Source organism: Azonexus sp. (genome assembly GCF_030824335.1).
In the GTDB taxonomy this organism is placed as follows: domain Bacteria; phylum Pseudomonadota; class Gammaproteobacteria; order Burkholderiales; family Rhodocyclaceae; genus Azonexus.
This window is the reverse complement of the sequence record NZ_JAVBXX010000008.1, coordinates 56,952-100,387: the sequence shown is the minus strand read 5'-3', so window position 1 is coordinate 100,387 and position 43,436 is coordinate 56,952. Positions and strand designations below refer to the sequence as shown.

The window sequence follows — 43,436 nt, the reverse complement described above, 5'->3', positions numbered from 1 at the left end:
CTCCAGCCCGTTCGGCGTCAATGGCAAGGTCTATGCCGGCAACGACCTGTGGCACATGCGCAGCCTGTGCTTCACGGACAAGCCGGACTTCCTGATCGGCAACTCCTACGGCAAGTACATCCAGCGCGACACCAAGTACAAGGGTGAAGAGTTCGAAGTACCGCTGATCCGTATCGGCTTCCCGATCTTCGACCGTCACCACATGCACCGTGCAACGACCCTAGGCTACGAAGGCATGATGTCCGTGGTTACCCAACTGACCAATGCAGTCCTTGAGCAACTCGACAAGGAAACCATCGGCATGGGCACCACCGACTTCAACTTCGACCTGGTTCGCTAAACCGGATCACCGGCAGGGCGACAGGGGAAACCCTGCCACTCTGCCGGTTCTGCAGGAGTGTCAAATGGCTAATATCATGATCCAGCAAAGCGCCAGCGGCGGGCTGGTGTTTTACCTTCCGAAGCGCGATCTGGAAGCGTCCATCGAATCGATTGAGTTCGACACCCCGGAAAAATGGGGCGGCGAACTGAAACTGGACAACGGCGGTACGTATTACATCGATCCCATCGCCAAGCCACCTCGCCTGCCAATTTCCCTGCGTGCCAAGCGTCTTGGCGCGGCTGAAGACTGACCCAGTTGAAACTGCCCGCCCCCCAGCCATGTTGAATAGCCAGGCAACGGAAGCGGTTTGATAGGAGAAAAATCATGGCAATGAAAATCGATCCCGACATGTGCACCGCCTGTGGCGACTGCAAGCCGGTTTGCCCGACCAAGGCAATCAGCTCCGGCAAGATCTTCTTCAAGATCGACGGCGCTACCTGCACGGAATGCGACGGCCACAACGACTCCCCGTTGTGCGTCGATGTCTGCCCGTCGGGTTGCATCAGCCCGGCCTGAATCTTGAGCCGAGCACCGGGCATCACGCCAGACCGATCCCGGTGTTCCACTGAAGACTCAGCCAGGAGCCCAACATGTCCGAATCGCCCGTAGCCTCCCGCGAAGCCGCCCTGCGCATCGCACTCGCCGCCCGTGCCTTGAACGGACTCGATGTCCGTGCCTTGGTCGGCGCATTGATCGAAAAACTCGATGCGCCATTGACCGAAAGCAAACTCGGCAAGCTCACCGTTGAAGACCTGCGCGTCATCCTGGCCGGCGACTTTGCCGATCAAGGCTGCCATGTCGGCGTCGAAGGCGAAGCGCTGAAGGAAGCCGTCCGCCTGCTCTGGGGACAAGGCGTCGAAAACAACGACTTCCCTGCGGTCGACCGCTATAACGACGGCGAAATGCCCGGCTCGATCCGCGTCGCCTTCGCCGCCAATCGCGGCGAAAACCTGGATGGTCACTTCGGCTCATGCGACCGTTTCCTGGTCTATCAGGTCAGTCAGCAGGAAATCCGTCTGATCGACATCCGCAGCACGGCCGAAGCCGATGCCGCCGAAGACAAGAATGCCTCGCGCTCGGCGCTGATCGGCGACTGCCAGATTGTCTATGTGCAATCGATTGGCGGTCCGGCGGCAGCCAAGGTCGTTCGTGCCGGTGTTCATCCGGTCAAGAAGCCGGAAGGCGGCCAGAGCCGCGAAGTGCTGGTCGAATTGCAGGGACGCCTGAGCAGCCCGCCGCCCTGGCTGGCCCAAATCATGGGTGTACCGTCGGCTTCACTGGCCCGTTTCGAAGAAGAACTCGAATCCGAGGAGTCATGATGATCACGCCAGATCAGCTCGCTCAAGTCGGGGCAGCCGTCATGCGGGATGCCAGCGCCGCCAGTCTGCGCAAAAGCTTTCCCGAGATGCACTTCACCGAATGTAGTGAAAACGACGTATCGCCGCGCTACAAGGTAGCCAGCAGCGTCACCGGCTACGATCTCTACTTGATCTCCGGGGCCACCGGTCACTGCCTGGAACTGACCAATGACCCGGCCAACGCCACCGGCATCCTGATCGCCGCCAAGGTCGATGACGAGTGAGGTGACGGCAGCCCAGGCGGGCATCGGCCGGCTCGGCCTGTGTTCAGGCTGCGCCTACTTTCCCGACTTTCTCAACGGGCTGCGCTGCCATCCGGGCGACGCCTGCATTCGCGCCCACAGCGGTCGGCAAATCGACCGCTTCCTGCGCCAGAATCGGGAAGAGGCCGCGAAATACCTGGACGATATTTTCTGGGAACGACGGGCCATCGCGGCCCGTTATGCTGCGGTCGACGAGATATTTCGCCTGAAATCCGACCCGGACGAAGTGGTCCGCCGCGTTGTGGCCAGCCGCCTGCCGGTTGAACAACTGGAAGGCATGCTCAAGGACCCGGACCGTGAAGTCCGGCTGTCGGTAGCCGCCCGCCTGCCGGAAGCCCTGCTCGGCCGATTGATCAGCGACCCTGACTACCTGATCCGGGCCACCGTGGCCCGTCGTTTGCCGCACAGCCAACTGACCAAACTGATCAAAGATCCGGAACGTGAAGTGCGCAAGGTATTGGCCAGCCGCCTGCCCTCCTTCGCCCTGCACCTGATGCTGGCAGACCCCGAGCCCGAGGTTCGCGCCATTGTCGCGGAACGCGCACTCCCGGAACTGGCAGCGCGTCTGCTGAACGATGACGAATGGTGGGTACGCCTCGCAGCGATTGCCAACGCACCACTCGAATGCCTGGCGCCCTTGCTGGAAGACCCGGAAACAGAAATCCGTGAAGCCGCAAAAGCTCGCCTCGCCGAAGCCTCAAACGAAAACCCTTAGGGAAACGCCCATGAAGACCAATCAGGCCTGGATTGAATACTGCAAATCGCTCGCCCCGGCGATTGTCGAAACCTGCGTCCGCACACCGGTCAGTGCCGGCACGACCAGCCTGGCCAAGGCGCTGAATACCGAGTTGCCCGACTGGAAATTTCGCCACGCCCTGAGCCGGGGTGGCTGGTATCGCTTGGGTGGCATCGTCGATGGCGCAGGTCAACGGGTCACCGACAATCTCGAGCAATGGGTGGAAGATGCACTGGACGCCAACGACGGCGACATGCAGCAACTGATCGACGACCACGCGGGGGAGCAGTTGTACGCTACCCGCCTGGTCGGCCAGACACACTATCTGACCGCCACGGTGGGCGATGCAACCGACGATTTCCTGCAACTGGAGATCGAAAGTTTGCAGGAAATGCAAGTACATCAGCTATTCAGCAATGACCCGACGACCATTGAAGAACTGGTCGACCCACGGGGCAACAACGAATCGCCAAAACTGCTCGGCTTGCCGCATTACACTTTCCGGCGGATTCAGCACATCGGCGGCTTCCTGCACCGCATGCTGGCGCAGAAACCCGAGCCCGCCGGCATTCACCGGATGATCGAAGACTGGACGAAGAGCAGCGCCGGTTCGGCCAGCGTCTACGCCAACCACTGGGTGATTGCCACCCGCGAACATCTGGATCGTTACCATCAGCCGGTATTTCGCGCCCAACCCATCGCCACGCTGGCCGGCGACCCACCGGAATTCGAAGCCAGCCCCGGCACCACCGGGCTCAAGCTGCAAGAAGCCCTGAATCATTTTGACCGCGCCGTCGGCTATCCCATGGCGTGGTATTTCCACATGCTGACGACCAAGGCTGTCCCGCACTGGGTTGCCCAGGCTACCGTCGAAGACGCACTGGCTGATTTCGCCTACCTGCCGCAAAAAGACGTGGACGTCATCCGCGGCTGGCTGCATCGTCCTTACTCGGTGTAATGGACAGCAAGCGGCTTGTCGCATTTGCGACAAGCCGCTGACAGCCCCTCTGGGGCACAAAAAATAACATATAAAATTCAACAGCTTAAAAACTGGCACCCGCCTTGCTAAGAAGTAGGCAAGGAGATTGCCATGACCCAGCCCACCTTTGTCACGATCAACGACACCACCCTGCGCGATGGCGAGCAGTCGGCTGGCGTAGCGTTCTCGCTCGACGAAAAACTGGCCATTGCTTCCCGACTGGCAAGTATTGGCATCCCGGAACTGGAGGTCGGTATCCCGGCCATGGGCGCCGAGGAGCGTGAATCGATCCGCGCCGTCGCCAATCTGGGCTTGCGTTCGCGCCTGATGGTGTGGAGCCGCATGCACCCGGATGATATTGCCGCCTGCAGCGGCTTGGGCGCCCATCTGATCGACATTTCCGTACCGGCCTCCGATCAGCACCTGGCCTACAAATTGAAGCAGGAACGTAGCTGGCTGTTGCGTGAGTTGCCCCGCTATATCGGCGCCGCACTCAATCTGGGGCTGGAAGTCGGCCTGGGCTGTGAAGACGCCTCACGCGCCGACATGGATTTCCTGTTCCGCCTGGCTGAAACGGCCGAACGAGCCGGCGCCCGACGCCTGCGCTTTGCCGACACGCTGGGCATTCTCGAACCCTTCGGCACCTTCGAACGAATTTCCGCACTGCGTGCCCACACCGATCTCGAAATCGAAATGCATGCCCACGACGACATGGGCCTGGCTACCGCCAATACGCTGGCCGCTTGCAAAGCCGGCGCAACGCATGTCAACACCACGGTGAACGGACTCGGCGAACGCGCCGGCAATGCTCCGCTGGAAGAAGTCGTACTCGGCCTGCAGAAACTCTATGGCATCGACACCGGCATTGACCTCAAAGGTTTCCCGGCGCTCTCGAGCATTGTCGCCAGCGCCTCCGGGCGGGCCGTGCCGTGGCAGAAAAGTGTCGTCGGCGCTGGTGCCTTCACGCACGAAGCCGGCATCCATGTCGATGGACTGCTCAAGCACCCGGACAACTATCAGGGCTTCGACCCGCGTGAAGTCGGTCAGGCGCATCGCATCGTGCTGGGCAAGCATTCCGGCTCGCGTGCCGTACAAGTCGTTTATGCCGGACTAGGCATTGAACTGGCGGACCACGAAGCGCATGCCCTGTTGCCGGAAGTACGTTCCTTCGTTGCCACCCGCAAGCAAGCGCCCGAACCTGCCGATCTGCTCTGTCTTCTGGCTGCCATCAGGAGCACTCTCCATGTCTGAAGCAATCACCATGACCGCACCCTCCCCACTACCGCCTGGCCTGTGGGCCACGCTGAAGGAAGACCTGGCCTGCGTTTTCGAACGCGATCCGGCAGCCCGTTCCACGCTGGAGGTGCTGACCACCTACCCCGGTGTCCATGCCATCCTGACCCACCGCATTTCGCACAAACTCTGGCGCAGTGGCTGGCGTTTCCCGGCGCGTTTGCTGTCTTTCATCGGCCGCACGCTGACCAATGTCGACATTCACCCGGGCGCCACCATTGGCCGCCGCTTCTTCATCGACCACGGTGCCTGCGTGGTGATCGGCGAGACAGCAGAGGTCGGCAACGATGTGACGCTGTACCACGGCGTTACTCTGGGCGGCACCTCGTGGAACAAGGGAAAGCGCCACCCCAGCCTGGCCGATGGCGTGGTGGTCGGTGCCGGGGCCAAGATCCTCGGCCCGATTTTCATCGGCCAGCGCGTACGCATTGGCGCCAATTCGGTCGTCGTCAAGGACGTACCGGCTGACCGCACGGTGGTCGGCATTCCGGGCCGCATCGTGGATACCCGCCTGGCTCGCACCAACAGCAACGGGATCAACCTGGACCACAACCTGCTGCCCGACCCGGTCGCCAAATCCATCGCCTGCCTGATCGAACGGATCGAGACGCTGGAAAAGGAACTGGCCGAAATGCGCAATGAACCACCGCCCGCCGACCATAGCGGCGAATGCCGGGTGTGCTCGGCCGGTGATCTGTGCTGTGAAAATGAGGCGATGCACTGATATGGACCTGCTCGACTTCACCGACTGCAAGCTGTATTTCGAGGACCCGTTACCGGCGGAAGCCGAGGATTTGATCGCCCAGGCGGCCCGGGAATACGGCGAACCATCGGCCGAACTGGCGTTGCTGCGCGCCCACCTGCTGGCACCGGAAAATCTCACCGTGCTGGTCGGGCTGTATCGCTATTACTTTTACCAGCACCGCCTGGAGGACGCGCTGCAAGTTGCCGAGCGCGCCATGAGCCTGTCCGGTCGCCATCTTGGCTTGCCCACGGACTGGCAGCGGATTGATGAAAACCAGCTGGGTTCCGCCGCCGCCAACTCATTCGGCCTGCTGCGCTTCTACCTGCTGGCCTTGAAAGCTGCCAGCGTCGTGCTCTTGCGTCTTGGCCGCATCGGCGAATCGCGCGCCCGACTGATCAAACTTGCCGCGCTGGATAGCCGCGACCAGCTCGGCGCCGGAAAACTGCTTGAAGTGGTCGACGAATTCCAGGTTACGGAAGCGTCGACCGCAGAAACCAGCGACTCAACCCCGAATCACCTTATTTGCGCAGCCTGAGGAGGCATCATGGAAGACACGCTAAGCCTTGCCGAAGCCATGGAAGATCTGGTTTCTGCCGAAGATTTCCTGGAATACTTCGAAGTCCCCTACGAGCCCTCGGTTGTTCAGGTCAATCGCCTGCACATCCTGCAGCGCTTCCATGACTATCTGGCCAAGCAGGCGCCCAACCTGCCGCCCGAGGAGTCGCAGCAGCGCGGTATTTACCGCCTGTGGCTGGAACGTGCCTACAAGGATTTCACCGTTTCCGACTCGTTGACCGAAAAAGTCTTCGCTGTTTTCCAGCATGTCGCCAAGCCGGATGGCGGCATGAGTTCCTTCGTCTCCATCGATAAGGTGTTCCGCGAATGATCAACGCACAATGGGAATATGGTGAGGCCGTGCGCCTCACCCGCAATGTCCGCAACGACGGCACCTATCCCGGGCTTGAACCGGGGGCACCATTGGTGCGTCGGGGCAGCATCGGTTACGTGGTCGATGTCGGTACCTTCCTGCAAGACCAGATCATTTACTCGGTCAACTTCCTCGAAGAGGGAAAAATCGTCGGTTGCCGGGAAGAGGAACTGATCGGCGGCGATGAGCCATGGACCCCGTCGCGTTTCGAATTCCGCGAAAAAGTCCGGGCGGCCAAGCTGTTGGCCGTGGGCGGGGAAGTCCTGGTGCCGCTCGGTGCCGTCGGCGAGGTGATCAAGGTGATTCGCGATGCACAGGACGGCGTGGCTTATCACATCCATTTCGACAGTCTGCCGGGACGCATTTTGCAAATCCAGGAAGACATTCTGGAACCCGCCGAATCTGCGGAGTAAACCCATGTTGCACGCCTATCTCGAATTGAAACTGGCCTGGGAGCTTTACCAGAAAGCCCCGGAAACCCTGAGTCAGCCGGAACGCAATCGCCTGAGCGATGTTGCTGCAAAGCAGGACAGCATCGAGCAAGCGATTCTGGCCAGCCCGCAGGCGGCCAATGTCGTTGTGCCGACGGCAACGCTGCGCACCCGGGTCCAGGAAATTCGCCAGCGCTACCCCGACAATCGGGCCTTTGCCCTGGATCTGGAACGGCTCGACATGAGTGAAGCCGATCTGGACAAAGCCGTCGAGCGCGACCTTTGCGTCGAGGCTGTCCTGGAACAGATCGTCTCGACAGTGCCAGCGGTCAGTCTGGTCGATGCCGAAATTTATTACCGGCTGCACCCCGAGGCTTTCGATCAACCGGAAGCCCGCCGCTTGCGTCATATCCTGATCACCTACGACAAGCCGGAAGACCGGAACAAAGCCGTCAAAACCCTGGAAAATCTGCGGTCGACCGCAATATCGACGGAAAAATTCGGCACTGCTGCACTGCGTTACTCGCAATGTCCGACAGCCGTGGATGGCGGACGCCTCGGCGTCGTCAAGCGTCAACAACTCTACAGCGAACTGGAAGCGCCGGCCTTCGCACTGCTCGAAGGGGAAATCAGCGCGGTCATCGAATCGCCCATCGGTCTGCACATCGTGCGTTGCGATGAAATCCTGCCATCCGGCCTGCTGGCATTTGGCGAAGTCAGCCAGAAGATCATCGAACGACTGAGTGAGAAACGCCGGCAGGAAACGCAAAGACTCTGGATCAAGCAACTGCTTTCAGGCCACGCACTCACTTGACAGGAAGTCGCCGACCTCAGGCAACATATTCGACCCGGTTTCGGCCATTTTCCTTCGCCCGATACAAGGCCTGATCAGCACGCAACAAAGGCTGGTCGGAAGACTCGTCATTTTCGTGCAGCAAGGTCAGGCCAATACTGACAGTAACGGGAATCGGGCCGAACGCGGTTTCCGCCGGCTCGCTCTCGATGTTTTGGCGCAAGCGTTCAGCCGCGGCCCAAGCATTCTCGGCATCACTGTCCGGTAACAAAATGGCAAACTCCTCGCCCCCGATGCGTCCGGGCAAATCGACCCGGCGCAAGGTGGCTCGCAGCACCTCGGAAAAATGACGCAGCACCTCGTCACCGGCAGCGTGTCCCCAGGTATCGTTCACGCGCTTGAAACAATCGAGGTCCGCCATCAGCAAGGCCGTCGATTGGCCCGTTCGGCGCCAGCGGGAAATTTCGCCATTGAGTTGCTCGATGAAATGACGCCGATTGGCCAGTCCGGTCAAGGTATCGGTCCGGGCCAGCAGGGTCAGCGAAGCTTCTTTTTCCTTCAATTCGGTAATGTCGCGAAACACAATCACCGCACCGGTACACACGCCGCTTTCGTGAATCGGCGATACCGTCATGTGCACCGGAAAACAACTGCCGTCCCGGCGAACCAGGCAATCTTCATGACTGCGTGGCAAGCCATCCTTCAAGGTCTGCATGATCGGGCACTCGGCTTCGGGATAAGGTGAGCCATCCAGATGCCGCGCATGAATCAGGGCATGCGTCCGCTTGCCAACCAGTTCATCTGCGCTGTAACCCAGCATGATCAGTGCGGCCGGATTGGCGAAAGTCGTCAGAAGCGACTGGTCCACACCGAAAATTCCCTCACCTGCTGTCATCAGCAACACTTCATTCTGGTGCGATAACTCGGCAACCCGCTCAGTCTGCTCGGCCAACTGGTGCTGCCACTCCCGCCGCGATGCATTGACCAGAAAGAGCACCAGCAGCAGTGTCACGCCATAAGCCAGTACGATGTTCAAGGCGGCGGCTTCCTTGAACTGCCGGGTAGCAGCAAGCGCCGCGCTGACATCCTGCCAGATGACGATGGAGCCAATCGCAGGACGCGACGGTTCGACCAGACCAGGGTAATCGCGCAGCGGAAAACGGATGACCTGATACGTCTGGCTGGCATTCCTGATCAGGTCGCTGCGATAAACACCGCTGTATTCGGGCAACCGCCCTTCGCCCATCCAGACAGCCAGTTCGTCACGCGATGCAGCCAGCAGATAACAGCACGCATCCGGCGTCGCCGACGGGAAAAGCGGACGGTAGCTTTCCCACATGGACTTGGTTATCGCAAACGGTTCAAGCAAGACACCAAAACCGACGCCCGTCTTTTCGCTCAGGCGCTGGATGTAGCCGTCAAAAGCGACGCCGACCTCCATGACACCCAGCAAGCGTCTTTCCTCACCTGGCCGGACATCGTTATCCAATACAGGCACCGCCCCCCGGATACCGGCATAAGCCCGGCCGGTTTCGAACCCGCTACGCGGGCTGCGTGTCCGCTCGACATCACGCAACAGCCAGCGCAGTTCAGCCAATTGGTCGCCATGTTCGGCCGGTGCATGGAAACGCAAGAAGGACAAGGTTTCCGGCAAGACAAACTGCATCTGGCGCACCCCCAGCTCATGCTGCAGGTAACCCCAGCTTTGCACCAAGCGCAGGAAAAGTTGCTGCCGAATTTGCGCCGCCTGCTCGCCACCGCTGGCCCCGCCTTCTGCAAGCACTACGCCATGGGCGGCTTTGAGCAAACGTCGACTATCCGGATCTGCCGCAATGATGCCGGCCAAGGCAATCATCTGCTGTTCCAGCTCGGCCTGCGACACCTGATAGGCCGTTTTCAGACGTAACGCCTCGCTGGACAACTCCGTCTCCAGACTGCGATCTGCCAGGCGAAAGCCAAAGAGGGCAATGCCGACAAAGATTGCGGTCAACAACACACACACCAGCGTGACAATGGAGCGGTAGGACATGCAAGCCCCCCAGCGGACTAATACTTATCTCAAACCATGATATACCTTTGGCGTTATTGATGAAGCTGATATTTCAACAAAACTACCAGGCTGGCGTTTGCACTGCTGCCGGTGGCGGAGGCGGCGGCTCGGGTAACCAGCGCCCGCTGGCAGCATAAACGGCGACCAGCGCAAACACGATGGCAAGGACCAAGGACAGCATGCCACCGCCTTGCGCCGACTCACCGGAAGGCACCTCTTTCCAGCCTCGCACCATGGGCTTGACCAGATTGTCCTTCTTCACGTGGGCGTAGAACATGATGGCTGCCAGATGCAAAATAACGAGCACAATCAGCATATTCACACTCAACTTGTGCCAGCCGGTGGCCAGATTGCTCAAGTCCCGGCCAACCAGCTCATAGAGCGGACCAACAAAGGCAATATCGTCGTTCGCCACCAGTCCGGTCAGCAATTGCACGGTCAACACGGCGAGCAGGCCAAAAACCGACAAGGCGCCCAGCGGATTGTGTCCATGCCCGCGCCACTCGCCTTTCAGATAAGCCGAAATCCTGGCTGGCGTCGGAAAGAACTGGCAGAAACGCGCGTACGTTGAACCGACCAATCCCCAGACCACGCGAAACACGATCAGGCCAACCACCGCCAGGCCAACTTTGCCATGCCAGTCGATCAAATTGCCTCCGACTTTTCCCGTCACGACCAGCGCCACCACGGCCAACGCAAGGAGCCAGTGAAACAGTCGGGTCGGCAAATCCCAAAGCAATATTCGTTTGCTGTTCATCGATATACCTTTTTTGTTGTTGAGTAAAAAGGGCGCCTTCCGGCGCCCTTGGTCAATCGTCGATCAATCCGCCGAGCTTACTGCTTGGTACGGTAATCGTCGTGACAGGACTTGCAGCTAGCACCAAGCTTGCCGAAAGCTGCCTTGACCGCAGCAGCATCACCTGTTGCAGCAACTTTGGCCAATTCGTTGGCTGCCTGATTGAATTCGGTAGCGATTTTGCCGACCTTCGGCCCATCGGTAAACAACTCCGGCTTGACGCGCGTATCGACCCAACCCTTGCCCTTGTCGCTACCCGGCACATACAGAGCGCCCATACCGGAATTGGCGATGGCCTGGATCACGTTGGCAGACTTGATGACCTCGTCCTTGTTATAGGTGCCGTCAATATTGGCCTTGATGCGGCCCATGCTCCAGCCCATCGTGGCGTAAGCCGACTGACGCCACTTGATGGCATCCTCGACCTTGACCTGAGCGTGAGCAGTAGCGGCCAAAGAGCCGACAAGCAGTGCGAGCAAAAGCTTTGTTTTCATCATATGTTCTCCGTTGTTGAAGGGGGAAGAGTGCCTCGTATAAAACAGGCTGCTCCAAATTCAGTCGCAACATTATAAGCCGCTTATATGACAGGAAAGCAAACAGTTACCTGAAGGATATTCACGAAAAACCTCAACCAAACAGAAGGTTTTCCAAATCCCTCCTGCTCGCAGAAGGGGCTCAGGTATAGTCACCGGGCCAAATCAAGAGGCAAACACCACCATTTCCTGGATATCTCCATGCGCCGCAGTCTCCTGACCTCCCTGCCCTTTCTGCTATTGCTTCTGCCGGGCTTCGTAACGGCATCACCGGACGTCTCGTGCTGGCTGGAATATAACGGTGAAGAATCCACCCTCGCGGTTCCGGCAGCAAGCGATGTGCTGGATAGCGGATGGAAGGAAATGGGGAGATTCAGGTTGCGCACCCTGCTCGCGCTCCCACCTCTCGTCCTTCCGGCCAACTCACAGCCCTGGCTACAGATTGAGGTCTATGCGCAGGCGGCCGATGATGACTATCGAATCATCTCGACACAAAAAGTCGGCGCGCCATTTGCTACCGGGCGCATGGAAGTGGTTGAGCCACGACTGGGCAGGAGCCTGCGTTACGAATGCGGGGCGACGAAAGACCGAGCGACCGAAGCACCAGACCTGCATCCGGACCGGAACAAAAGCCTGGGTGCAAGCCTGTTGCCGCCGGGAGAGATAACTTCCGGAAAAGCCAAAGTGGCTTTCGTCGGCGATGTGATGCTGGGCGAGAACGAAGCGACTGGCCGTTTGCTGGCCGCGGGCGGTGACCCGTTGGCCAAGGTCAGGCAAATGCTCGCGGCGGCTGATCTGCGGGTGGCCAACTTCGAGTCGTCGGCCGGCACCAAAGGCCAGCCAGACCCGGACAAACCCTACAGTTTCCGGACGGCGCAGTCAGCATTAAAGCCCTTCAGCGCCGTATTCGAAGCCGCCAGCCTGGCCAATAACCACGCCGGCGATTTCGGACGAGCCGACTTTGTGGAAACCCTCAACGCCCTGCAAGCAGCCGGCACAAAGACCTTTGGTGGTGGCCGGAATCCAGCCGAAGCCCACCAGCCAGTCATCATTGAACGCAACGGGGTGAACATCACACTTCTTGGCTATCTCGACTTTTTCCCGCGCTGGTTCGCCGCCGCACCGGGGCTGCCGGGTGTGGCCTGGCTCGATGCAGACCTGGCCAGGCAGGACATTGCCCGGGTCAGGGCCGCCGGGGCCGACGTGGTGATAGTCATCCCGCACTGGGGCATGGAAGACGAGCCGCGCGCCAACGACCGCCAGCGGCGGCTGGCCCGGGCATTGATCGATGCCGGTGCGGATGCGGTGATCGGCGGCCATCCGCACGTAGTCCAGGATTACGAAATTTACCGGGAAAAACCCATCGTCTATTCGCTGGGGAATTTCGTCTTCGATGGCTTTGAAGATGAAAAAAACCTGACCGGCTGGGTAGTATTTGCAGACATCGACCGAACCGGCGTTTCGGCCATCACGACCCGCGTGGTGCGCATCGATGCCGACGGTTCGCCAGCCCCGAACCCCGACAAGACGGGGCCGTGCTGGCGACGCGGAGAAGCAGCCATGGCGGCATGCGCGAAACAGCCCGCGCACTAGCCGCCAAGATTACATCAAGGCTTAATCAAACGGCAAAAACGTGTTTGACACGCAGCGCCGGCTGCCCGGATTCGATCTGCAACAGGCGGGCAATATTCGGGTGTTTGCCCGGATTGGCCCGCTCGTCTTCGGTATGCTCGGCGAAAATTTCCAGCCCTTTTTTCGCCGCTTCGACGTTGATCGAACCGTAGGTCTGCGCCAGATGGTTGTAGACCGAAAGTGAGCCCTGGCTGCCAGCCTTGTTTTCGATACTGGCCACAACATTGCCCTCGGCATCGAGCAAGTTGATGGCGGCCAGATGGGAAATTCCCGGCAGTTTCTTCAGATTTTCAGCAAAAGACATGGGTTTATTGTTCCTGTTTACTTTCCTGTTTCTTACGTTTGGCGCGATTCAGGCCAAGCAGCAGACCCAGCCCGGCGGTCAGCAGCGGCAATAGCGCCAGGTAGATCGCGGCGTCACTTTCCGCCAGGTCAAAAAAGACAAGCCCTGCGGTCATCACCAGCAGGCCGAGTCCCAGACCGATGGTGCTGCTCTTGACGACAGCACCGACCGTTGCGATGGGATGAGCCGAGACTGCTGCCGACACTGCGGGTGACACTTTGGATGGCAGATCAGCCATCTCAGATCCGCTTCGCCAGCTCGGCAGCCTTGCCGGTGTAATCCCACGGCGTCAGCTTGAGCAGTTCTGCCTTGGCAGCTTCCGGGATGTCCAGCGTCGACACGAAGGTTTGCATGCCGTCACGCGAAACACGCGTACCGCGCGTCAGTTCCTTGAGTTTTTCGTAGGCATTGGCCACGGCGTAGCGGCGCATCACCGTCTGGATCGGCTCGGCCAGCAGTTCCCAGTTGGCGTCGAGGTCGGCATGCATCAGGTCGGCGTTGATTTCCAGCTTGGAGAGGCCCTTCAGCAGCGAATCGTAGCCGAGCAACGTGTAGCCGAGGCCGACGCCCATGTTGCGGAGCACCGTCGAATCGGTCAGGTCGCGCTGCCAGCGCGAAATCGGCAGCTTCTCGGCAAGGTGCTTCAAGACCGCGTTGGCCAAGCCGAGGTTGCCTTCGGAGTTCTCGAAGTCAATCGGATTGACCTTGTGCGGCATGGTCGAAGAACCGATTTCACCGGCCTTGACCTTCTGCTTGAAGAAGCCGAGCGAGATGTAGCCCCAGACGTCGCGGTCGAGATCGACCAGGATGCTGTTGGCACGGGCGAAGGCGTCGAACAGTTCGGCCAGCGCGTCGTGCGGCTCAATCTGGATGGTGTAGGGGTTGAAGGTCAGGCCGAGCGATTCGACGAAACGCTTGGCGAAGCCTTCCCAGTCGTAGCCCGGATAGGCGGCCAGGTGGGCGTTGTAGTTGCCGACCGCGCCGTTGATCTTGCCGAGCAGTTCGACCTGGGCGATACGGACGCGGGCGCGCTGCAGGCGGTAGGCGACGTTGGCCATTTCCTTGCCCATCGTCGACGGGGTTGCCGGCTGGCCGTGCGTGCGGCTCATCATCGGGATGTCGGCGTAGGCGTGGGCCAGTTCGCGCAGGCGCTCAATGACCTTGTCCAGCGTCGGCAGCATGGCCTGTTCGCGGGCGCCCTGGCACATCAGCGCGTGCGACAGGTTGTTGATGTCTTCGGAGGTGCAGGCGAAATGGATGAATTCGCTGACCTTGACCACTTCGGCATTGCCCTTGGTCTTGTCCTTGATCCAGTATTCCAGCGCCTTGACGTCGTGGTTGGTGGTCGCTTCGATAGCCTTGACCTCGGCCGCGTCGCCCGGACCGAAGCCGGCGACCAGCGCATCGAGCTCTTTGACGGTCGACGGCGAAAAAGCGGCGATTTCCGTGAAATGCGACTCGGCAGCAAGCGCCTTCAGCCATTCGATCTCCACTTTAAGGCGGGCGCGGATCAGGCCGAATTCGGAAAAGTGCTCACGCAGGGCATCGACTTTGCCGGCGTAGCGGCCATCGAGCGGGGAAATTGCGGTCAACGGGTTGAATTCCATAAAATGCATCCTTATCAGTAAGCCGTCAATTTTACCTGCCTGAGCACGACCCACGCCATATCGCTATAATCAAGCTCCCTCTTTCGAAGCGTATGCGATGAAGCTGATCGGCACCCCTACCAGTCCCTATGTCCGCAAGGTCCGTATTGTGCTGGCCGAAAAAAAGATGGAATACGAGTTCATCGTCGACGCGCCCTCCCAGGAAGGCAGTCGGGTTCCATTGCTCAACCCGCTGGGCCGCATACCGGTTCTGCTGCTGGATGAAGAAACCCCGATCTATGACTCGCGGGTCATTGTCGAACACATCGACAATGTCACCCCAAACAACAAGCTGCTCCCCGGCCCCAATCGCGAACGGACCGAAATCAAGCGTTGGGAAGCCTTGGCCGACGGGCTGTGCGACGCAGCCGTTGCGATACTGCTGGAAAGCCGGCGCCCGAAAAAAGAACAAAGTGCCAGCTGGATACAACGCCAGCGCGATGTGGTAACGCGCAGCCTGGCCGCTCTTGAAGTTCAGGTCGGGGAAAAAGCATTCTGTACCGGCATGCATTTTTCGCTCGCCGACATTGCCGTAGGTACCGCACTGGGCTACCTCTGCTTCCGCTTCCCCGAGATCACCTGGCAGGAAAATCATCCCAACCTGTCCCGCCTGCACGACAAGCTGATGCAACGACCGTCCTTTATCGATACCGTCCCACACGACTGATCCGGGCAGCACAAACGACAAGGGCGCCGAACGGCGCCCTTGTCGTTTGCAAGCAACAGTTTACCGAATCACCCCGCCGCCCAGACACACCCGGCTTTCGTAAAGCACGACCGACTGCCCCGGCGTCAAAGCCCACTGCGCTTCGGCAAAGCGGATTTCGCAGGTTTCGCCATCGACCCGTTCGACTTCGCACGGCTGGTCGCTGGTCCGGTAACGCGGCTTGGCGGTATAGACCCAATGCGCATGTGGCGCCTTCCCGGAAACCCAGCTCAACTGTTCGGCCAGCAAATCCTCGCGCAACAGTGCCGGATGGTCATGGCCCTGCACAACGTACAACACGTTCTTTTCCATGTCCTTGCCGGCAACGAACCATGCGTCGTGATCGCCACCGCCCGGCTGGCCTTTTTCCTTCAGTCCGCCGATATGCAATCCCTTGCGCTGGCCGATGGTGTGGAACATCAGGCCGTCGTGGCTACCCAGCACCTTGTCGTCGTCCTGGCGACGAATTTCACCCTGTTTCGGCGGCAGATAACGCGCCAGGAAATCCTTGAACGGCCGCTCGCCAATGAAGCAGATGCCGGTCGAATCTTTCTTTGCCGCGACGTGCAGACCTGCCGCCTCGGCAATCTTGCGCACCTCGCGCTTGTAGATATCGGCCAGCGGAAAGAGCGTTTTCGACAACTGCGCCTGATTCAAGCGGTAGAGAAAATAGCTCTGGTCCTTGGTGCCATCCTCAGCCTTCAACAACTGGTATTCGCCATTGAATTCGCGCACGCCAGCGTAATGGCCGGTGGCGATCTTGTCGGCACCAAGTTGCATGGCGTGCTCGAGGAAGGCCTTGAACTTGATTTCGGAGTTGCACAGGATGTCCGGATTCGGCGTCCGCCCGGCCTGGTATTCGCGCAGGAATTCGGCAAAGACGCGATCCCTGTATTCGGCGGCAAAATTGACGACTTCAACGTCGATCCCGATCGTATCGGCCACACTCATCACGTCGACCAGATCCTGGCGCGACGAACAATAGTCGTCGGTGTCGTCGTCTTCCCAGTTCTTCATGAACAGGCCGATCACTTTCCACCCCTGCTGTTTCAACAGCAAGGCGGCAACCGACGAATCGACGCCACCCGACAGCCCTACCACCACAGTTCCCTTAGACATCGGGCCCAGCCCCTTTCTTCCAGTCTGCCAACGGCAGGATCACCGCCGGCTCACCATTATCAACAAACCAGCTATCGACGACAAAACGTGCCATGTCGCCAGCGTCGTTATTTTCCGTAATTTCTTCGATCACCGCCGACCAATGGCTGGCAACAAGCCCGAGGAGATAACGCGGCTCAGGTGCCAGCACCCGATGCCAGCGCAGATAGCCGCGTTTCTCCAGCAGGCCAAGCAAGCGCGTGGTCGACGTCGAATGATCGATGCAGTCCATTTTTCCCGGCGCATGACCATCGGCGTAATTACCCCCTCGGTCATTGCGCACGTCCGACTGCTGACCGGCCCAGCGATAGAGCTGCCCAATGACCTCGGCCAGCATTTTTCGTTCATCCGCCGCGTCAACCGCAGAAAACAACTGCCGCCGCACATCGCCCAACTGCCCGCGCGAATAACGAATGTCCACCTGGGCCACACAACTGTAACCATGGCAGATGGGCAGCGTTTCTTCAGCAAATACTGCGGTCGACGACCAAAAAAGCAGAAAAAGCAGCGTCGACCGCAACATCAGGCGTAATGCACCAGCAAATCGAGCGGATAACGCTTGCCGGCCAGCAAGTCTTCACAGCAGCGCAGGATCAGCGGGCTGCGATGGCGCGTCTGTGTGGCCTTGACCTCATCGAGCGTCAGCCAGCGGGCGCCGACAATCCCGTCGTCGAGCCGGCGCTCGGCCTCCCAGCCGCGCAGTTCGCCGGCAAAGGCGAAACGCAGATAGGTGATGTCCTTGGTCGGATGCCGCCAGTTGTAGATACCCACCAGATGCGTCGGGTGAAAATGGTAGGCGGTCTCTTCCAGCGCCTCGCGCACCACCGCGTCGACCAGCGACTCGCCCGCTTCCAGATGGCCGGCTGGCTGGTTGAAGGCCAGCCCGGCATCGGTCTCTTCCTCGACCAGCAGGAACTTGCCATCACGCTGGACCACAGCGGCGACGGTGACATTCGGCTTCCAGATCATGTGCTGCACTCGGTGTCAAAACCCGTATTTTACCTGCTGATTTCGGCTAGAATTATCGGCTTTCATGTGAGCATCACGGAGATTTCACCATGTCCATGTCGGATCGCGACGGTTTCATTTGGCAGGATGGCAAGCTTGTGCCCTGGCGCGAAGCTACCACCCACGTCCTCACCCACTCCCTGCACTACGGCATGGGCGTATTCGAGGGCGTCCGGGCCTACAAGACCGAGCGTGGCACGGCAATCTTCCGCCTGAAGGAACATACCGAACGCCTGTTCCGCTCGGCGCACATTTTCCAGATGCAGATGCCGTTCTCGGCTGAAGAACTGAACGAAGCGCAGAAGGAAGTCATTCGCGCCAACAATCTCGAATCCGGCTACCTGCGTCCGCTCGCCTTCTACGGCTCGGAAAAAATGGGTGTGTCGCCCAAGGGTGCCAAGGTGCACGTGATCATCGCGGCCTGGCCGTGGGGCGCCTACCTGGGCGAAGAAGGCATGCAGCGCGGCATCCGCATCAAGACCTCGTCCTTCACCCGCCACCATGTGAACATCACCATGGTCCGCGCCAAGGCGTCCGGCAACTACATGAACTCGATCCTGGCCAACAACGAGGCCACTGCCGACGGTTACGACGAAGCGCTGCTGCTCGACCCGGAAGGTTACGTCTGCGAAGGCGCCGGCGAGAACATCTTCATCGTGCGCAACGGCAAGCTGTACACGCCGGACCTGACCGCATGCCTGGAAGGCATTACCCGCGCCACCGTCATCCAGCTGGCCGGCGAAATGGGTGTCGAAGTCATCGAGAAGCGCATCACGCGTGACGAAGTCTATTGCGCTGACGAAGCCTTCTTCACCGGCACCGCCGCCGAAGTGACGCCGATCCGCGAACTCGATGGACGCCAGATCGGTGTCGGCCATCGCGGCCCGATCACCAAGGCGCTGCAGGAAAAATACTTCGACGTGGTCTATGGCCGTTCGGCAGCACATGCCGACTGGCTGGCCGTGATTTAAGCCAAATCAGCGCGTCAAAAATCAGGGAGAAAACCATGGCCGACAACAAAACCGTTGAAGTCACCGCCCACGATCTGCCGCTGCACTGTCCGCAACCGGGCAGTGCGCTGTGGAGCCAGCATCCGCGCGTCTTTCTCGACGTGCTGAAAAGCGGCGAAGTTACCTGCCCGTACTGCAGCACAAAATATGTGTTCAAGGGCGAAGCCCCCAAGGGCCATCATTAAAACTGCTACGGCCGGCCGGGATTTCTCGTCCCGGCCCACCGTTTCTGCATGAAAAAAGCTCTCATTGTCGCGCCCTCGTGGATCGGCGACACGATCATGGCGCAGCCGCTGTTCGCACGGCTGCACGCCAAGCATCCGCACTTGCAACTGGACGCCCTGGCCCCGCGCTGGGTGGCGCCGGTATTGCAACGCATGGCCGAAATCAGCGATATCGTCGACAGCCCGTTCGGGCATGGCCAACTCTCGCTGAAAGCCCGCTGGCGTCTCGGTCGAGAACTGGCGGCGCGGCGTTACGACGCGGTCTATATCCTGCCCAATTCGCTGAAATCGGCGCTGGTGCCTTTCATGGCCGGCATTCCACAGCGCATCGGCTTCATCGGCGAATCGCGCTACGGACTGATCAACGTCCGCCACACGCTGGACAAGCTGGCCTTGCCGCTGATGGTCGAACGGTTTGCGCAACTGGCCGAAACCCCCGGCGCCACGTTACCGCGCCCGGTTTCTTACCCAATATTGCGGTCGACCGCAGCAGAACAGCAAAAAACCTTGGACGAACTGGCCATCGACCGCCCGGCCAAATTGGTCGCCTTCTGCCCCGGCGCCGAATACGGCCCGGCCAAACGCTGGCCGGCCGAACACTTCGCGACGCTGGCTCGGCAACTGGCGGCTGACGGCTACGCCATCTGGCTGTTCGGTTCGCCGAAGGACCATCCGGTCGCCGAAAAAATCGGCCAGTTGGCGCCCGGCCTGACGCGCAACCTGTGCGGCGCCACCACGCTCGGTCAAGCCGTCGATCTGCTGGCGCTGGCCGATCTGGTCGTCTGCAACGATTCCGGGCTGATGCACGTTGCCGCAGCGCTGAATCGCCCGATTGTTGCGCTGTACGGTTCGTCGTCGCCCGGCTTCACGCCGCCGCTGTCAGACCGTGCCGACATCCTCAGCCTGAAGCTCGATTGCAGCCCGTGCTTCAAGCGCGAATGCCCGCTCGGCCACCTCGACTGCCTGAACAAACTGCTGCCGACGCAAGTCTTCGCCGCCTGTCAGAAATGGATCAACGGATGAGTCAGACGCCCAGTTTCGCCACCCCGGAAGACGCCGAGAACGCGTTCTATGCCGCCATTGCCCAAGGCGATGCCGACCTGCTGATGCACTATTGGGCGGAGGACGAGGAAACCCTGTGCGTGCACCCAACCGGCGTTCGTCTGACCGGCCTGATCCCGATCCGCGAAAGCTGGCGCAGCATTTTCAGCAATGCCAGCATCCGCATCGAGGGCGAAACCATCGCCCGCTGGCAAGGTACGGTGATGGCCGTGCATCACCTGACCGAAATCCTCTTCGTCGGCGACGACCCCGCACCGCACGGCCCGCTGCATGTGACCCACGTCTATATCCGTGGTGCCGGCGGCTGGCGCCTGGTCAGCCGGCACGCCTCGGCGGCGGATGACGGCCATCAGGCGATGGCCGACGCCATGCCACACACACTGCATTGAAAATCGGCTCAGCTTCCGCATCGCCTTACCGGGCACCGTCCTGGTTGCCCGGTGGCCAGGCGCAAACCCTGTGGCCGCTGCTCATCAAACCGCAGCCGCTGCCTTTGCGCCGCGAGCGCTGGGATACCCCGGACGGCGATTTCATCGATGTTGATTTTCTCGATGCTGCGGTCGACGCGCCGACCCTGGTGCTTTTCCACGGACTGGAGGGCAGCGCGCGCAGTCATTACGCCATCTCGACTGCACACGCCTGCCGCCAGGCCGGCTGGCGCCTCGTCCTGCCGCATTTTCGTGGCTGCTCGGGCGAACTCAATCGTCTGCCGCGCGCCTATCATTCCGGCGATTCGGCCGAAATCGACTGGATCCTGCGCCGCCTTCATCTCGCCCATGGCGGCCGCCTGCTGCATGCAGCCGGTATCTCGCTCGGTGGCAACGCCTTGCTCAAATGGGCTGGCGAACAAGGCAGTGCCGCCGGTGAAGTGGTCAGCGGCGTGGCGGCGATGTGCGCGCCGCTCGACCTCGCGGCTTGCGGCCATCACCTGGCCCGCAGCTTCAACCGGATTTACACCCGGCATTTCCTGAACACCCTGAAAGCCAGTTCGGCCGCCCGTCTGCGCCTGTTCCCCGGACTGTTCGATGCCCAGCGCATGCAGCGTGCCAGCAATCTGTGGGAATTCGACGATGTCGTGACCGGTCCCTTGCACGGTTTTACCGGTGCCGACGACTACTGGCGACGCTGCTCAGCCAAGCCCTTCCTCAAGTCGATTACTGTACCGACACTTGCGGTCAACCCAAAAAATGACCCATTCTTACCGGCACGCTACTTACCCAACATACACGAGGTGAGTCCAAGCGTATGCTTGGAACAACCGGAACATGGTGGTCATGTCGGTTTTGTCAGCGACAGCTTTCCAGGAAATCTGGACTGGTTACCGCAAAGACTTCTACACTTTTTCCTTTTAGAAACGTCCTGAACCATCCCATGAGCCAACTACCTGCCGAAATTTTCAAGGCCTACGACATTCGTGGCATCGTCAACAAGTCACTGACCGCCGATGTCGTGCGCCAGGTCGGCCATGCCCTTGGTACGCTGGCGCTCGAACAGGGCCAGAAGGCCATCGCCGTCGGCCGCGACGGTCGCCTGTCCGGGCCGGAACTCTCTGGCGCGCTGATGGACGGCATCTGCGCCGCCGGTTGCGACGCGATCGACGTCGGCTGCGTACCGACCCCGGTCACCTATTTCGCCGCCTATGAACTCGGCTGCAACTCCTGCGTCTCGGTCACCGGCAGCCACAACCCGCCGGACTACAACGGCCTGAAGATGGTCATCGGCGGCACCACGTTGGCGCTCGACGCGATCCAGGATCTCCGGAAGCGCATCGAAGCCGGCAATCTCAGGCACGCAGCAGCGGATCAACTTGGCCAACGCAGTTCGGCCAACGTGCTCGACGCCTACGTCGCCAAGATCGTCGGCGACATCAAGCTGGCCCGCCCGATGAAGATCGTCATGGATTGCGGCAACGGCGTTGCCGGCGCCATCGCCCCTGAATTGTTCAAGCGCCTCGGTTGTGAAATCGTGCCGCTGTATTGCGAAGTGGATGGCAATTTCCCGAACCACCACCCTGACCCGTCCAAGCCGGAAAATCTGAAAGATGTGATCAAGGCACTGCAGGAAACCGACGCCGAAATCGGCATCGCCTTCGACGGCGACGGTGACCGCCTCGGCGTCGTCACCAAGGATGGCGAAATCATCTTCCCGGATCGCCAGCTGATGCTGTTCGCCGCCGACGTGCTGGCGCGCGTGCCCGGCGGCACGGTGATCTACGACGTCAAATGCACCCGCCTGCTCGCCCCGTGGATTCGTGAACACGGCGGCGTGCCGCTGATGTGGAACACCGGCCACGCGCTGGTCAAGGCCAAGCTGAAGGAAACCGGCGCGCCGCTGGCTGGCGAGATGTCCGGCCACACCTTCTTCAAGGAACGCTGGTACGGCTTCGACGACGGCCTGTACACCGGTGCGCGGCTGCTTGAAATCCTCAGTCGTGCGGTCGACGGCAATCCGCTGCTGAAAAACCTGCCCAATTCCCCGTCGACCCCGGAATTGAACATCAAGATGGCCGAAGGCGAACCCTTCGCGCTGATCGACAAGCTGAAGGCCGAAGGCCAATTTGCCGGTGCGGAAGAAATCATCACCATCGACGGCGTGCGCGTGGAGTATTCGGATGGCTTCGGACTGGCCCGCCCGTCGAACACGACGCCGGTCGTCGTCCTGCGTTTTGAAGCCGACAATGCCGTTGCGCTGGAGCGCATCCAGGCCGATTTCCGCCAGGCACTGCGGGCCGTCTGGCCCGGCATTCAATTACCGTTTTAAGGAAGCCTTGTGAGCGACGCCGCCGACCAGCTGTTTCTAGGACGCCAACCGATCCTTGACCGCGAACAGCGGCTGCACGCTTACGAACTGCTGTTTCGCAGCAGCAGCCACAACGCCGCGACGGTTACCGATGGCGTGCAGGCGACGGCCACCGTCATCGTCAATGCCTTCGCCGAACTGGGCGTGGCGGCTGCGCTGGGCAACTATCGCGGCTTCATCAATGTGGACGAGGAGTTCCTGTTCAGCGACATGCTGGAATTGCTGCCGCGCCAGTCGGTCGTGCTGGAAATTCTCGAAACCGTGCCACCCAGCGAAGCCGTCGTTGAACGCTGCAAGCAACTGAAGGCCGCCGGGTTCACGCTGGCCTTGGATGACGTCATCCAGCTTGAACCGGCATTCGCCGAACTGCTCGCCCTGGTCGAAATCGTCAAGGTCGACATCCAGCCACTCAGCCGTATCGAGTTGATGCAACTGGTCATGAAGCTGAAGCCGCTGGGCAAAACCTTATTGGCGGAAAAAGTCGATTCGCGCGAGCAGATGGAACAGTGCCTGAAGCTGGGCTTCTCGCTGTTCCAGGGCTATTACTTCGCCAAACCGACGATCATTGCCGGCAGGAAGCTCGATCATTCGCAATTATCGCTGATGAAGCTGATGGGCCTGCTGCTCTCCGATGCCGACACCAGCGAACTGGAAAAAGCCCTGAAGCCGGAGCCCGGTCTGACGGTCAACCTGCTGCGCATGACCAATTCGGTCGGCTCGGGCACCACGGAAAACATCACCTCGCTCGGCCACGCGATTGCCGTGCTCGGCCGCCGGCAACTGCAACGCTGGCTGCAACTGCTGCTCTTTGCCGCCGGCAAGCAGACGACCGAAGCCAATCCCTTGTTGCTGCTCGCCGCCACCCGTGGCCGGCTGATGGAATTGCTGGCCGGTGAACTGCGGGCCAACGACATTGCCTTTGCCGACAAGGCCTTCATGGTCGGCATCATGTCGCTGATGCCGGCGCTGGTCGGCCTGCCCATCGCGGAAATCGTTGCCCCGCTCGGCCTGGCCGACGAAGTCACTGCGGCCCTGTGCGTTGGCGAGGGCGCACTCGGTGACTTGCTGAAGTTGGCAGAAAGCAGTGAAAACGGCGACCTGTCGATACTGGCCGAACTGTTCTCCCGACTACCCGGTCTTGGCCCGAAGGCGCTGAACCGCGCCCAGACGGAAGCCCTGCAATGGGCCAACAGCATCGGTCAGGAAAAACCCGCCTGACCGACATTTCGTTACAAAGGCACGACATGTACGGGACAGACGGGCCAAGAGTTTTCCGGCACAATCGTCCGGTCTTTCCATCAGGACTCCCTTCATGAATCCGCAATCCGACCCGTTTCAGGCCCGCATGCAGTTTTCCAGGGCACCGCAAAGCCTGCTCGGCAAAGTGCTCAGCCTGCTGCTGGGCGCCACCTTCCTGGTTCTCGCCGTGATGTTTTCAGTCGTCGCGCTGGCCGTCGTTGCCGTGGCCGGCGTGCTATTTGCCGGCTGGTTCTGGTGGAAGACGCGCGCCTTGCGCAAAGCCATGCGGGAAAACCGGATTGATCAACAAGCTTTCAACACCGGCCGTGCGAACGCAACGAACACGACAGCGTCGACCGACACCACAGTTATCGAGGGCGAGTTCGTGCGCGAAACTGCACCCACCGAATACCTGCCAAAGACCCAGTAAACTTCAAGAAAACCCGGCAGCAAGAAAAATGGGCTTTTTCACGGTCGACCGTGAAAAAGCCCATTTTTACGCCGGCCCGGACGATCGCCGGGCGGCTCATCGATTTACAGTTTGCCGTCCACCCAGCCTGCCACCGAAGCCAGTGCCGCCGGCAAGTTCTCCGGCTGGGTACCACCTGCTTGTGCCATGTCCGGACGACCGCCGCCCTTGCCACCGACCTGCAGGGCGACATGATTGACCAGCTCACCCGCCTTGACTTTGCCGGTCAGGTCGGCCGTCACGCCGGCAATCAGCGTCACCTTGCCATCAATCACCGAAGCCAGCACGATAGCGGCAGACTTCAGCTTGTCCTTCAGCTTGTCCATGGTTTCGCGCAGCCCGTTGGCATCGGCACCGTCGAGCGTTGCGGCAAGTACCTTGGCCCCCTTGATCTCGGCAGCCTGAGCAAGCAGGTCATCGCCCTGGCTGGCGGCCAGCTTGGACTTCAAACGGGCTAGTTCCTTCTCCAGGGCACGGACGTTATCCATGATGCCGACGACGCGCTCGGCGATCTCGTCCGGCGTCGTCTTCAACAGCGCGGAAATGCCGTTGACCCGGGTCGTCTGCTCCTGGACATAAGCCAGCGCATTGGTGCCGGTGATCGCCTCGACACGGCGTACCCCGGCAGCAACACCTGTCTCGGAAACGATCTTGAACAGGCCGATGTCACCGCTGCGGCTCACATGGGTGCCGCCGCACAACTCTTTCGACGAACCAATGGCGACGACGCGAACCTCGTCGCCGTACTTCTCGCCGAACAGCATCATCGCACCGGACTTCTGGGCATCGTCGATACCCATTACCCGACTCTCGGTTGCGGCATTGACCAGGATTTCGTTATTGACCATTTCCTCGACCTCGCGGATTTCCTCAGCGGAAAGCGGCGCGGTGTGGGCGAAGTCGAAACGGGTCTTGTCCGGATCGACCAGCGAGCCTTTTTGCTGCACGTGCGAGCCGAGCACCTGGCGCAACGCCTTGTGCATCAGATGGGTCACCGAGTGGTTGCGGGCCGTCGCATTGCGCGCCACGGCATCGACCCTGGCGCCGACTTCCTGGCCAACCACCAGCTTGCCGGTCTTCAGCACGCCGTGATGGCCGAAAACAGCAGCCTGGATCTTCAACGTGTCTTCGACGGCGAAGATGCCACCGGCCCCCTTGAGTTCACCACGGTCGCCAGCCTGGCCGCCGGACTCGGCGTAGAACGGGGTGTTGTCGAGCACGACGACGCCCAAATCGCCTTCATGCAGCTCGTCGACCGCAGTACCGTCCTTGTACAAGGCCAGCACCTTGCCCTTGGCTTCCAGCGACTGGTAGCCGTGGAAGGTGGTTTCGGCACCGACATACTCGAGGTTGGCTGCCATCTTGAACTTGCCGGCAGCACGTGCCTGATCTTTCTGACGAGCCATCGCAGCATCAAAGGCCGCGCTATCGACAGTGACGCTGCGCTCGCGGCAGATGTCGGCGGTCAGATCGAGCGGGAAGCCGTAGGTATCGTGCAGCTTGAAGGCGGTTTCGCCGTTGAATACAGTGACGCCCTTGGCGGCCATGTCAGCCAGCTCGCCTTCGAGAATCGCCATACCATTCTCGATGGTCGCGAAGAAGCGGTCTTCTTCCTGCTTCAGCGTGGCGACGACCTTGGCCTGGTTTTCCTTCAGTTCAGGATAGGCATCGCCCATCTCGGCCACCAGGTCCGGCACCATCTTGTTGAAGAAGGCGGCGCGAGCGCCGAGCTTGTAACCGTGGCGGATGGCGCGACGGATGATGCGGCGCAGCACGTAACCGCGACCTTCATTGCCGGGAATGACCCCGTCGGCGATCAGGAAGGAACAGGCGCGGATGTGGTCGGCCAGCACTTTCAGCGACGGCGAATCCATGTCGGCATCGCTGGTTTCGCGGGCCGCCGCCTTGAGTAGCGCCTGGAACAGGTCGATCTCGTAGTTGGCGTGCACGCCCTGCAGCACGGCCGAGACGCGCTCGAGGCCCATGCCCGTATCGACCGACGGCTTGGGCAGCGGATGCATGACCCCGGCTTCGTCACGATTGAACTGCATGAACACGTTGTTCCAGATTTCGATGAAACGGTCGCCGTCTTCGTCCGGCGATCCCGGTGGGCCGCCCCAGTGCTTTTCGCCGTGGTCGTAGAAGATTTCGGTGCATGGGCCGCAGGGACCGGTGTCGCCCATCATCCAGAAATTATCGGAAGCGTAACGGGCGCCCTTGTTGTCGCCGATGCGGATGACGCGTTCGGCCGGCACGCCGATTTCCTTGGTCCAGATGTCGTAGGCTTCATCGTCCTCGGCATAGACGGTAATCGTCAGCTTGTCCTTGGGAAGCTTGTAGACTTCAGTCAGCAGCTCCCAGGCGTATTTGATCGCATCGCGCTTGAAGTAGTCGCCAAACGAGAAGTTACCGAGCATCTCGAAGAAGGTGTGGTGACGTGCGGTGTAGCCGACGTTTTCCAGGTCGTTGTGCTTGCCGCCGGCGCGCACGCATTTCTGCGAAGTCGTGGCACGGCTGTACGGACGCTTGTCGAAGCCGAGGAAAACATCCTTGAACTGGTTCATTCCGGCGTTGGTGAACAACAGGGTCGGGTCTTCGTGCGGGACGAGCGAACTGGAGGAAACGACCTGATGTCCCTTGGAAGCAAAGAAGTCGAGGAACTGCTGACGGATTTCGGAGCTTTTCATAAGCTGGCGGCCTCAAAGGCGTTGGAATTCGAAACCCTCGATTTTAAGAGAAAAATCGGGTGTTTATGCGGCCGATTGCATGCCGCTTGACGGCGTGGGTGCAAAAAGATCGAGTCGGTCGGTAAACAAGCCGCTAACGCCCAACGCAAAAAGGCTTTTTGCCGTTTCCGGGGCGTTGACCGTATAACAACGCAGCAAAATATTGCGGTCGACGATGTCGCGGGCAAGATTTTCATCGAGTTGCTCGGCACAACAATGCACGGCAACCGCCCCCAGTTGTTGGACGATGCACAGCCAGTCATCAGGAATTGTTTCGAACAACACGGCGCGCGGTAAGGCGGGTGCCAGGTCGCGTGCGATTTCGAGCGCTTCGATGGAGAACGAGGAGAGCAAGGGCGGCAAGTCGGCGCCCAGCCACAACTGCTGCGCCTGGCGCACCACGACCTCGGCCGTCTGAACGGCAAAGCCGCTACTCGGCTTGATTTCCACATTGGCCAGCAGATGACTGGCCCGGCACAATTGTGCCGCCTCGGCCAGCGTCGGCGGCGGTTCACCGCCACCGGCATCGAGGCAACGCAGCACGGCATCGGAGGTTTGGCAAACCAGACCACGACCGTTGGTGGTGCGTTCCAGCGTTTCGTCGTGCAGCAGGAAGGGCGAAGCATCGCCCGACAACATCACATCAAATTCAACCGCCCGGTAGCCCAGTCGGCTGGCCAGGCGGATGCCGGCCAAGGTGTTTTCCGGGGCCAGCGAGCCGCCACCGCGATGGGCAAACCAGCGCGGTGGCGACAGGAACATCAGAAAGGTTGCGTCTTTTTCATTGCGGGCAAGGAACCCAGCACCGAGTTGCCACGCAAAACCGCCGTATCCAGCGCCGCCTTGGCTGGCTTCTTGTCAGACCACACGGCATCAAGCTCCTGGTCGGCGATCAAGCGCGTGCCGTTGACACTGCTGACCCGCAAACCGGCGGGTTCCGTGCGCCCCTGCAGCGAGGCGTGAGCAGCATCCAGCGCCAGCTTGCCATCTTTCAGCAGACGACTGAGCGAAGCGAGACGGGCCGCCTCGGTCAGTGGCAAGCCACCGTGATTGCGCACCAGTTCAATCTGGATTTCCGGCGACAACAGGAAAGTAATGAAGCGTGCCGCCTGCTTGTATTCAGCGGCAGACTTGCCCGCGCCAACCCACAGCGACGGGCCATCGGCCAGCGCCGGACGTCGGCCGCCGTAAACATCGTCATGGAACGGCAGCGGCGCCACACCCAGCTCAACACCGCGTGCGTCCTGGAAATCCGCATGTTCGCGCGAGTCGGTCGTAATGATCGCGCACTCGCCATCGCGGAAACGCTGGCTGGCTTCATTCGCGTAACCATACTGACGGAAATAGCGGGCCTTGCTCCAGGTCGCCATCATCGCCACATGCTTGACTTGCGGCAGCCCGTTGAATTTCAGGCCACCCTTGGTATCGCTGGCCGGCACACCGGACACCGCACTGACATTATCAATATGCACCCAGACCGGCCAGGAAGACGTATAAGGACAGTCGTAGCCAGCGGTTTGCAGCTTGTCGAGCTGCCCTTGCATCTCGAACCAGGTTTTCGGCGGTACTTCCGGGTCCAGCCCAGCCTTGCGGAACGCATTCTTGTTGTAGAACAGCACCGGCGTCGAATACATCACCGGCAAGGCCACCACCCGACCACGCGTATCGGTCACTCCCGGCTTCAACACTTCGGAAAGGCTCAGGTTCATCGGCTGACCAGCCTTGCTCATCATCGCGTAGAGCGGCACAAAATTCTTGGGCTGGCTGAGCACGTCGCTCATTTCATAGCGGCCGAGCAAATTCAGGGTGGCCGGCTTTTCGCCTTTTTCCAGCCGGACCAGACGAATCGCGTTGCCGGTTTCCTTTTGGTAACGCTCAATCACCGCGGCCAGCCGTGTTTCATTGGCTTCATCAAGATTGTGCGCCAGCGTCGGGATGACCGACACCGCTTTTGGCGCGGGCTTGGCCGGCGACTTGGCGGCGTGCACGGGGAAAGAAAGAGCAGCACAGAAAGCGATCAGAACCGGACGAACAAATTGCGACATCAAGGACACCCCATGAAAACAAGGACGCCATTATAACGCCCGATTCGAAATCGGGTTTTCGACACATGGCTTTGAGATATGCGAGAATCCGGCTGATGATCAAGCATGTCTTATTTCTCATTTTTGCAGCCCTGCCGCTCGCTGCTTGCGACCAGATCGCCGGCAAGCTCGGATTGGAAAGCCCCGCATTGAAAGAGGGACGTACCGATGGCGAAGGCAAGGCGGTTGGCAGCGCGTGCCGCCACTCCGGTCGCGCCATCGAGGATTGTTACTCGATCTACAGCTGGCTCCCGAAAGCCAGCGTCTATGCCGGCTGGCGTGAAATGGACGAATACATGCGCGAGAACAAGCTGGAAACCATCGCACCGCAACTGCCGCCCCCGGAACCACCGCGTTCGGCCCGCGCCAAGGCCCGAGCGGCTGAACAAGCAGCCAGCCAAGCCGCAGGCCAAGCAGCCGTAGAAGCAACACCATTGCAGGCCACGCCGCCGCCCGCTGCGCCCAACGACACAACACCAAAAAGCGACAGCAGCAAACACTGAACGGCCCCGAAGTAAACTTGAAGAAGGTGGACCCAATGACCAAGCTACCAAATTTCCTTAATGGAATCCGGGGCAAGTTGATTTCCATCTTCGTCCTGATCAAGGTTCTTCCCCTTCTATTGCTCGCCTGGTTTGCCTGGCACACGGCACAGTTGCTGGGTGATGATGTCTCCAGCAAGGCTGGCAACATGGCCGAGGCAACACTGCGTACCATCCAGGAAATCGGCAAGACCGTCACTGACGATTCCATCCGGGCACTTGACCTGCGCTCGCGCGAAGCCATCGAAACCTTGACCACCGATGCGGCACGCAAGATCGCCGACTTCCTTTACGACCGCGATGCCGATATCCGGCAGGCCGCCACACTTGAGCCATCCGAAGCCAATTTCCAGCGTTTCCTGAACCAGCATTCGCGCCAGCTCTTCCAGCACGGGCAATGGCAGCTGGCCGCCGACGGCAAATCCTGGGAGCCGGCCAATTCCGTCGAGCGGGAAGCCAAGGTAAGCCGAACCATCCTGCCGGACAATGCCCGCGACTTTCACATCCGCCCACCGGAGTATCTGGGAGAAGCGGAAAAACGCCCGTTATTCGTCGAAATGACGTATATCGATCTGGCCGGTAACGAACGCATCAAAGTCACCACTGGCGACTTGATGGAAAAAAGCCTCAAAAACGTCGTTGACCGCAAAAATACCTTCGTTCGCGCCGAAACCTACTTTGCTGAATTGCAAAAACTGAAACCCGGCGAAATTTACGTCTCGGACGTCATTGGTGCCTATGTACCAAGCGACCTGATCGGCCCCTACCTGCCGGAACGCCTGGAAAAAGCCGGCAAGCCTTTCGCGCCGGAAAAATCCGCCTATGCCGGTACCGAAAATCCGGTCGGCAAGCGCTTTCGCGGCATCGTGCGCTGGGCCATGCCGATCGTCAAAGCCGGGCAGATTACCGGCTACGTCACGCTGGCCCTTGACCACGACCATATCCGCCAATTTTCCGACCGCCTGATGCCGACCGAGGAACGCTACACCCCGATCAGCGACGCCATCAAAGGCAATTACGCCTTCATCTGGGATCATAAAAGCCGCTCAATCTCCCATCCACGCGACTACATGATCGTCGGCTACGATCCGGCAAGCGGCCAGCCGGCGACACCGTGGCTGGATACCGAGCTGTACACCGAATGGCAGGCCAGCGGCAAGCCGTCGCATGAGTTTCTGGCCGAAGTACCGCCCTTTCGCGACCAAAAGCTGACGCGCAAACCGGCTCCGGAACAGATCAAGGCAGGCAATCTGGGGCTGGATTGCCGCTACCTGAATTTTTCGCCGCAATGCGATGGCTGGAATGCGCTCACCGAGCACGGCGGCTCGGGTTCCTTCGTGATTTTCTTCTCCGGCCTGTGGAAACTGACGACTGCCGCGGCAATTCCTTATTACACCGGGCAGTATGGCAAGACACCGCAAGGTTTCGGTTTTGTCACCATTGGCGCCAACATCGATGATTTCCATAAAGCGGCCACCGAAACAGCCGGCAAGATCAATACGCTGATTGAAACGAAAGACAAGGATTTCAAATTACAACGCAGCGACCTGCTGAACGGTATTGAGCAAAGTCTCAGAAATACGGCCATCGGCTTGTGGGGATCAACGCTGTTGATGGTGATCGTCGTGATATTCATTGCCATATGGATGGCCAATTTGCTGACCCGGCGTATTACTTCGATGATCACCGGCATCCGCGCCTTCCGCGACGGCGACCTGTCACGTCGACTGGATGACCGCTCGGCCGACGAAATGGGCGAACTGGCACGCTCCTTCAATGGCATGGCCGACTCAGTTGAAGACTCGTTCAGGCATCTCGAAGAGGCCCGACAAAAAGCCGAGGAAGCCAGTCGAGCCAAGTCGGCCTTCCTGGCCACCGTATCGCACGAATTACGCACCCCTTTGAACGGGATACTCGGGTTTGCTGACCTGCTGAAATCCGACCTGACCGACCCCGAGCACCAGGAATATGCAAAAATCATTCACCAGAGCGGCGAACATCTGCTCGGACTGGTCAGCGAAATTCTCGATCTGGCAAAAATCGAAGCCGGCGAAATGCAGTTCCAGCAAACGGATGTGCAACTGAGCGACTTCCTGACGAACAGCCTTGCCGTACACCGCAGCAGTGCCGAAGCCAAAGGACTCGTCCTGTCCCTGCAACTGGCAGACGACCTGCCGGAGCAAATCACGACCGACCCAACGCGCTTGCGCCAGATCATCAACAATTTGCTCAATAACGCCCTGAAATTCACCGAACAGGGGTCGGTTGTCGTACGTGCCCGCACCGTCGACCAGATGGTGGCTATTTCAGTCACAGACACAGGGCCGGGAATAGCCCCCGAATTTCATGCCATCGTTTTTGAAAAATTCAAACAACTCGAGCATTTCCTGACCCGTGAACATGGCGGGACCGGACTCGGCCTCGCGTTGGTACAACAGATAACCGAGAACATGGGTGGCCACGTCACACTGGAATCGGAAGTGGGTACTGGCGCAACCTTTACCGTATACCTGCCGCGCAACGCACCCGAACAAGCCAAATGAAAGCAAGCGACGACCTCGCGGATCAAGTAGCGTCCGTCGCCGTAGCGCGCCGTGCCAACCACTTGCTGATCGGTCTATTTGCACTGCCCTTGATCATCCTTAGCCTGCTGGGACTCGGGACCGAATACGCAGTTCGCGAACTGGAACAACGTAAACTGGGCGAACACCGACAAGCAATACTGATCAATGCCGGTGCGTTACGTGCCGTTCTCGAATCCGAGTTGAACACAACAGCTTTTTTGGCCAATGGCATTGAGGCTTATATCGTTGCCCGCAAAGGCAAAGTGGATCCACAGGAAATGGGCGCCATGCTTGGCCTGATTTTCGAGCGCGGCAAGCATTTCCGGAATCTGGGTGTCGCACCGGACAATCGCTTGCAATACCTCTTTCCACTCACCGGCAACGAGCGGGCAATCGGTCTGAACTATGCGGAGAATGCCGCCCAGTGGCCGTCGGTGGAACGCGTCATGCGCGAAGGCAAGGGACGCCTGGCCGGACCTCTCGAGCTGATACAGGGCGGCCAGGCACTGATCTATCGCGCGCCCGTTTTCATCGATGGACATTACTGGGGATTGGTCAGTACGGTGATCGACGCCAATGGCTTGCTGCAACTCATGACCCCCATACTCGAACAAAAAGCCTTGCGGATTGCCTTGCGCGGCCGCGATGGCCTGGGTGCAGACGGCGAAGTGTTTTTCGGCGACGCAACGCTGTTCGAGCACGAGAACGTCCATCTCGATATCAATATTCCTGGTGGCACCTGGCAAATGGCCATTGCGGCGACCGACGACGATGAGGTGTCGTCACTCCCCGTGCGCCTGACCGGATGGACCGTTGCCCTGCTTTTCTCCCTGCTGACCGCGCTACTGATGCGGACCCTGATCCAGCGAACTCGCTTGACGGGCCGGCAACAGGCAACCCTGAATGCCTTGCGTCAGACAGAAGGCGAGTTGCAAAAACAACGTGACGTACTGGAAGCAACAGTTGACACCCGAACCCGGGAACTGATGGACGCCAACGCTTTGTTACAGACGGCAAAGGAGAGTGCTGAAGCGGCCAATCTGGCGAAAAGCGGCTTCATTGCCAACATGAGTCACGAAATCCGGACACCGATGAATGCCATCATCGGTCTGACCCATTTACTGGCCAGAGACATGCCGAATCCGGTGCAGAAGTCTCGCTTGAAAAAAATATTGGTTGCCGCCGAACATTTATCGCGCATTCTGAATGGCATCCTCGATTTTTCGAAGATAGAAGCCGAGAAGCTCACGCTGCACTGCGAAGATTTCGCCATGGAAGAAATCCGTGAGCAACTCATCGCTCTGTTCGGGGAACAAGCACAAAGCAAGGGCTTGACCCTAACACTCGACTTCAGCTCTCTTCCGCCCAAATTGCACGGTGATGCGACTCGCCTGCTCCAGATGCTGATCAATCACATTGGCAACGCCCTCAAATTTACCGATCAAGGAAGTATCGAGGTTGGAGCGAAAATCGAACAGCGTGAGGCAGGCCAACTGCTCGTCCGCTTTCAAGTAAAAGATACCGGCATCGGGCTGAGTCCGGAACAAGTCAGCCGGGTCTTCGAGGCGTTTGAGCAAGCCGACAATTCGACCACTCGGCGCTACAGTGGCACCGGCCTCGGTCTGGCGATCAATCGCCAGCTAGCGCGTTTGATGGGGGGTGAGGTCGGCGTTGATAGCCAGCCCGGCGCCGGCAGTATTTTTTGGTTCACTGTGTGCCTCGAAGCCATAACGCCAACGATACAGGAATCGGCAAACACGCAAACCACCTCCTTGGCGCTGGCAAATCCGCTGCGGCATGCCGGAAAGTGCATTTTGCTGGCTGAAGATAACCCGATCAATCGGGAAGTTGCGGTCGACCTGCTAAAAGAGCTTGAATTACAGATCGATACGGCCGAAGACGGACAACAGGCAGTGCTGCAGGCAGGGCGAAAGCACTACGATCTGATTCTGATGGATATCCAGATGCCCCAGCTGGACGGGACGGCTGCCACTCAACTGATTCGACAACAAATCGGCAATGAGACAGTCCCCATCCTGGCCATGACGGCCAATGTCAATCTTGATGACCGACTCGCGTGCAAGGCTGCCGGCATGGATGACCATATCGCCAAACCCATTCATCCCGACCTGTTGCAAAGCACGCTACTAAGCTGGCTGGATAAAACAGGCCAAACGCCCTGAGCCCTTCACGGGTATAATTTTGACCCATGTCTGAAATCAATACGTTAGCTGGCGAGAACGCCATCATCATCGCTGCCGATGCAGTGCCCGAAATTACCTTTGCCGACCTTGGCCTGGCGCCAGAACTATTGCGCGCCGTACTCGACGAAGGCTATACCAAACCCACACCGATCCAGGCTCAGGCCATTCCCCTGATCATCAGCGGCAAGGACATCATGGGTGGTGCCCAAACCGGCACCGGCAAGACGGCCGCCTTCACCCTGCCAATCCTGCAACGCATTCTGCCTTTTGCCAGCAGCAGCCCCTCACCGGCCAAGCACCCGGTTCGCGCCCTGATCCTGGCACCAACCCGCGAACTGGCCATGCAGGTCTACGAGTCGGTCAAAACTTATTGCAAACACACGCCGATCCGCGCCATGTGCGCTTACGGTGGTGTCGATATCAAGCCGCAAATTGCCGAACTGAAGCGGGGCGTCGAAATCCTCGTCGCCACCCCCGGTCGACTGCTCGACCACGTTGAAAACAAGAGCGTCAGCTTCAACTCCGTCCAGGCACTGGTCCTTGACGAAGCCGACCGCATGCTCGACATGGGTTTCGTCCCGGACGTGACCCGCATCCTCAACATGCTGCCGGCGCAGCGCCAGAGCCTGCTGTTCTCGGCCACTTTCTCGGAAGAAATCAAGAAGCTGGCCGACACCATGTTGAAGTCGCCGGTACTGATCGAAGTCGCCCGCCGCAACCAGGTATCCGACACCATCACGCACCGCGTGCACCCGGTATCCGAATACGGCAAGCGCGGCCTGCTGACCAAGCTGCTGAAATCCGGTGAAATCCGCCAGTGCATCGTCTTCTGTCGGACCAAGCAGGGTTGCTCACGCCTGACGCGCGAACTGCAACGCGCCGGTATCAAAGCCGATGCCATCCACGGCGACAAAAGCCAACTGGAACGGATCAAGGCACTCGAAGCCTTCAAGGGCGGCGAAACCGACGCGCTGATCGCGACCGACGTCGCTGCGCGCGGCCTGGATGTCGATGACCTGCCCTACGTGATCAACTACGAACTGCCGCACACCCCGGAAGATTACGTACACCGGATTGGCCGCACGGGTCGTGCCGGCAAGATGGGTAACGCCATTTCACTAGTCAGCGCCCACGAAGTGGTCTATCTGGTCGATATCGAAAAATTGATCAAACGACCGATTGAGCAGATCGAAGTTGCCGGTTTCGAACCGGAGCCGGAATATGAATACCCACCGGGCAACAAGCGGAAACGCGTTGCGCCGCCGGTCAAGGCACCATTGGCCAGCCGGCCTGAGCGTGCCGAGCGCAGTGATCGTAACGAACGCTACGAGCGTCCGGAGCGCAACGACCGCCGCCCGGCCCGGCGCAATCCGATGATCGCGGCTGACGGTTTCGATTTCAGCAAACCTTACGAGGAAACGCGGCCGCATGGCGAAGTGCCGGACTCTCCGAACGCCCCCGCCAAAACCGATCCACACAAGCCTAAACGTGTGGTTGCTGCCTTGCTTGGCGGCTTGGGTCGCAAACTCTGAACACAGAGGGACCGGTCAAAAAGCCGGTCCGCTCGTCGGGTGAAATCGCACAAGCAGCCATCCATCGGATGTTGTAACGCAGATGCCAGCCCAGATGACTCAGCTCATCAATTCCTTAGCCCGCGGGACAAACCCTGCGGGCAGTTTTTTCTTGGGTGCTTCAACCGCAACCAACCGGATAACGGCCAGCGACAAATTGTCACCCCGCCCAGCCGCCCGTTGACGCGCCAGGCTGATAATTTCTTCACATGCAGCACGCGCCGTATTCGCCGCCAGCAAGTCGCCGATTTCATCATCACTGAAGTAGGCCCATATGCCATCGGAGCACAGCATGAAGCTGTCGCCTGCCTGAAAATCCTGCGTTTCCGAAAAGTCGAAGCGAGGCTCGTCCAGCCCGCCCAACGAAGTCAGCAACACATTTCGCTGCGGATGGGTCAAAGCCTGTTCTGGCGTAATTCGGCCGACAGAAACCAAATGTTCGACAAGCGAGTGGTCGACCGTACGCGACAGCAAACTGGCGCCACGAAAATGATACAGACGGCTGTCACCACAATATCCCCAACTGACCCGGTTGGGCTGCAACAACAACATCACGGCAGTACTATGCGGTTCCTTTTCGTTGATGCAGCGCGACATCTTGATCATGGTGTGCGCCTCACGCATGCTGCCTTCCAGCATGCCACAAGCACTTTCCTCTGCGGGGGAAAATCTGTCCAGGTTGGACTTGGCCGTATGAATCACCTGCTCGGCGGCCAGCGTACCACCTGCATGACCGCCCATTCCATCGGCGACAGCAGCAAGCAGAACCCCCTTTTTGCGAGGATGCGAGACAAGGAGAACCCGATCCTGCTGCTCCTTGCGATCCCCTTGATGTTGCGCAACACACGCATCAACGACTAACGGCATTCACTCCCCCATCGTTCCGACATCAGGTAGGCAGCAGCATGAACATCATGCCAGATCGCCGCCATGGTAGCGCTCAAGGATGATATCGACAAACTCTGGCAAAGAGTCATCATCCAAGCCCAGTTCAGGTAGAACATCAGACTTGATGCCCTCCCATTCGGTATTGGGAATACGCTGATCGCGCGTATGTATTTCGATAGCCAACAACAGGATTGCGACCATGCTGCGTGCTTCATGGTCACCCAGTTCAGCCATGGAATGCTGGTAACGAATTGCATCGCAGATAAAGCCCGGTAAACACCAGTGACGAGCTACCAGATAGCCGACTACAGCATGATCGGTATTAAATTTCCTATCTTCCTCGCGCCAGTCCGCCCAATGCCCCGGGATGGCCAAGCGCATTTCATGACAGTAGGCCGGAAAACGCTGCAGCAACAAGGGCACGCCACAAGCATGAAAAATCCCGGCGAGGTAAGCCTGATCGGGGAAAAGATTACAGACGGCAATACGCTCATCGGCAATCAACATGGCGAGTTGCCCAACCGATTGCGAACGCGCCCAAAATGCTTCGTAAACGCGCTTTTCCTTACGCACACTGGCCGCCCCGATCAAGGCAATGGCTTGGACCAGATGGTAAGTTTGCTTGACGCCAACTGCATGCAAGATTTGTTCGATGGAAGTAAATGGTTGATGCTGGCGATAAGCCGGATTGCCAACCACGGTAAATAGCATGGCTGTCACTGCGGCATCTTGATTGATGACCCGAGCCAGTAGCCGGACATCCATTTCCTCACGGGCAATCAGCCGGCGCAACTCTTCGAGCACACGCGGCTGAGCCGGGATCTTGATCCCGCCTTCCAGCACACGACGGACGCGGTCCGCATCCTCTTTTCCCAGGGATTGCGTTATTTCCTGCACGGAAAATCCCTTGCTCATGCGAAGACCTCTTAAATCATATTTCAGTGGCAAACAGGCAATAAGCTGATTTTTAGCTGCACTCGACCCAGAGCCAATTAGTTACAACACATCCTGACATTTTAAACCGGCAAGGGAAAATATGCCAAAAGTAATAGCCCAATAAACCCTCTGTGAAGCGGGATGCACCGAAAAAACAATAGATCCCCGATTGATCTCCCCAGCTACCCGACGCAAGCGGGGCGCTGCGGTTTAACGCGGCAACCAGTCCAATCCGGACTCGGTCGTCGTCAGGGGTTTGTATTCACAGCCAACCCAACCGGCGTAGCCAAGACGATCAAGCAGGCTAAACAGAAAAGGGTAGTGAATCTCACCAGTCCCCGGCTCGTGCCGGCCTGGATTATCGGCGATTTGAATATGGCCGATGCGATCGATGTTCGCTTCCAGTGTCCGCGCCAGATCACCTTGAATAATCTGCGCATGATAGAGATCAAGTTGCAATTTCACATTACTGCGGTCAACGGCCGCCAGCAGGCAAAAAGCCTTTTCAACATCATCCAGCCAGTAGCCTGGCATGTCGATACGACTGTTGATCGGCTCAAGCATCACCGTCGCACCGATCTCGGCAAAACGATCGGCAGCAAATTGCACATTGGCAATGTAGGTCGCAGCCAACTCTGTCTCAGCCACACCAGCAGGCCGCAACCCGGCCATGCAATGTACGCGCGGACAATCGAGCTGGACAGCGTAATCCATTGCCTGCTCGACCCCTTCGATAAACTCGCCACGCCGGCCAGGCAGGCAAGCCAGACCACGATCCCCAGCCGCCCAATTCCCGGGCGGCAGGTTGAACAGAACCTGCTCCACACCAGCAGCCTGTAAGCAAGCCGCAATTTGATGCGCGGGCCAATCATAGGGGAATAGATATTCGACACCAGCGAAACCCCACGCCGCAGCATGCGCAAAGCGCTCGGGAAACGGTCGATCGGCAAACAAAAAACTGAGGTTGGCAGCGAACTTTGGCATGGCGGCGACAGTCTGTACGGAGAGAGCGAAAGTATAATTCGCAGCACAACAAGGAGAACGCCAGTGAGTCAGGAAATCGAAGCAGGACAGGGCAGCGAGCGCAAGGGAAATCGCCTGTCGAAAATTGTCACCCGCACCGGCGATGCCGGCACCACCGGCTTGGGCGATGGCAGCCGGACCAGCAAGGACAGCTTGCGCATCGATGTCATTGGCGAAGTGGACGAACTCAACTCCGCCATCGGCCTGCTGCTCTGCGAAGAACTCCCCCCAAAAGTACACAGTGCGCTACTTGATATCCAGCACGACTTATTCGATCTTGGCGGCGAGCTCTGCCTGCCCGGCATGGCGATCATGAAAGACGCGCAAGTTGCTCGCCTCGAAGAATTAGCCGATGAATTCAATGCCCACCTGACGATGCTCAAGGAATTCATCCTGCCCGGCGGCACTCGTCCGGCGGCTCTGGCCCACCTATGCCGCACCATCTGCCGACGTGCCGAACGATCCATGGTCCGCCTGCATCAGGCTGAAGCCATCTCGGAACCGGCTCGCCGCTACATCAATCGCCTGTCCGACCTGTTGTTTATCCTTGGGCGTACACTCAACCTTGCCGGGGGGCGCGGCGACGTACTTTGGCAAAAAGGCAAGAATGCAGACTAAGCTTGATAAGACAGCACCCAACGCAGCATATAATCAAGCACCACCATCAGGCATGAACCCGTGTTTCGCGTTGTTACCCAATACCGCAATGGCAGCACCCATCCCGTTGTGGAGCGCGGCCCTTGGCACACGTCCAGAGAAATGGCGGAAAACTGGGCAGATATCATGCGTGAACATGGCTACGTGGCTCACGTTGAAACCCAGAATGGCATGATCGACGCTGGCGCTCTGACCAATGACAACTCCGACTTGATGGATGCGCTGGCCAGCATGGCCTGACAGCCATCCAGAATGGATGGCGAAATCAACCGTCAAGCTACGGCTACTAAAAAAAAGGATTGGCAGCGCACAGCCAGTGCGCCGTATAGGCCAGCGTTTCTGGCGGGGGCTCAGGGATTCGAACCCTGGATACCTTTCGGTATGCCGGTTTTCAAGACCGGTGCAATCGACCACTCTGCCAAACCCCCGCAAACATCAGATCAGCGAAACATCCTCATCACCGACCAACGTGCGGCGCGCATGATAACACAGGCGCTGCGCCGGATAAGCAGTTGTTTGTTGGCACTTTTGTTTGAAACTTTCAGCGCAGTCCGTTAGTCTTAGATTCTGTAGAAACCGCACACAGGAATTTCGCACATGAACACCAATTTTGATCTTGCCCACTCAGGCTCACCCACGCTGGCCACGCAGCAAAACCGCGTCCTGCGCAACACCTACATGCTGCTCGGCGTTTCCATGGTACCGACCATCATTGGCGCACTGATCGGCATTCAGATGCAGTTCAGCTTCTTTGCCGGCAGCCCCTTCATTTCCTTCATGCTGTTCCTTGGTGTCGCTTTTGGCTTCATGTGGGGCATCGAGAAAAACAAGGATCGTGGCTTGGGCGTAGCCCTGTTGCTTGGCTTCACTTTCTTCATGGGCTTGATGCTGTCGCGCATCCTGCAGGTTGCCTTGGGCTTCTCCAATGGCGGCTCGATGATTTCGCTGGCTGCTGGCGGTACGGCAGCGATTTTCTTCACACTCGCCAGCGTCGCCAGTGTGAAATCCCGCGACTTCACCGGCATGGGAAAATTCCTGTTTGCCGGCGTCATCCTTGTCCTGCTGGCAGGCATCGCCAATATCTTTTTCCAGATCCCAGCCCTGTCGCTGGCGATCTCCGCCGCTGTCGTCGGCATTTTCTCGGCCTACATCCTGTATGACATCAGCCGCATCGTTCAGGGTGGAGAAACCAACTATGTCAGCGCAACGCTTGCGGTCTACCTTGATATTTACAACGTTTTCGTTGGCCTGTTGAACCTGATCATGGCTTTTACCGGCGAACGCGACTGAATCTGATCGGAAAAAATATCTTGGGGCGGCTACGGCCGCCCTTTTTCATGGGCGCTCGAACAGCGCGATGGATTCGACATGCGCCGTGTGCGGGAACATATTGACGATACCCGCGGCCTTCAAGCGATAGCCTTTTAAAGTGACGAGCACTCCTGCATCACGCGCCAGCGTGCCGGGATTGCATGAGACATAGACAATCCGCCGCGGCCCGTCTTCTCCCAATGATCCGACCAGTTCCTGTGCCCCCTCGCGCGGTGGGTCGATCAGCATCTTGTCAAAATGTCCCAGCCCGGCAATCGATGCCTCAGTGCATTCGAACAGATTGGCCACCGCAAAATCAACCAGATGCCCCACCCCATTCACTTTGGCTGCCTCGCGCCCACGGCTGACCAGGCCGGCACTCCCTTCGATCCCGAGAACAGAAGCGCCCGAGCGGGCGATCGGCAAGGTGAAATTCCCCAGTCCGCAGAACATGTCGGCAATTCGCTCGCCCGGCTGTGGATCGAGCAAACGCAAGGCCCGACGCACCATGACTCGATTGACGGCATGATTGACCTGGGTGAAATCGGTCGGTCGAAAATCAAGCTCAAGACCGAACTCCGGCAAGGTGTAAGAAAGGCGCGGCCCAGCCTTTGGGTAAAAGCGATAAGCGGTATCCGGCCCCTTGGGCTGCAGGTAAATCACCACCTGATGCTGATCGGCAAATTCGCGCAGCAATATTTCATCTTTTGCACTCAACGACTGGAGAATACGCAAAACCAGCGCCGTGCAATGCTCCCCCACGGCAACCTCAAGCTGAGGCAAATGATCAACAATCGATAACGCGCTGAACAGGCTACGCAACGGCATCAGCAAATCAGAAACATGTGGTGGCAAAACTGCGCAACTACGGATATCAGCGATATAACTACTGCGCCATTCATGAAAGCCGATCAGCATCCCGCCGCGAGCGTCCGGCTTGCGCACTCCCAAGCGGGCCCGATGCCGATACCCCCAAGGCGCGCCGTGAATAGGGGGAAGGATGGTTTCCGAGCGGACCCGTCCGATATGCCACAAGCTATCCTCAAGCACGCGCTGTTTGGCAGCAATCTGCGCAGAAGGCTCCATGTGCTGCATTGCACAACCACCGCAAATGCCAAAATGCGGACATAACGGATCGACCCGGGCCACCGATGGTTTCAACACGCGAACCAGATGCGCCAGTTCGTACTTCGCCTTCCGCCGGAAGCTGGCATATTCGACGATTTCGCCCGGCAATGCGCCGTCGACAAAAATGGTTTTGCCATCCTGACGGGCAATGCCCCGTGCCTCATGGTCCAGCGATTCGATAGTTCCGGTCGGCACGGTCAACTCCAAGAAAAGCACGAATTTTATCAATCGGTTAAACTTGACGCCATGTCTCGCGAACTCATCGAATCCTGGACCGATTATGGCGCAGCAGTTGAACGCTTGCTGGGCCTGGTCAAACACCGCTTGCAGATCTACGACGAAGACCTGAAGGCACTCAAGCTCGACTCACTCGAACACCTGGCCACCTTGAGCAGCCTGCTTGCCCGGCCCGGCGATCACCCGCTACGCATTGTGTTGCGCGAAACCTCGCACTTCCAGGCGCATACTCCACGACTCCAGCAGTTTTTCACCACCTGGGAGCATCGGGTGGAAGTTAGACAAACACCGAACGCACTGGCCCACCTTAGAGACAATATGCTCCTCGTTGATGGCATGCATGCCTTGGTTCGCCTGGAAAAAAATCTGCCGCGCAGCGTCCTGATCATTGATGAACCAAATGACATTGCACCTTATGCAAAACGATTTGACGAAATCTGGCAGGAATCCAACAAAAATCTGCTGGAAAAACCGCTAGGTTTATAAACTTCCTGTCTTACGCTGCATTGCAGCAATTTGTTTTGCGCTATAATTTTGCACGGATCGGCGTTAGCCGAACCGATAAATTTTTCGGATTTTTAGCTTCTTGTCGATAAGGAAATTTCATGACCAAGTCTATTCTCGCCGCTGCCCTGTTTGCCATCGCCCTGACCGCTTGCGGTAAGAAAGAAGAGCCGGTTGTTGCTGCTCCGGCACCGGCTCCTGTTGCCGCTCCGGCCCCGGCTGCTCCGGCTGCTGCTCCGGCTGCTGACCAAGCCGCCGCTCCGGCTGCTCCGGCCGCTGCACCGGCTGCTGACCAAGCCGCCGCTCCGGCTGCTGCACCGGCTGCCGCTCCGGCCGCTGAAGAAAAGAAGTAATCTTCTTTTTGCCAGTAAAAAACGGGGCATTTGCCCCGTTTTTTATTTCTCCGAATACAAATTCCGCAGGCACAAGGCCCACGGAATCCAGCAGGGAAGTTACTGCAACTGCTGCTGCAGCAAGC

At 59.0% G+C, this 43,436-nt stretch carries 49 protein-coding genes and 1 tRNA gene (1 of these 50 only partly in view); 32 read left to right on the top strand and 18 right to left on the bottom strand.

What is annotated here, in order from left to right; translation table 11 throughout:
- The 13 genes from RCI20_RS05980 to nifM form a co-directional block, all read left to right on the top strand.
- Window positions 1–340 (top strand): nitrogenase component 1 (locus tag RCI20_RS05980; RefSeq protein ID WP_306603654.1); only part of this gene is annotated, 340 nt, incomplete at its 5' end.
- A gap of 64 nt (window positions 341–404) precedes the next feature.
- Entirely contained in the window at window positions 405–632 is a 228-nt protein-coding gene (nifT, locus tag RCI20_RS05975) for a putative nitrogen fixation protein NifT (RefSeq protein WP_306603653.1), read from the top strand.
- A 35-nt stretch (window positions 633–667) separates the two neighbouring features.
- Window positions 668–898 (top strand): 4Fe-4S dicluster domain-containing protein, encoded by a 231-nt coding sequence (locus RCI20_RS05970; RefSeq protein ID WP_306603658.1) that lies wholly within the window; start codon window positions 668–670, stop codon window positions 896–898.
- A 74-nt stretch (window positions 899–972) separates the two neighbouring features.
- The gene (locus RCI20_RS05965) at window positions 973–1,701 is read left to right on the top strand and encodes a dinitrogenase iron-molybdenum cofactor N-terminal domain-containing protein (RefSeq protein WP_306603652.1); all 729 of its coding nucleotides are present in this window, start codon (window positions 973–975) and stop codon (window positions 1,699–1,701) included.
- Window positions 1,698–1,964 carry a DUF6129 family protein gene (locus RCI20_RS05960; protein WP_306603651.1) on the top strand — a complete coding sequence of 89 codons (267 nt, stop codon included), beginning with the start codon at window positions 1,698–1,700 and terminating at the stop codon, window positions 1,962–1,964. Before RCI20_RS05965 ends, RCI20_RS05960 begins: the two co-directional genes overlap by 4 nt.
- A complete protein-coding gene (locus RCI20_RS05955) occupies window positions 1,954–2,718 on the top strand; it encodes a 4Fe4S-binding leucine-rich repeat protein (RefSeq protein WP_306603650.1) in 765 nt (254 codons plus the stop codon). The genes RCI20_RS05960 and RCI20_RS05955 overlap by 11 nt, the downstream gene beginning before the upstream one ends.
- Window positions 2,719–2,728: 10 nt before the next feature.
- Window positions 2,729–3,697 carry a hypothetical protein gene (locus RCI20_RS05950; RefSeq protein ID WP_306603649.1) on the top strand — a complete coding sequence of 323 codons (969 nt, stop codon included), beginning with the start codon at window positions 2,729–2,731 and terminating at the stop codon, window positions 3,695–3,697.
- 132 nt (window positions 3,698–3,829) lie between these two features.
- The gene (gene nifV, locus RCI20_RS05945) at window positions 3,830–4,969 is read left to right on the top strand and encodes a homocitrate synthase (protein WP_306603648.1); all 1,140 of its coding nucleotides are present in this window, start codon (window positions 3,830–3,832) and stop codon (window positions 4,967–4,969) included.
- Window positions 4,962–5,735 carry a serine O-acetyltransferase gene (gene cysE / locus RCI20_RS05940; RefSeq protein ID WP_306603647.1) on the top strand — a complete coding sequence of 258 codons (774 nt, stop codon included), beginning with the start codon at window positions 4,962–4,964 and terminating at the stop codon, window positions 5,733–5,735. The genes nifV and cysE overlap by 8 nt, the downstream gene beginning before the upstream one ends.
- A 1-nt stretch (window position 5,736) precedes the next feature.
- Window positions 5,737–6,291, top strand: a complete 555-nt coding sequence (locus tag RCI20_RS05935; protein ID WP_306603646.1) for a hypothetical protein — start codon at window positions 5,737–5,739, stop codon at window positions 6,289–6,291.
- A 9-nt stretch (window positions 6,292–6,300) separates the two neighbouring features.
- The gene (gene nifW / locus RCI20_RS05930) at window positions 6,301–6,642 is read left to right on the top strand and encodes a nitrogenase-stabilizing/protective protein NifW (RefSeq protein WP_306603645.1); all 342 of its coding nucleotides are present in this window, start codon (window positions 6,301–6,303) and stop codon (window positions 6,640–6,642) included.
- Entirely contained in the window at window positions 6,639–7,097 is a 459-nt protein-coding gene (locus tag RCI20_RS05925) for a nitrogen fixation protein NifZ (RefSeq protein ID WP_306603644.1), read from the top strand. The genes nifW and RCI20_RS05925 overlap by 4 nt, the downstream gene beginning before the upstream one ends.
- Window positions 7,098–7,101: 4 nt before the next feature.
- Window positions 7,102–7,929 carry a nitrogen fixation protein NifM gene (gene nifM / locus RCI20_RS05920; RefSeq protein WP_306603643.1) on the top strand — a complete coding sequence of 276 codons (828 nt, stop codon included), beginning with the start codon at window positions 7,102–7,104 and terminating at the stop codon, window positions 7,927–7,929.
- Window positions 7,930–7,945: 16 nt separating this feature from the next.
- On the opposite strand, the gene RCI20_RS05915 is transcribed toward nifM, so the two are convergent.
- The 3 genes from RCI20_RS05915 to RCI20_RS05905 all read right to left on the bottom strand — a co-directional run bounded on the left by RCI20_RS05915 (window position 7,946) and on the right by RCI20_RS05905 (window position 11,248).
- On the bottom strand, window positions 7,946–9,937 hold the full coding sequence (locus RCI20_RS05915; RefSeq protein ID WP_306603642.1) for a diguanylate cyclase: 1,992 nt from the start codon (window positions 9,935–9,937) through the stop codon (window positions 7,946–7,948).
- Between the two features lie 82 nt (window positions 9,938–10,019).
- Window positions 10,020–10,715: a cytochrome b/b6 domain-containing protein gene (locus tag RCI20_RS05910; protein WP_306603641.1), complete on the bottom strand. Its 696-nt coding sequence runs from the start codon at window positions 10,713–10,715 to the stop codon at window positions 10,020–10,022.
- A 77-nt stretch (window positions 10,716–10,792) separates the two neighbouring features.
- A complete protein-coding gene (locus tag RCI20_RS05905) occupies window positions 10,793–11,248 on the bottom strand; it encodes a cytochrome c (RefSeq protein ID WP_306603657.1) in 456 nt (151 codons plus the stop codon).
- A 240-nt stretch (window positions 11,249–11,488) separates the two neighbouring features.
- On the opposite strand from RCI20_RS05905, the gene RCI20_RS05900 reads away from it, so the two are divergent.
- The gene (locus RCI20_RS05900; RefSeq protein ID WP_306603640.1) at window positions 11,489–12,880 is read left to right on the top strand and encodes a CapA family protein; all 1,392 of its coding nucleotides are present in this window, start codon (window positions 11,489–11,491) and stop codon (window positions 12,878–12,880) included.
- A gap of 25 nt (window positions 12,881–12,905) precedes the next feature.
- On the opposite strand, the gene RCI20_RS05895 is transcribed toward RCI20_RS05900, so the two are convergent.
- The 3 genes from RCI20_RS05895 to purB are packed head-to-tail and all read right to left on the bottom strand — an operon-like array spanning window position 12,906 to window position 14,869.
- Complete coding sequence (locus tag RCI20_RS05895; RefSeq protein ID WP_306603639.1) at window positions 12,906–13,223, bottom strand: DUF2322 family protein; 318 nt, start codon at window positions 13,221–13,223, stop codon at window positions 12,906–12,908.
- Window positions 13,224–13,227: 4 nt separating this feature from the next.
- Window positions 13,228–13,500 carry a hypothetical protein gene (locus RCI20_RS05890; protein ID WP_306603638.1) on the bottom strand — a complete coding sequence of 91 codons (273 nt, stop codon included), beginning with the start codon at window positions 13,498–13,500 and terminating at the stop codon, window positions 13,228–13,230.
- A gap of 1 nt (window position 13,501) precedes the next feature.
- Entirely contained in the window at window positions 13,502–14,869 is a 1,368-nt protein-coding gene (gene purB, locus RCI20_RS05885; RefSeq protein WP_306603637.1) for an adenylosuccinate lyase, read from the bottom strand.
- Window positions 14,870–14,966: 97 nt separating this feature from the next.
- Here purB and RCI20_RS05880 point away from each other — a divergent pair, with 97 nt between their 5' ends.
- Window positions 14,967–15,575, top strand: a complete 609-nt coding sequence (locus RCI20_RS05880) for a glutathione S-transferase N-terminal domain-containing protein (RefSeq protein ID WP_306603636.1) — start codon at window positions 14,967–14,969, stop codon at window positions 15,573–15,575.
- 60 nt (window positions 15,576–15,635) lie between these two features.
- Here the strand turns inward: RCI20_RS05880 and mnmA are convergent, their stop codons facing one another.
- From mnmA to RCI20_RS05865, 3 genes are read right to left on the bottom strand one after another with little or no spacing between them, the layout of a single operon-like run.
- Window positions 15,636–16,733 carry a tRNA 2-thiouridine(34) synthase MnmA gene (mnmA, locus tag RCI20_RS05875; RefSeq protein WP_306603635.1) on the bottom strand — a complete coding sequence of 366 codons (1,098 nt, stop codon included), beginning with the start codon at window positions 16,731–16,733 and terminating at the stop codon, window positions 15,636–15,638.
- Window positions 16,726–17,295, bottom strand: a complete 570-nt coding sequence (locus tag RCI20_RS05870) for a hypothetical protein (protein WP_306603634.1) — start codon at window positions 17,293–17,295, stop codon at window positions 16,726–16,728. The genes mnmA and RCI20_RS05870 overlap by 8 nt, the downstream gene beginning before the upstream one ends.
- Window positions 17,295–17,741 (bottom strand): NUDIX hydrolase, encoded by a 447-nt coding sequence (locus RCI20_RS05865; RefSeq protein ID WP_306603633.1) that lies wholly within the window; start codon window positions 17,739–17,741, stop codon window positions 17,295–17,297. Before RCI20_RS05865 ends, RCI20_RS05870 begins: the two co-directional genes overlap by 1 nt.
- An 89-nt stretch (window positions 17,742–17,830) precedes the next feature.
- Between RCI20_RS05865 and RCI20_RS05860 the strand changes: the two genes are divergently transcribed.
- The 8 genes from RCI20_RS05860 to RCI20_RS05825 all read left to right on the top strand — a co-directional run bounded on the left by RCI20_RS05860 (window position 17,831) and on the right by RCI20_RS05825 (window position 24,544).
- Window positions 17,831–18,751 carry a branched-chain amino acid transaminase gene (locus tag RCI20_RS05860; protein ID WP_306603632.1) on the top strand — a complete coding sequence of 307 codons (921 nt, stop codon included), beginning with the start codon at window positions 17,831–17,833 and terminating at the stop codon, window positions 18,749–18,751.
- A 35-nt stretch (window positions 18,752–18,786) separates the two neighbouring features.
- Entirely contained in the window at window positions 18,787–18,975 is a 189-nt protein-coding gene (locus RCI20_RS05855) for a zinc-finger domain-containing protein (RefSeq protein WP_306603631.1), read from the top strand.
- Window positions 18,976–19,023: 48 nt separating this feature from the next.
- Window positions 19,024–20,037 carry a lipopolysaccharide heptosyltransferase II gene (gene waaF / locus RCI20_RS05850; RefSeq protein ID WP_306603630.1) on the top strand — a complete coding sequence of 338 codons (1,014 nt, stop codon included), beginning with the start codon at window positions 19,024–19,026 and terminating at the stop codon, window positions 20,035–20,037.
- Entirely contained in the window at window positions 20,034–20,465 is a 432-nt protein-coding gene (locus tag RCI20_RS05845; protein WP_306603629.1) for a nuclear transport factor 2 family protein, read from the top strand. The genes waaF and RCI20_RS05845 overlap by 4 nt, the downstream gene beginning before the upstream one ends.
- Window positions 20,462–21,439 carry a YheT family hydrolase gene (locus tag RCI20_RS05840; RefSeq protein WP_306603628.1) on the top strand — a complete coding sequence of 326 codons (978 nt, stop codon included), beginning with the start codon at window positions 20,462–20,464 and terminating at the stop codon, window positions 21,437–21,439. The genes RCI20_RS05845 and RCI20_RS05840 overlap by 4 nt, the downstream gene beginning before the upstream one ends.
- Before the next feature lie 8 nt (window positions 21,440–21,447).
- On the top strand, window positions 21,448–22,836 hold the full coding sequence (locus RCI20_RS05835; protein WP_306603627.1) for a phosphomannomutase/phosphoglucomutase: 1,389 nt from the start codon (window positions 21,448–21,450) through the stop codon (window positions 22,834–22,836).
- Window positions 22,837–22,845: 9 nt separating this feature from the next.
- On the top strand, window positions 22,846–24,093 hold the full coding sequence (locus tag RCI20_RS05830; RefSeq protein ID WP_306603626.1) for an EAL and HDOD domain-containing protein: 1,248 nt from the start codon (window positions 22,846–22,848) through the stop codon (window positions 24,091–24,093).
- A gap of 94 nt (window positions 24,094–24,187) precedes the next feature.
- Window positions 24,188–24,544 (top strand): hypothetical protein, encoded by a 357-nt coding sequence (locus RCI20_RS05825; protein ID WP_306603625.1) that lies wholly within the window; start codon window positions 24,188–24,190, stop codon window positions 24,542–24,544.
- A gap of 104 nt (window positions 24,545–24,648) precedes the next feature.
- Here RCI20_RS05825 and alaS read toward each other — a convergent pair whose 3' ends face one another.
- The 3 genes from alaS to RCI20_RS05810 all read right to left on the bottom strand — a co-directional run bounded on the left by alaS (window position 24,649) and on the right by RCI20_RS05810 (window position 29,354).
- Window positions 24,649–27,270, bottom strand: a complete 2,622-nt coding sequence (gene alaS, locus RCI20_RS05820) for an alanine--tRNA ligase (protein WP_306603624.1) — start codon at window positions 27,268–27,270, stop codon at window positions 24,649–24,651.
- A gap of 63 nt (window positions 27,271–27,333) precedes the next feature.
- Window positions 27,334–28,071: a glycerophosphodiester phosphodiesterase gene (gene ugpQ, locus RCI20_RS05815; RefSeq protein WP_306603623.1), complete on the bottom strand. Its 738-nt coding sequence runs from the start codon at window positions 28,069–28,071 to the stop codon at window positions 27,334–27,336.
- On the bottom strand, window positions 28,071–29,354 hold the full coding sequence (locus RCI20_RS05810) for an extracellular solute-binding protein (protein ID WP_306603622.1): 1,284 nt from the start codon (window positions 29,352–29,354) through the stop codon (window positions 28,071–28,073). Before RCI20_RS05810 ends, ugpQ begins: the two co-directional genes overlap by 1 nt.
- 95 nt (window positions 29,355–29,449) lie before the next feature.
- Between RCI20_RS05810 and RCI20_RS05805 the strand changes: the two genes are divergently transcribed.
- The 4 genes from RCI20_RS05805 to RCI20_RS05790 all read left to right on the top strand — a co-directional run bounded on the left by RCI20_RS05805 (window position 29,450) and on the right by RCI20_RS05790 (window position 36,235).
- Entirely contained in the window at window positions 29,450–29,896 is a 447-nt protein-coding gene (locus RCI20_RS05805; protein WP_306603621.1) for a hypothetical protein, read from the top strand.
- A gap of 35 nt (window positions 29,897–29,931) precedes the next feature.
- Window positions 29,932–32,478: a HAMP domain-containing sensor histidine kinase gene (locus tag RCI20_RS05800; protein WP_306603620.1), complete on the top strand. Its 2,547-nt coding sequence runs from the start codon at window positions 29,932–29,934 to the stop codon at window positions 32,476–32,478.
- Window positions 32,475–34,682 (top strand): response regulator, encoded by a 2,208-nt coding sequence (locus tag RCI20_RS05795; protein ID WP_306603619.1) that lies wholly within the window; start codon window positions 32,475–32,477, stop codon window positions 34,680–34,682. The genes RCI20_RS05800 and RCI20_RS05795 overlap by 4 nt, the downstream gene beginning before the upstream one ends.
- A 92-nt stretch (window positions 34,683–34,774) precedes the next feature.
- Entirely contained in the window at window positions 34,775–36,235 is a 1,461-nt protein-coding gene (locus RCI20_RS05790) for a DEAD/DEAH box helicase (RefSeq protein ID WP_306603656.1), read from the top strand.
- Between the two features lie 99 nt (window positions 36,236–36,334).
- Here RCI20_RS05790 and RCI20_RS05785 read toward each other — a convergent pair whose 3' ends face one another.
- The 3 genes from RCI20_RS05785 to hyi all read right to left on the bottom strand — a co-directional run bounded on the left by RCI20_RS05785 (window position 36,335) and on the right by hyi (window position 39,082).
- The gene (locus tag RCI20_RS05785) at window positions 36,335–37,141 is read right to left on the bottom strand and encodes a PP2C family serine/threonine-protein phosphatase (protein WP_306603618.1); all 807 of its coding nucleotides are present in this window, start codon (window positions 37,139–37,141) and stop codon (window positions 36,335–36,337) included.
- A 45-nt stretch (window positions 37,142–37,186) separates the two neighbouring features.
- Window positions 37,187–38,077 carry an HDOD domain-containing protein gene (locus RCI20_RS05780; RefSeq protein ID WP_306603617.1) on the bottom strand — a complete coding sequence of 297 codons (891 nt, stop codon included), beginning with the start codon at window positions 38,075–38,077 and terminating at the stop codon, window positions 37,187–37,189.
- A 231-nt stretch (window positions 38,078–38,308) separates the two neighbouring features.
- Complete coding sequence (gene hyi / locus RCI20_RS05775) at window positions 38,309–39,082, bottom strand: hydroxypyruvate isomerase (protein ID WP_306603616.1); 774 nt, start codon at window positions 39,080–39,082, stop codon at window positions 38,309–38,311.
- A 63-nt stretch (window positions 39,083–39,145) separates the two neighbouring features.
- On the opposite strand from hyi, the gene RCI20_RS05770 reads away from it, so the two are divergent.
- On the top strand, window positions 39,146–39,739 hold the full coding sequence (locus tag RCI20_RS05770) for a cob(I)yrinic acid a,c-diamide adenosyltransferase (protein WP_306603615.1): 594 nt from the start codon (window positions 39,146–39,148) through the stop codon (window positions 39,737–39,739).
- Window positions 39,740–39,799: 60 nt separating this feature from the next.
- On the top strand, window positions 39,800–40,018 hold the full coding sequence (locus tag RCI20_RS05765; RefSeq protein WP_306603614.1) for a hypothetical protein: 219 nt from the start codon (window positions 39,800–39,802) through the stop codon (window positions 40,016–40,018).
- Window positions 40,019–40,118: 100 nt separating this feature from the next.
- Here RCI20_RS05765 and RCI20_RS05760 read toward each other — a convergent pair.
- Window positions 40,119–40,206, bottom strand: a tRNA-Ser gene (locus RCI20_RS05760).
- 169 nt (window positions 40,207–40,375) lie between these two features.
- Here RCI20_RS05760 and RCI20_RS05755 point away from each other — a divergent pair.
- Window positions 40,376–41,068, top strand: a complete 693-nt coding sequence (locus tag RCI20_RS05755; RefSeq protein WP_306603613.1) for a Bax inhibitor-1/YccA family protein — start codon at window positions 40,376–40,378, stop codon at window positions 41,066–41,068.
- A gap of 45 nt (window positions 41,069–41,113) precedes the next feature.
- Here the strand turns inward: RCI20_RS05755 and rlmD are convergent, their stop codons facing one another.
- Entirely contained in the window at window positions 41,114–42,412 is a 1,299-nt protein-coding gene (rlmD, locus tag RCI20_RS05750) for a 23S rRNA (uracil(1939)-C(5))-methyltransferase RlmD (protein WP_306603612.1), read from the bottom strand.
- A gap of 51 nt (window positions 42,413–42,463) precedes the next feature.
- Between rlmD and RCI20_RS05745 the strand changes: the two genes are divergently transcribed.
- Together RCI20_RS05745 and RCI20_RS05740 are read left to right on the top strand one after the other, a co-directional pair.
- The gene (locus RCI20_RS05745) at window positions 42,464–42,940 is read left to right on the top strand and encodes a hypothetical protein (RefSeq protein WP_306603611.1); all 477 of its coding nucleotides are present in this window, start codon (window positions 42,464–42,466) and stop codon (window positions 42,938–42,940) included.
- Window positions 42,941–43,059: 119 nt separating this feature from the next.
- Window positions 43,060–43,311: a hypothetical protein gene (locus tag RCI20_RS05740; RefSeq protein WP_306603610.1), complete on the top strand. Its 252-nt coding sequence runs from the start codon at window positions 43,060–43,062 to the stop codon at window positions 43,309–43,311.
- Window positions 43,312–43,410: 99 nt separating this feature from the next.
- Here the strand turns inward: RCI20_RS05740 and bamC are convergent, their stop codons facing one another.
- A protein-coding gene (gene bamC, locus RCI20_RS05735; RefSeq protein ID WP_306603609.1) for an outer membrane protein assembly factor BamC crosses the window boundary here: on the bottom strand, window positions 43,411–43,436 show its final stretch. The gene runs 1,105 nt beyond the window's last position; 26 of the gene's 1,131 nt are visible here — the last part of the coding sequence; its start codon lies beyond the right edge, outside the window; it ends in the stop codon at window positions 43,411–43,413.

What these genes read in the sequence shown, in the direction of transcription:
- nifT (WP_306603653.1), top strand. Translation starts at nt 405, where the DNA reads ATGGCTAATATCATGATCCAGCAAAGCGCCAGCGGCGGGCTGGTGTTT.
- RCI20_RS05965 (WP_306603652.1), top strand. Translation starts at nt 973, where the DNA reads ATGTCCGAATCGCCCGTAGCCTCCCGCGAAGCCGCCCTGCGCATCGCA.
- RCI20_RS05960 (WP_306603651.1), top strand. Translation starts at nt 1,698, where the DNA reads ATGATGATCACGCCAGATCAGCTCGCTCAAGTCGGGGCAGCCGTCATG.
- RCI20_RS05955 (WP_306603650.1), top strand. Translation starts at nt 1,954, where the DNA reads ATGACGAGTGAGGTGACGGCAGCCCAGGCGGGCATCGGCCGGCTCGGC.
- RCI20_RS05950 (WP_306603649.1), top strand. Translation starts at nt 2,729, where the DNA reads ATGAAGACCAATCAGGCCTGGATTGAATACTGCAAATCGCTCGCCCCG.
- nifV (WP_306603648.1), top strand. Translation starts at nt 3,830, where the DNA reads ATGACCCAGCCCACCTTTGTCACGATCAACGACACCACCCTGCGCGAT.
- cysE (WP_306603647.1), top strand. Translation starts at nt 4,962, where the DNA reads ATGTCTGAAGCAATCACCATGACCGCACCCTCCCCACTACCGCCTGGC.
- RCI20_RS05935 (WP_306603646.1), top strand. Translation starts at nt 5,737, where the DNA reads ATGGACCTGCTCGACTTCACCGACTGCAAGCTGTATTTCGAGGACCCG.
- nifW (WP_306603645.1), top strand. Translation starts at nt 6,301, where the DNA reads ATGGAAGACACGCTAAGCCTTGCCGAAGCCATGGAAGATCTGGTTTCT.
- RCI20_RS05925 (WP_306603644.1), top strand. Translation starts at nt 6,639, where the DNA reads ATGATCAACGCACAATGGGAATATGGTGAGGCCGTGCGCCTCACCCGC.
- nifM (WP_306603643.1), top strand. Translation starts at nt 7,102, where the DNA reads ATGTTGCACGCCTATCTCGAATTGAAACTGGCCTGGGAGCTTTACCAG.
- RCI20_RS05915 (WP_306603642.1), bottom strand. Translation starts at nt 9,937, where the DNA reads ATGTCCTACCGCTCCATTGTCACGCTGGTGTGTGTGTTGTTGACCGCA.
- RCI20_RS05910 (WP_306603641.1), bottom strand. Translation starts at nt 10,715, where the DNA reads ATGAACAGCAAACGAATATTGCTTTGGGATTTGCCGACCCGACTGTTT.
- RCI20_RS05905 (WP_306603657.1), bottom strand. Translation starts at nt 11,248, where the DNA reads ATGAAAACAAAGCTTTTGCTCGCACTGCTTGTCGGCTCTTTGGCCGCT.
- RCI20_RS05900 (WP_306603640.1), top strand. Translation starts at nt 11,489, where the DNA reads ATGCGCCGCAGTCTCCTGACCTCCCTGCCCTTTCTGCTATTGCTTCTG.
- RCI20_RS05895 (WP_306603639.1), bottom strand. Translation starts at nt 13,223, where the DNA reads ATGTCTTTTGCTGAAAATCTGAAGAAACTGCCGGGAATTTCCCATCTG.
- RCI20_RS05890 (WP_306603638.1), bottom strand. Translation starts at nt 13,500, where the DNA reads ATGGCTGATCTGCCATCCAAAGTGTCACCCGCAGTGTCGGCAGCAGTC.
- purB (WP_306603637.1), bottom strand. Translation starts at nt 14,869, where the DNA reads ATGGAATTCAACCCGTTGACCGCAATTTCCCCGCTCGATGGCCGCTAC.
- RCI20_RS05880 (WP_306603636.1), top strand. Translation starts at nt 14,967, where the DNA reads ATGAAGCTGATCGGCACCCCTACCAGTCCCTATGTCCGCAAGGTCCGT.
- mnmA (WP_306603635.1), bottom strand. Translation starts at nt 16,733, where the DNA reads ATGTCTAAGGGAACTGTGGTGGTAGGGCTGTCGGGTGGCGTCGATTCG.
- RCI20_RS05870 (WP_306603634.1), bottom strand. Translation starts at nt 17,295, where the DNA reads ATGTTGCGGTCGACGCTGCTTTTTCTGCTTTTTTGGTCGTCGACCGCA.
- RCI20_RS05865 (WP_306603633.1), bottom strand. Translation starts at nt 17,741, where the DNA reads ATGATCTGGAAGCCGAATGTCACCGTCGCCGCTGTGGTCCAGCGTGAT.
- RCI20_RS05860 (WP_306603632.1), top strand. Translation starts at nt 17,831, where the DNA reads ATGTCCATGTCGGATCGCGACGGTTTCATTTGGCAGGATGGCAAGCTT.
- RCI20_RS05855 (WP_306603631.1), top strand. Translation starts at nt 18,787, where the DNA reads ATGGCCGACAACAAAACCGTTGAAGTCACCGCCCACGATCTGCCGCTG.
- waaF (WP_306603630.1), top strand. Translation starts at nt 19,024, where the DNA reads ATGAAAAAAGCTCTCATTGTCGCGCCCTCGTGGATCGGCGACACGATC.
- RCI20_RS05845 (WP_306603629.1), top strand. Translation starts at nt 20,034, where the DNA reads ATGAGTCAGACGCCCAGTTTCGCCACCCCGGAAGACGCCGAGAACGCG.
- RCI20_RS05835 (WP_306603627.1), top strand. Translation starts at nt 21,448, where the DNA reads ATGAGCCAACTACCTGCCGAAATTTTCAAGGCCTACGACATTCGTGGC.
- RCI20_RS05825 (WP_306603625.1), top strand. Translation starts at nt 24,188, where the DNA reads ATGAATCCGCAATCCGACCCGTTTCAGGCCCGCATGCAGTTTTCCAGG.
- alaS (WP_306603624.1), bottom strand. Translation starts at nt 27,270, where the DNA reads ATGAAAAGCTCCGAAATCCGTCAGCAGTTCCTCGACTTCTTTGCTTCC.
- ugpQ (WP_306603623.1), bottom strand. Translation starts at nt 28,071, where the DNA reads ATGTTCCTGTCGCCACCGCGCTGGTTTGCCCATCGCGGTGGCGGCTCG.
- RCI20_RS05810 (WP_306603622.1), bottom strand. Translation starts at nt 29,354, where the DNA reads ATGTCGCAATTTGTTCGTCCGGTTCTGATCGCTTTCTGTGCTGCTCTT.
- RCI20_RS05805 (WP_306603621.1), top strand. Translation starts at nt 29,450, where the DNA reads ATGATCAAGCATGTCTTATTTCTCATTTTTGCAGCCCTGCCGCTCGCT.
- RCI20_RS05800 (WP_306603620.1), top strand. Translation starts at nt 29,932, where the DNA reads ATGACCAAGCTACCAAATTTCCTTAATGGAATCCGGGGCAAGTTGATT.
- RCI20_RS05795 (WP_306603619.1), top strand. Translation starts at nt 32,475, where the DNA reads ATGAAAGCAAGCGACGACCTCGCGGATCAAGTAGCGTCCGTCGCCGTA.
- RCI20_RS05785 (WP_306603618.1), bottom strand. Translation starts at nt 37,141, where the DNA reads ATGCCGTTAGTCGTTGATGCGTGTGTTGCGCAACATCAAGGGGATCGC.
- RCI20_RS05780 (WP_306603617.1), bottom strand. Translation starts at nt 38,077, where the DNA reads ATGAGCAAGGGATTTTCCGTGCAGGAAATAACGCAATCCCTGGGAAAA.
- hyi (WP_306603616.1), bottom strand. Translation starts at nt 39,082, where the DNA reads ATGCCAAAGTTCGCTGCCAACCTCAGTTTTTTGTTTGCCGATCGACCG.
- RCI20_RS05755 (WP_306603613.1), top strand. Translation starts at nt 40,376, where the DNA reads ATGAACACCAATTTTGATCTTGCCCACTCAGGCTCACCCACGCTGGCC.
- RCI20_RS05745 (WP_306603611.1), top strand. Translation starts at nt 42,464, where the DNA reads ATGTCTCGCGAACTCATCGAATCCTGGACCGATTATGGCGCAGCAGTT.
- RCI20_RS05740 (WP_306603610.1), top strand. Translation starts at nt 43,060, where the DNA reads ATGACCAAGTCTATTCTCGCCGCTGCCCTGTTTGCCATCGCCCTGACC.